Below are 57,671 nucleotides of genomic sequence, written 5' to 3'. Positions count from 1 at the left end.
CGCGCGGCATTCGGCGCGCATGGAGCGACTGGTCCAGGACCTCCTGCGCCTCGCGCGCCTGGACGCGGGCCAGGAACCGTTGGAACTCGCCGACGTCTCGGTCGAGGGGCTGTTCCAGGCCGTGACGGCGGACCTGCAGCCGATCACCGCCGCGCGCGGCCAGTCGGTCCACATCGACGTGACGCCGCCGGCACTGACGATCCGCGTGGACCCCGCCAAGCTGCACGACGTGCTCCGCAACCTCGTCGAGAACGCGAGCGCGTACACGCCCGAAGGCAGCCGAATCGATCTGCTCGCCTCCTCGGACGGGAACCGCGTGCGCCTGTCTGTCGCCGACACGGGGCATGGGATCCCCGACGCCGAGCTCTCGCGCGTGTTCGAACGGTTCTACCGCGTGGACAAGGCCCGCTCACGCGAGTCGGGCGGTACCGGCCTCGGCCTCTCGATCGTCAGGCACCTGGTCGAACTCCACGGTGGCCAGGTGAGCGCCGGCAACCGGACAGACGGTTCGGGAGCCGTCTTCACCGTCACGCTGCCGCGGTGACAAGGGCGGCCTTGCCAGCTGCTCTTCGGATGGAGCGAACGGGTTTTGACCCGTTCGTCGGCGCCAGGGGCTGAAGGCCCTGGCCTCCGTATGGTTCAGGGGCCGCGGGATTCTACAGACTGGTCCGTCGCGTCACGAGATCGGCGAGCAGACCCATCAGCGCGATCTGGATGGCGGTGAGGATCAGGATCGCGGCGCCGACGCCGAAGGCGCCCGTGCGACTGAAGTCGACGGCAGCCTTGACCACGCCCAGCACGAGCAGGAGCGCGGCCGCCGGGAGGAAGACGTTCAGCGGACGGAACGTCACCACGAGACGCACGATGAGGAGGAAGAAGTTGATCGTGTCGCGGATGGGACGGATCGACGAGGCGCCCGTGCGGCGGTAGTAGTCGATGGGCACGTACTCCACGCGATAGCCGTTGATGTGCGACGCCAGCGTGATCGTGGACGTGAACGAGAAGCCGTCCGGATACAGTTCGAAGAATCGCAGCGCCACGTCGCGCCGGAACACGCGCATCCCGGAGTTCAGATCCGGGATGCGATGCCCGCTGAGCACGTTGGCCACGCGCGTCAGCATCCACTTGACGGGCCGCCGCAGCGCGGGCACGTGCACGCTCCCGCCCGTACGCGCGCCGACCACCATGTCCGCGTCATCGGCCTGCGTGAGCAGGGCCGGCAGTCGTGCGACGGGATAGGTCCCGTCCGCATCGAGGATCGCGATGAGCGGATACGTGGTGGCGGCAATCCCGGTCTTCAGCGCCGCGCCGTATCCGCGGTTCGCGCGATGACGCACCACGCGCGCACCGACGGCGGTCAGTACGTCTGCCGTCCCGTCGACCGACCCATCGTCCACGACGAGGACCTCGAAGGCGCGCCCAGTGTGGTGCATCGTGTCCTCGATGGCGGCGAGCGTCTCCGCGATCGCGCCTTCCTCGTTGTAAACCGGGACGATGATCGAGACGGGTTCGGGCATGCGATCAATGGCGCCAGGCATGCGCCCAGCGAACGAGGGTGACGAGTCCCCAGAGTTTGAAGGCGTGATTGGCCCTGCCGGCGACATGCGCCTCCATCATCGCCTGTACGGGCGCCGGCTGCAGTTCCGGCAACACGGCCAGTGACGCCGGCGAGAGGGCATCACGCACCAGCGGCTCGAGCGGACCACGGAACCACGCCGCCAGCGGCGCATGGAAGCCGGCTTTCGTGCGTGCCACGATCGGATCGGGGACGAGGCCGCGCATGGCCTCCTTGAAGATGACCTTCGTGTCGCGTCCGCGCAGCTTCCAGCGCCACGGGATCCGCGCCCCGAGCTCCACCAGCCGATAGTCGAGCCAGGGTGTCCTCGCTTCGAGCCCGAACGCCATGGTCGTCCGATCGACCTTCGGCAGGATGGAGTCGGCCAGGAACGTCTTGACGTCCACGTGGAACAGGCGGTCCAGCAGATCGGGGGCGTCTGACGCGCGGTACGCCGCGAGAAACGGCGCGTCCGGTGCCTGCTCGCGCGCCGCCTCCGCGTGGACATCCGGCCTCAGCAGCGAGGCACGCTCCCCGTCGTTGCAGATGGTCCGCCACGTGTAGTGCGCGCGTTCGGGCGACTCCCCCGCACCCGCCACGAACTGGCGCAACGCGTAGTCGAGGCTCATCTTCCCGCTGGATGCCGGCAGCACCTCCACGAGGGGACGCACCAGCCTGTCGCGAAACCAGCGTGGCAGCGTACGCCAGACACGCGCGAGGCGATCAGCGTGATAGACGGCGTATCCGCCGAACACCTCGTCGCCACCATCGCCCGAGAGGACCACCGTCACATGGCGGCGCGTCTCCTGCGCGAGCCTGTACATGGGCACCATCGAGATGTCGGCGACCGGCGAGTCGGCGTGCCAGACGATGCGCTCGAGACACGCCGGGACATCAGTTGCGCGACACACGATCTCGTGATGCGTGAGGTCGTAGGTCCGCGCCACCAGAGCCGCGAACGGCCCCTCGTCGAACGACGGTTCGTCGAACCTGACGCTGAACGTGTGCAGCGGGCCTGCGTGCCGCGGCCGCATGAAGTGCACGATGGCCGACGAATCGAGGCCGCCGCTCAGGAACGCCCCGAGCGGGACGTCCGACACCAGTCGCATGCGCACGGCATCGTCGCACAGACGGCGGATGTCTCCGATCGCGGCACCGCGATCGGTCAGTGGATCCTTCCCGAACCGCACGTCCCAGTACGGATCCACGTCGAGCCGATCCCTCGTCGCGGTGAGCACGTGACCAGGCGGCAGCTGCGCCACCTCGCGCCAGATCGTGCGCGGTCCCGGGACGTAGTTGAGCGCCAGGAACGCGTCGAGCGCCACGGGATCGAGCGTTGGCGTCACACCCGGCACGGCGAGCAACGCCTTGATCTCCGATCCGAAGACCAGTCGAGTGCCCATCGACGCGTAGTAGAGCGGTTTGACGCCGAGCCTGTCGCGCACGAGCCACAATGTGCGCGCGTCGCGGTCCCACACCGCGAACGCGAACATCCCGTTGAAGCGCGCCACGGCCTCGACGCCCCACTCCTCCCACGCGTGCACGATCACTTCCGTGTCCGTGCGCGACGCGAACCGGTGGCCCTTCTCGACGAGAAGCCGGCGGACGTCCTCGAAGTTGTAGATCTCGCCGTTGTAGCTGACGATGATGCGGCCATCCTCGGAGGCCATGGGCTGACGCCCGGCGTCGGAGACGTCGATCACGCTGAGCCGGCGATGCGCGAGACCGATGCCGCCATCGGTCCAGCACCCGCTGCCGTCAGGGCCACGATGGCCGAGCGTCGCGGCCATCCTCGACAGCCACTCCGGGTCGACAGGCGCCCCATCACGATTGAACACTCCAGCGAAGCCGCACAAAACAGGACGTCAGGGCGAAGGAAAGAGGACGTCAGGAGCTCAGGCCGGCGTTTCCGGCGCTTTCGGCATTCTCGGCATTGGTAATGTCCACCACTCCCTCCGAGGGGGGCAGCTGATCCGAGAAGGCTTCACCGAACAGCTCCCACGCGGTCTGGAAGAGGGCGGCGATGATGGGGCCGATGATGAAGCCGATCGCGCCGAAGGCAATGATGCCACCGAGCGTCGAGAAGAGGATCATCAGGTCGTGCATCTCCGTGTCGCGTCCAACGAGACGAGGGCGCAGCACGTTGTCGACCGAACCCACGATGAGGCTGCAGAAAGCGGCCAGCAGCAACGCCGTCACCCACTGCCCCCTGAGTGCCAGGATGATACAGGCCGGCACCCACACCATGGCGCCGCCGAGCAGAGGAATCACCGACAGCACCACCATGACCGCGCCCCAGAACGCCGCGTGTTCGATGCCCGCCACCCAGAACGCCAGGCCGCCGAGCGTGCCCTGCACCGCGCCGATGACGAGCGTGCCCTTCAGGGTGGCACGCGCGACCGACACGAACTTGTCGAGCAGCACATCGCGCTCGTGCTCGCCGAGCGGAAGGAAACGGCGCAGCGCCGTCAGGATCCGCGGTCCGTCGAGCAGCAGGAAGAAGATCGTGTAGGCCATGATGGCCGCGTTGAAGACCAACTGCAGCCCGCCGAGCGTCGTGCTCGAGAGCGCGGCGACGGTGGCGCCACCGAGGCCGCTCAGGAGCTCGGCGGCCTTCTGCAGCAGTTGGTCGCGATACGGCACGAGGTGTTCGGCAAACGGCAAGCGCTCGACCACCGGTGCGAGCGACGTCGGCTGCGAGGCCATCTGCTCGATCCACGGTCGGACGTTCTCGCTGAGCCGAATCGCCTGCAGCGTGACCAGCCACACGACGACGCCGAGCGGCACGACCACAGCCAGGACGCCGATGAAGAGCGTGGCCAGCGCCGCCAGCGCACGCCTGCCCCGCAACCGTACGGTCAGCGCGGCGAACAGCGGGTACCCCAGCCCGGCGAAGATCGCCGCCAGCAGGATCGTCATCAGGAACGAGCGGATCATCCCGATGAAGATCGCCGTGATCCCGAAGACGAGGATCACCAGGAAGACGAGCCGGAACCGGTTCTCCCTGGCCCGCAGGTGGGGCGCGGCATCAGCGCGAGTAGGCACGGACCATCATAAACAGGAACGCCCGGCCCGCACATGGCCTTGCCCGGCCCGCGCATGGCGGAAACACGGAATTAACCGTCCCGACACGCGGGGGACATGACTGCGACGTACCGTGGGTGGGCGTGACTACTCGCATCCTGATCGTCGAGGACGAGCGCGACATCGCGGATCTCGTCAGACATGCGCTGGAACGGGAGCCGGGAACGCGCGTCGAGACGGTGTCCAGCGGCGCGGCAGCGCTCGATGCGGTGGCGGCGATGCCGCCGCACCTGATCATCCTGGACCTGAATCTGCCCGTGCTGTCCGGGTTCGACGTGTGCCGCGTGCTGAAATCACGCCCCGCATCACGTCACGTCCCCATCGTCATGCTCACGGCGCGCGCGACGGAAGTGGACCGCGTGGCGGGGCTCGATCTCGGCGCCGACGACTACATCACCAAGCCGTTCAGCCTGCGCGAGCTCGCCGCGCGCGTGCGCGCCGTGCTGCGTCGCCCGTCCGCCGTCGCCGACGAGCGACCCGCTGCACACGTCTATCGCGACGCGCACCTGACCGCCGACTTCGATGCCGTCGCCATCCACGTCGACGGCTCGCCGATTCGACTCACGCGCCGCGAGTTCGAGCTGCTCCAGTGCCTGGTCGAACACCGCAACCGCGTCCTCTCGCGCGACCGCCTGCTCGAGCGCGTGTGGGGCTACGACCACACGATCGAAACGCGCTCGGTGGACGTCCACGTCGGCCGCCTCCGCGCCAAGCTCGGCACGGCAGGCGAGCAGATCGAAACCGTCGTGGGCCTCGGCTATCGGTTCATCGGCGCGTGAGCGGGCAGGCGCGAAGGGCCGGGCTCGGAGAGCCGGTCCTCCTCTACGCGCGCTGCCGGACTCTCTCGGGCTGCCGGACTTTGTCCGGCAGTCAGTGGTGCCCGTCCGCCGGATGAAATCCGGCGGCGACGCCTTCGCGAGCAGTCAGCAGTTGACAGGCGCGCGTCAGGAACGGCTGGCGCGCTCGATGCGACGGAGATAGGCCAGCAATCCCACGTTCAGCGCGAGCCCGCCCGCGCTGACGGCCAGCCCGGGCCACACGAGCGATTCGTCTCCACCGAGCCACGCGTTCATCGTCGCCGTCAGCAGCCAGAGCTGCAGGATGACCACGATGAGCACGAACCCCAGCATCCCGTGGACGATCGTCGTGCGCTGGGCGCGGCTGAACGCGGGCCTGTGACGCGTCATGTCGTGCGCGCCTCGACGCCGACCGCGTAGATGTCCGAGCCGCGACGCTCCAGCACGATCCGCGTGAGCGGCCGCTTGGGCGGGCCCGCGATGGGCACGCCGGTCCGCAGATCGAAGCGACCGTTGTGACAGGGACAGAAGAGGCTGTTCTCGGCCGGCCGCGGAACCACCGCGCACGACAGATGCGTGCACTTCTGGTTGAACGCCACGAACTCGTCCACCGAGAGCCGTACCAGCAGACACGGTTCGTGTTCGTCCGGATACCGGAAGACGAGACTCCCGCCTACCGGTACCTCGGCCAGCGACGCCACGCGCCGGACCGGCGGCCGGCCGCGATGACGGCGGTACCAGTTCTGCACGGCAATCCACAACTGGCCCGTCGTGAAGGCCGCGCTCGTGAGCACCATGAACCTGAGGAAGTCACGGCGCTCCACATAGAGGTCCTGCGGCCAGTCGATCGGGAAATCCTGACGCCACGCCGGCTGCGCCCCGGACGGCGTGAAGTCAGGGGCGATGCTGATGTGGTCGTGCCCGAACGACGACGGATCGACGTGTCGCGGCATGCCCTGCAGAGGCGACGCCGGCGTCGCCGGATCGGGACAGGCCCTGCGCTCGACATCCGCCATGTCAGACCTCGACCTCTGCGAACGGATCGACATCGATCGGCGCGGCGTCCGATACCGCATCCGGACTCGCCATCTTCAGCGTGACCGCGCGACTCTGCGTGCGATCGTCCATCGCCGCCACGACGTCGACATGCGGCGCGCGGATCGCCACGGCACGCGGCACCATGACCCGCACGCGTGTCGTGATCGTCTGGTCGCCGAACTGGAACGTGTTGACGGGAGCCGAGAGCGGGCGGAGCTGCGCGATCTGCTCGCGCGTACCGAAAAACAGCGCCTGGCTCGGACACACCGTCGCGCACATGGGCTTCTTGCCGACGCTGGTGCGGTCGTAGCACATGTCGCACTTCATCATGATCTTCCGGTCTTCGTAGACCTCCGGCACGCCGAACGGACACGCGACGACGCAGTTGCCGCACGCGATGCAGCGCGGCTTGCGCGCCGACTGCACCACGCCGTCGCCGGTCCGCTTGATCGCGTCGGCCGGACAGACCTCCGCGCACGTCGGCTGCTCGCAATGCATGCAGACGACGGGCACCGTCTGCACGCTCTCGGCGCGACTGACGTACTCGAGGTGAATCATCGACTCGCCGCGGTGCGTGTCGCATTCCGAGCACGCCTGCACGCACGACTGGCAGCCGATGCAGCGGTTGGGATCGACGAAGAATTCGAGCTGATCGGGCTTGGCCATGGCGTCCGTGCAGCTACTGCTGCGGCTCCAGCGTCGAGGCGTAGTCCGGTGGTCCGTCGGCCCGCCTGACCCGACAGCCACACACCTTGTATTGAGGAATCTTGCTGATCGGATCCTGCGCGGCCACGGTGAGCTGATTGGCGCTCTTGCGGCCAGGCCAGTGGTAGGGGATGAAGATCGTGTCGGGACGAATCGTTGTCACGACCTGCGCACGCAGCGTGATCGCACCGCGGCGCGTCTCTGCCGTGGCCCAGTCGCCATCGGCGATGCCGAGTCTGGTCGCCAGTCGCGGGTGCATCTCGATGCGCGGCTCGGGGTACTGGCGCACCAGCGGTCCGATCCGCCGCGTTTGCGCGCCAGACAGGAACTGACTGATCACGCGTCCTGTCGTCAGATGAATGGGGAATTCACCGCCGGCATCGTCGACGGGTTCACGATAGTCGGCGACGTTGAAGCGCGCGCGGCCGTCGGGGAAATAGAACGGTCCGGCGCCCCTGGCCACGGGGTTGTAGCTGCCGCGCTCGAACAGGCGCGGCGTCCCCGGGTGATCGATCGGCTGTCCGGTCTGCGGGTCCTCGCTGTAGCACGGCCAGAACACGCCGAACTGCCTGTCGATCTTCTCGTACGTCACGCCTGAATAGTCGGCAACCCCGCCCCGGCTGGCAACGCGCAGTTCCTCGAAGATCTCGCGCGGGTCGGCGAACGTGAAGCCGTGCGGCCGGCCGAGCGCGGCGGCGATGTCCTGGATGATGCGCCAGTCCTCACGCGCGTCACCCGGGCAGTCGACAGCCTTGTTGATCCTGATGATCCGCCCCTCGACCTGCGTGACGGTGCCTTCATCCTCCTCGTGGAGACTGCCGGGCAGGACCACGTCGGCATGCCAGGCGGTGTCGTTCAGGAAGAAGTCGATCGCGCTGTAGAACTCGAGCTTCTCGAGGCATCGCGTGACGAACGCGTTGTCGGGCAGCGAGACTTTCGGGTTGAAACAGATCGACAACAGTCCCTTGATCTCGCCGCGATCGATCTTCCGGAACAACTCATAGGCGTCGACACCTGGTCCTGGCAGGGCCGCCTCGTCGATGCCCCAGACACCGGCGATGTAGCGACGATGATCCGGATTGCTGATGTCGCGCCAGCCGGGAAGCTGATCGCACTTCTGACCGTGCTCGCGCCCGCCCTGGCCGTTGGCCTGCCCGACGATGGTGCCGTAGCCGCTCTGTGACGTGCCGATGCGTCCGGATGCGAGCACCAGGTTGATCGCGCCGAGCGCGTTCTGCACGCCGTTGGAGTGATGCTCGATGCCGCGGGCGTGGAGCAGGAAGCTGCTCGTGGCGGTGCCCCACCACTCGGCGGCCTGCAGCAGCGCGCGCTGCGGGACGCCCGTCACATCGGCCGTGCGCGCCAGCGTCCAGTCGCGACAATAGGCCGCCACATCGTCGAAGCCTGTCGTGTGCGCGGCGATGAACTCGTGATCGAGCCAGTCGCGCTCGATCATGATCTGCAGCACGCCGGCAAAGAGCGCCGCATCACGCCCCGGCTTGACGGGCAGGTAGAGGTCGCACGTGCGTGCCACCGGCGTGATGCGCGGATCCTGGATGATGATGCGCGCACCCTGCTCGCGCGCCTGCCACAGGTAGTTCGTGGTGATCGGCGAGCACTCGGCCACGTTCGAGCCGGCCACCCAGATCACCTCGGTGCCGATCATGTCGGCCCACGGACTCGTGACGCGATCGATGCCGAAGGCCTTCTTGTTCGCGGCCCCGGCGCTCACCATGCACAGCCGGCCGTTGTAGTCGATGAACGGCGTCTTCAGGCACACGCGTGCGAACTTGCCGAGCAGATACGTCTTCTCGGTGGTGAGACTCGCGCCGCCGAGCACAGCCACGGCCCCGGGCCCGTACTCGGCCTGAATCCGGCCGACCTCCGCCGCCACGCGCTGGATGGCCTCCGTGTACGGCATCGGACTGAAACCCGTGCTCGACGAGGGGTCGCGGCGCAGCGCCGTGGTCAGGCGATCGGGATGCGAACCCTGCAGGTAGCGCTTGACGCCTTTCGGGCACAGCATTCCGCGATTGAACGGGAACTCCTCCCACGGCTCGAACCCGATCACCTGGTTGTCGCGCACCTTCAACTGGATGCCGCATTGCTGTCCGCAGAAGCAGCAATGCGTCTTGACGGTCCGGTCAGGCTCGAGACTGGTCGACAACCGGGCACCGGTCATCGACGACACGTGCGGGCCGAAGCCGCTGATGATCTGCAGAGGATCGACAGGAATCTCCGCCATGACGGCCTACGCTCCTTCCCGCGTCCCGCGGTCGTTGAGATACTCGCGCCACAGCGCACCCTGTGCCAGGCCGAAGAGCGCCCGGCGACACGTCGGACAGACGTCCTGATAATGCGACCCGTCGGGCATCTCGTAACGGAACCCGAGTTCGCGTTCGACGATGGCGAGATCGCGCACCATGGCCAGCGACGCGAAGGGCTGCCGGCATCGCCGGCACTGCGCCTGCTCGCCGCGACGGCCGGCGTCCTTGTAGAAGCCGACCCCGAGCTGCGCGGGGCGCTGGAAGACGTGGAACAGTTTGCCGAACGGCAGCCACAGCAGCGTGACGATCACCGTTACGGCGTGGAGGATGGCGAGGAACTCGTACGCGTACCCGCTCATCCACGTGTAACTGGCAGTGAGCATCAGCCCCGTGATGCTGATCGCGAACAGCAACAGAAGCGGCAGGATGTCCTGGCCGAACTGCTGCACGGCCACGGCACCGTGATCGATCATGCGCCGCCTGAACGCCAGCATCACGCCACCGATGACCAGGAACGACGACCACACGAGCCCGTGGAAGATCACGAACGCGAGCGTCGACTCCACGGGGAAGTCCTGGACCGGCACGCCGAAGACGAACGTGCGATACATGTCCACATTGCCGGGCACGGTCTCGAAGTGGACCCAGCCCCAGACGAGCGGGAACGTGATCGCCGCCGCGAGCACGCAGCCCCACATGATCAGCCAGTGCGCCAGCCCGCGCAGCCGGCCGCGCCGGAAGATGTAGGCGTTGGCCGCGAACTCGACCACCGTGCGCCCGACGAGTCCGACGGCATTGCCGGCGAGCGACCGACGCTCGAAGAACGCCTGCCACCCGCGCCGCCAGTACATGCGGGTCGGCGGCCGATTGAGCCACATTGCGTAGCGATAGGTGATCCCGAACGTGGCAAACAGCGTGGCGAACGTGTAACCGACGAGTGCCGCGTCGAAGTGTTGCAGGTTCCGCGAGCCGACCACGATCATCGCCCCGAGCCCCGCCGTCATGAGCGTGGCCCACGCACCCGCCCTGACACGCTCCAGCGCCTGGCGCGCCGCGACGGGCAGTCCGCGCGCCCATGCGACGTCAGCGGGGCGGAAGACCCGGGCGTTGGCGATGCGCAGCGTGAGCGCCGTGAGCGAGAGCAGCACGAACCCCGGCCACATCACGCCCACCTGATCGCGGAAGACGCCAAGGAGGATCGGTGGGAAGAAACCGCCGAGGCCGCCGAGCGCACCAACCAGGCCGGTGACCGTGCCCGTATCCCTGGGAAAGTGTTCGGGCACGAGCTTGAAGACGGCACCGTTGCCGGCGCCGAGCAGCGCCGCGCAGCCGAGCGCGCCGACCGTGAAGGGCACCATCGCCGACGAGATCAGCAGGAGCGCCATCACCGCCACGCCGCCGAACACCCATGACAACACCTGCGCCCCGCCGATGCGATCGGCCAGCCAGCCGCCCACGGGTCGCATCAGCGTCGCCAGCACGACAAAGCCCGCCGCACGCAAGCCGGCGTCGGCAGGCGTCATGCCGAACTGCACGCGCAGCAGCGTCGGCAGGTAGATCGAGAAGGCGACAAAGCCGCCGAACGTCAGAAAGTAGAAGGCGCCGAGCAGCCACGCGATCGGAGAGCGGCGCAACACCGTCACCATCGCTCCCACACTGGCGGGCCGCGCGGCGCCGACGGGATTGCGCGCGAGCGCAACGTAGACCATCGCCCACACCAGCAGGAGGACGCTCGTCGCGTAGAACCCCGCCTGCCAGCCCCAGCGCGTCGCCGCCACGGGACCGACGAAGACGGCCAGCGACTGCCCCAGCGCGCCCAGTCCGTAGATGCCGAGTGCGGTTCCCTGCCGGCCGGGTGGCGTCCATCGTGACACGAACGCCGCGCCGACGGAGAACGACGATCCCGCCATCCCGATGAGGAGCGCGGCGACCAGCAACGTCGCGTAGCTGTCGGTCAGCGGTACGACGAGCGCGGCCAGCGACGAGAAGACGAGCAGCGCCGCGAAGACGAATCGGCCACCCCAGCGATCGGTGACCATGCCCATGGGCAGACGGGCCAGCGATCCCAGCAGGACCGGCACGGCGACGAGCAGCGCCGTTTGCGATGCCGTCAGTGCATAGAGGTTCGAGAAGATGGAGGCCAGGCCGCCGACCAGGCCCCACGCGGCAAACGACACCGTGAACGACACGGTCGCCAGCGCGAGCGCCGTGTTCGAGCCCTGCCCCGCGGGCCGGTCGCTGGACACGGCCAGAGTCTTATCACGAATCGGGGGCCTCACGGCCGGCAACCGGCAACGGGCAACCGGCAACCGGGGCCTGGCGGGCCGGCAACGGGCAACCGGGCGGCGTCTAGTCGGCGCCGAGCAGGTGCAGGATCCAGAACGTCGACGCGCCGACGAGGGCGGCGGCGGGAATGGTCATCACCCAGGCCCAGACGATGCGGCTGGCGATGCCCCAGCGCACGGCGGAGAGACGGCGCGTCGCGCCGACGCCGACGATCGACCCCGTGATCGTGTGCGTGGTGCTGATGCCCACGCCGAGGACCGTCGCGATGAGGATGGCGACGGCGGCGCCCGTCTCGGCGGCGAAGCCGCCCACGGGCGCGAGCTTGGTGATCTTGCTGCCCATCGTCTTCACGATGCGCCAGCCGCCGGACAGCGTGCCGAGGCCGATCGCCAGATGCGCGGCAATGACCACCCAGAACGGCACCTCGAACGTGTGCAGGTAGCCCGCCGTCACGAGCACGCCCGTGATGATGCCCATCGTCTTCTGCGCGTCGTTGGCGCCGTGCATCAGGCTGAAGAGCGCGGCAGACAGCAACTGGAGGCGGCGGAACAGCATGTCCACGCGGGCGGGTGCCGACCGGCGGAACAGCCAGAACGTGGCCGTCATCGTGGCCAGGCCGACGCACAGGCCCACCACCGGCGCGACGACGATGAAGATGAGCGTCTTGGCCCAACCGGACCAGATGATCGCGGGCAGGCCGGCCTTGGCAACCGCGGCCCCGGCGTAGCCGCCAAACAGCGCGTGCGACGAACTGGTGGGCAGGCCGTAGAACCAGGTGATCAGGTTCCACACGATCGCACCCGTGAGCCCGGCGCCGATCACCGCGAACGTGACGTAGCGCAGTTCCACCATGCCCGAACCGACGGTCTTGGCAACCGCGGTGCCGAAGGCGAATGCGGCAACGAAATTGAAGAACGCCGCCCAGACCACCGCCTGTCCTGGCGTGAGCACGCGCGTGGACACCACGGTGGCGATCGAATTGGCCGCGTCGTGGAAGCCGTTGATGTAGTCGAACGCCAGCGCCAGGAGGATCAGCGCGATGACGACCAGCAGGGCTGCATCCATGGAGTCGGGCCGGTCTCAGGTGTACTTGACCACGAGACCCTCGATCTCGTTGGCGACGTCTTCGCACTCGTCGGTGGCCCGCTCGAGCAGGTCCAGGATCTCCTTCCACTTCAGGACCTCGATCGCATTCTGCTCTTCGGAGAAGAGCCGCCCGATGGCCTGACGGTGGATCTGATCCGCCTCGTTCTCCAGGCGGTTGATCTCGACGACGTGTTCCTCGAGGCCTTGTCGTCCTTCGAGCTTCTGCGTGGCGAGCAGTATCTGCTCGGCGGAGCGAAGGATGACGTTCGTGAGCTCGCGGGCACCGTACCTGACGTGCTGCACGCGATAGAGCCTGATGCAGCCGCCGGCGGCGTCCATCATGTCCATCACGTTGTCGAGATACAGCACCAGGGTGTGGATGTCTTCGCGGTCGAGCGGGGTGACGAACGTCTTGTTCAACCGGTGCAACGCGTCGTGCGCGACGATGTCGCATTGATGCTCGAGCGCCTTCAGTTCGTCTGCCGCGTCCCATCGCGGCACGTCCTCGGCCACCATGCCGTCGAGGATCTCCGCGGCCTTGCGGATCTCCTGGGCCAGCTGGATGAAATCGTCGAAGAAGCGACCGTCTTTGGGGATGAGGCTGAATCGGGCCACGCAACTCTCCTAGGGCTGTGGACGGTCTGGTGTCCCGGCGCACGTGGCGTGGGCATCGGGATGTGGCTGGGGAGACAGACGCATGGACGCGGACCGTCGCACAGGCAGGGCCATCATAGCCCTGCCGCAAGGCCCCTCCCTGTAAATTCCACGTAAACAATTCGGGCCATCCGCTGACCCGTCGTGAGGTCGGGCCCGACCTTCGACTCCGCTCAGGTCGCCCTGAGCTTGTCGAAGGGCGGAGGGCCAGCCCTGCCTGCTGCCGATTGCCGGTTGCCGGTTGCCGGTTGCCGGAGTTAAGGTGTGCGCACCATGCCCTCAGTGCTGACGCTCATCCTCGGCGGTGGCCGCGGTAACCGGCTGTTTCCGCTCACGTGGACCCGTTCCAAGCCGGCCGTACCGATCGGCGGCAAGTAACGTCGCATCGACGTGCCCGTCAGCAACTGCCTGCACGCGAACCTGCGGCGCATTTTCGTGCTGACGCAATTCAACTCGGCCTCCCTGAACCGGCACCTCGCCCAGAGCTACCGGCTCGATCACTTCTCGCAGGGCTTCGTGGACATCCTGGCCGCCGAGCAGACGCCCGACAGCACGGCATGGTTCCAGGGCACGGCCGACGCGGTCCGACAAGCGTGGCGGCACTTCCACTCGATGCAGGCCGACCACATCCTCATCCTCGCCGGCGATCACCTCTATCGCATGAACCTCGGCGAGCTCATCGCCGATCACATCGAGCAGGACGCCGACGTCACCATCGCCGCACAGCCGTGCGATCCGGAGACGTCCACACAGATGGGCATCTTCCGCTTCGACGCCAACGGGCAGATCTCGGGCTTCGAGGAGAAGCCCGACGCCGACAGACTCTCCGCGATCGGCCAGAGCGTCCCCATCGACAGCCGCATCGCGTCCTGGATCACGCCAGAGCGGCCGTTCATCGCGTCGATGGGTATCTACGTGTTCTCCAAGCAGGTGCTGCTCGACTCGCTCGAGCGCTACGCCGATGCCGTCGACTTCGGCAAGGAGATCATCCCCGCGGTGATCGACACGCATCGCGTGCGTGCGTACCTGTATCGCGGGTACTGGGAGGACGTCGGCACCATCGGCTCGTTCTTCGAAGCCAACCTGAAGCTCACCGATCCGATCCCGGCATTCACGTTCCACGACGAGACGGCACCGATCTTCACGCACCCGCGCTTCCTGGCCGGATCCCGCGTGCACGACTGTCGCGTGAATCGCGCGGTGATCGCCGAGGGCTGCTCGCTCGCCTCGTGCGACATCGATCGCGCCGTGGTGGGGATTCGCACGCAGGTGCGCGCCGGCGCCCGGATCACGAATTCCGTGCTCCTCGGCGCCGACTACTACAGCCGCGACAGCGACGACACGGGGGTGCCGCTCGGCATCGGCAGGGACGTGGTGCTCGATCGGGTGATCGTGGACAAGAACGCGCGCGTCGGCGACGGCGCGCGTCTGGTCAACTCGGCTGGCGTGCAGGACGCGGAAGGGAATGGTTACGTCATCCGCGAGGGCATCATCATCGTGCCGAAGGGCTCGACGGTGCCGTCCGGCACCGTCGTCTGACCCAGGACAGCGTCACGCGGACGCGCGTGACGCTGCTTCCAGTGCCGGAGACTGGATGCCCGCGTCCACGAACTGGCCGAGATCCTGGTCCCACACCGTGACCTTCGCACGCTTCAGGTCGAAGTACCAGCCGTAGAGACGCAGCGACCGGTTCGCCAGCGCCCGCTGGACCGACGGATACGTCAGCAGCCGATCCATCTGCTCGACGACGTTGGTCCGCGCGAGGGCGTTGTGGGGCGTGGTGCCGTTGGGATGCACGGGCGCCACGCCATGGCGCGACATCGACGACATGCCGTTGGACAACCATCGGCTGAGCGAGCCACCGAGCGATTCGTGCCCGCCGATCAGGGCCTTCATGGCACCGCACTCCGAATGGCCGCACACGACGATGCTGTGGATGTTGAGCACGTCCACCGCGTATTCGACGGCGGCGCCGACCGAGTAGTCGTCCGGACGCTCGGTCCACTCCGGCACGAGGTTGCCGATGTTGCGCAGCACGAAGATGTCGCCCGGGTCGGCGTTCACGAGATCCGCCGGGACGATCCGCGAGTCGGCGCACGTGATGAAGAGCGCCTGCGGCGTCTGTCCCACGTCGGCCAGATGACTCAGCAGCGGCCGCACGTCGCGTGACGTGGTGGCGTTGAAGGCCGCGGCGCCCTGGATGAGCGGCTCGCTGCCGTCGCCGGGGGCGACCAGCGACGTCTCCTTCCGCGAGCGACGCCGGAGCGCGCCGAGCAGGCTGTCGAGACGCGACTTCGCGTAGTGCGGCGCGCCCTTGGCCGCGTCGGCGTACCAGGCTTCGTGCAGTTCGTCGATGTCGACCCTGCCGCCCATCCGTTCGTGGCCCACGCGCCAGTCGTGCAGCGCTTCGAAGGCCGCGTGGTCCATGAAGTCCACCATCAGGTCCACGTCCACGTGTGCCCGCGGCGGAATGGTCTCGAGCGCGGCGGTGAGGCTCGGGATGCCCACAAACGTCATCGAGCCGCCGATGCGCACGTGGTACCGCCCCTCGGCGCCTTCGACCTGCACCTTGGTCTGCGACAGACGGCGCAGCAGCAGCACGACGGCCAGCGCCAGGCCGAGTCCGATGCCCGGCAACAGGCCGAGCACGACCACGCCCGCGACGGTGACCGCATAGACGAAGGCTTCACCGAAGGTGACCAGTCGACGGATGTGATGCGCGTCGACGAGGCGGATGCCGACGTGCACCAGGAGACCGGCCAGCACGCAGAGCGGGATCATCTCGATCCCCCAACCGAGGAACAGCACGAACAGCAGGATCCAGACGCTGTGCAGGATGGCCGAGAGCTGCGTCCTGGCGCCGGCGTTGATGTTGGCCGACGAACGCACGATGACGCCCGTCACGGGCAGGCCTCCGAGCAGCCCCGACACCGTGTTGGCGAGCCCCTGTCCCACGAGCTCACGATCGAGATTCGCGCGTGGACCGGTGTGCAGTTTGTCGGTGGCAACGGCACAGAGCAGCGATTCGACGCTCGCCACGGCGGCGATCGTGATGCCGCCGATCAGCACGGCGGTGAGATGCTGCGCGCCGGGCCAGAGGGCGAACTGGAAGCCGTTGGCGAAGCCGCCCTGCAGGTTGATGCGCTCCACGTCGAGGCCGAGCAGCACCGACGCTCCGGTCGCCGTCATCACGGCGACCAGCGACGCGGGCACCAGCGAGAGGGGACGTGGCACCCATCGCCACGCCAGCAGCAATGCGATGGTGGCCAGGCCGAGGAACGCAGCGGGGGCATGGAGTACCACCAACTGGCCGGGCAGCGCCAGGAAGTTCTTCAGGGCCTGGCTCTCGGGCGCGCCGCCGAGGACGACATGCAGCTGCGCCAGCGCGATCGTGACGCCGATGCCGGCCAGCATGCCGTGCACGACGGCCGGCGACACCGCCAGGCACAGGCGGGCGATCCGCGCGCCGCCGAGCGCGATCTGGATGACGCCGCCAAGCACGACGGCAGAGGCCACCAGGCGCCAGTCGCCGAATTGCTCCACCATCCCGAACACGATCGCGGTCAGGCCGGCCGCCGGGCCAGTCACCTGGAGGGGGGCGCCCGCGATGAACCCCGTGATGATGCCGCCGACAATGCCGGCGATGAGGCCGGCCATGATCGGGGCGCCGGAAGCCAGCGCGATGCCGAGCGACAGCGGAATCGCGATCAGGAAGACAACGAGAGATGCGAGGATGTCCTGACGGGGGGCACCGAAGAGACCCGGACCGGACACCGGCTGGGGAGCGGCGGAGTGGGGTGTGGGCATGGTCATAGTGACCCGGGTACTATGCAGGGCGATGCCGTCTCACGTGATGACGGAAGTGATCGGATTGCCGTGATGTTTCGATGATGCAGCCGGAAGTCCTTTACTATCAGTTCGATGACATCAAGATAGACCTGCGCGCCGGACGCGTCCTGCGCGAAGGACTCCCCGTATCGCTGGAGCCGAAAGCCTTTGACCTGCTGGTGCTCCTCACCTCGCGCAGTGGCGAGCTGGTGACCCGTCAGGAGGTGCTGGAGCGCGTCTGGTCCGGGATCTACGTCACCGACAACGCCGTGGCGCGCGTGGTGGCCCAGCTCAGGCGTGCACTCGGCGACTCGGCGCGCGGCGCGCGATACATCGAGACGGTCCCGACGCGCGGCTATCGGTTCATCGAGCCCGTCATCAAGATCGCGGCTCCGGTGGTCCCGGCCGCGACACCGCGCGTGACGGTGCCGCCCCCGGCAGCCACTCCCCCGCCGGCGGCCCCGCCCCCGTCGTTGCCCTTCCCCGGTGCGCCCTCCCCGCATCCGCTCTGGGCCGCGGCACTGACCGTCCTCGCCCTGGCCGCCATCGCGCTGGCGTGGCGCGCACAGAGCACCGCGTCGGTCACCTTCGTCTCGACGCCGGCACGGGATCGCACGCAGCTGACCTCGTCGCCCGCACTCGACGCATTCCCCACGTGGTCGCCCGACGGACGGACACTGGCGTACGCGAGCGACAGAAGCGGACGCTTCGAGATTTTCCTGCGCGACCTCGTGGCTGGCGGCGATCGGACCGCGCTCACCAACGACGGCCAGCACAACGTGCAACCCGCCTGGTCGCCGGACGGCACCGCGATCGCCTACCACTCGTCGGGACGAGGCGGGATCTGGGTCATCTCGCGCACGGGCGGGACGCCGCGACAAATCAGCGCGTTCGGATCCCGCCCGGCGTGGTCGCCCGACGGCACGCGCATCGCCTTCCAGAGCGCGCCGTACACCGAACCGAGCAGCGCGGCGTTCGAGACGTTCGGACCGTCGAGCCTGTGGCTGGCCGATGCCGACGGGTCGGGTGCGCCCCGGCGCCTCACCGAAGGCTGGCGCCCGGAAGGCAGTCACGCACGGCCGGCGTGGTTTCCGGACGGCCAGCGGCTCGTCTTCGTGAGCCAGCGCCTCGACCGGACGACGCTCTGGGCGCTCGATGTCGAGAGCGGCGGGTTGACGCTCATCCACGACGCCGGCACGCGCGCGCTGGACATCACGCTCACGCCCGATGGCCGGGCCGTGCTCTACGTGCGCCTGGACGACCACTTCGACCTGTGGAAACTGCCGCTCACGGCCGAAGGCCGTGCTGAAGGAGCGCCAGAGCTCGTCCTGCCGCCGAGCGAACTCGACCTGCGCCATGTGGCCGTCCATCCCTCGGGCACGCAGATCGCCTATGTCGCGATGTCCACGGTGAGCGGGCTGCGCAGCCTGTCGCTTCGAAAAACTGGCGTGCCGGCCGCGCCGTCCACGCGAGTGGCCGAGGATGCCGTGCGGCGCGCCAGGCGTCCGTCGTTCAGCCCCGACGGCCAGTTGGTTGCCTTCGAACGCCAGGCCGCGGGCGGGCGCCCACACGTGTGGCTCCTGGATCTGGCGCGCGGGTCGGTCAGGGCGCTGACACAGGGACCGATCGCGGCGCACGACCCCGACTGGGATCGCGACGGCCGGCGCGTGTACGTCGTGGTGGAGGCTGCGGGCCAGCGCACGCTCCAGGCGGTCGACCCGACGGACGGACAGATGACGCTGGTCGCCAATCTGGCCAATGGCGAGACGCCCCTGCTCCGGCCGCGCCTGTCCCCCGACGGGACGCGCCTCGCCTACACACGATCGTCGGAGGGACAACTGGAAGTGTGGGTGCGCACGCTCGCAGACGGGCGTGACGCGCGCGTGGCACGGGCAGGCGACGGCGTCGCGTTCCCCGTGTGGGCGCCCGACGGGCGCGCGCTGGCGGTGGGCGTGTGGCGCGACGGCCACGCGCAGGTCCACGTGGTGGACCTCGCCACCGGCGACATCACCCAGGTGTCGAGCGGCGTGGATCAGGCGTGGGTGCGCAGCTGGTCGCCGGATGGCACGCGGATCGCCTTCGCCGGATCGCAGGACGGCCGGTGGGACGTGTGGTCGGTCGGCCGGGATGGGTCGTCGCTGCAGCGCCTCACGACGTACGGCGACGAGCACCACTACGTGCGCAACCCCGAGTGGTCGCCGCAGGGCGATCGGCTGGTCTACGAATTCGCCAGCTTTGCCGGCAACGTCTGGGCCCTGAACCTGCGCTGACTGGCGTGGCCGCGCGCTGTAGGATGGAGCCGTGTCGGGTCCGACCCTCTGTGTATACTGTCGCCTCCAGCCCGTGGATCCGCGCTGGCGGCCGTTCTGCAGCGAACGGTGTTCGCTGCTGGATCTGTCGCGCTGGCTCGACGGCGACTATCGCGTCGAGGGACCGGCGGAAGGCTCGCCGGCCGATGCGGATCCCGACGATCCCGAAGCCACGAACGAGTAGCCACCGTGGTCGTCCTCCTCTTCTCTGTCTTGTGATGCGCGATGGCTGACACGCTGACGATTACCGACAACCGCACTGGCCAGCAGTACGAGGTGCCGATCACCGACGGCACGATCAAGGCCATCGACCTGCGCACGATCAAGGTCTCCGAAGACGACTTCGGGTTGATGACGTACGACCCGGCCTTCACCAACACGGCGTCGTGCCGCAGCGCCATCACGTACATCGACGGTGACAAGGGTGTGCTCGAATACCGGGGCTATCCCATCGAGCAGCTCGCCGAGAAGAGCACGTACCTGGAGGTGGCCTACCTCCTCATGTTCGGCGAACTCCCCACGAGCGCCCAACTCGCCGAGTGGAAGGCCGGCATCGTCAAGCACACGCTGCTGCACGAGAACATCAAGCACCTGATGCGCGGCTTCCGCTACGACGCGCATCCGATGGGCGTGTTCCTCTCCACCGTGGGCGCGCTGTCGACGTTCTACCCCGACGCCAAGAGCGTGAGCGACCCGGAGGTGCGGCTGGCGAACATCCGCCGTCTCATCGCCAAGACGCCGACGATCGCCGCGTACGCGTATCGCCACAGCAAGGGGCTGTTCTACGTCTACCCGAACAATTCCCTCAGCTTCGCCGGCAACTTCCTGAACATGCTGTTCCGGATGACCGAGTCGAAGTTCGAGGTGAATCCCGTCCTCGAGCGCGCGCTCGACATCCTGTTCATCCTGCACGCCGATCACGAACAGAACTGCGGCACCAACGCGATGCGGGCGATCGGCAGCTCGGAAGTCGACCCGTATTCGGCGATGGCCGGCGCGGCGGCGGCGCTCTACGGGCCGCTGCACGGCGGTGCCAATGAAGCCGTGCTCACGATGTTGCGCCAGATCGGCAGCAAGGCGAACGTGCCCGACTTCATCGCGAAGGTGAAGAAGGGTGAGGGGCGCCTCATGGGGTTCGGCCACCGCGTGTACAAGTCGTACGACCCGCGGGCCCGCATCATCAAGAAGGCCGCGTACGACGTGTTCGAAGTCACGGGCACCAACCCGCTGCTCGACCTCGCGCTGGAGCTCGAGAAGATCGCCCTCGAAGACGAGTACTTCGTGAAGCGAAAGCTGTACCCGAACGTCGATTTCTACTCGGGTCTCATCTACCAGGCACTCGGCTTCTCACCTGAGATGTTCACGGTGCTGTTCGCGATCCCGCGCACGGCGGGCTGGGTGGCGCAGTGGGATGAACTGCACCGCGACGCCGACCAGAAGATCGCTCGCCCCCGCCAGATCTACACGGGCTACCGCACGCGCGACTACATCCCGATGGACCAGCGGTAAAGGATCCGGCAACCGGCAACCGGATGGAGGCCAGGGGTTTCAACCCCTGGCACACGCCCGGCACAGTGCGCTGGTAGGGCCGGCTCTCCGAGCCCGGCCGTCAGCGCAGGTAGGGGCGGCGCACGCGTCGGCCCTACATCTCATCTTCTTCCTGCTCGTCGCGTCGCGTGGCGAGCCACACCGACGCAGCGCCGAGAACGAACACGACGACGGCCCACCGCGTGGCCTCGTTGGCACCGCTGCTGATCGTGTCGCGCATGCGCGTCGGGAGCCGGGCCTCGGGGCCGAGCCCCAGTTCGTGCCGTGCCTGATCGAGCAGGTACTGCTTCTCGCCCCGGCTCACCATCAGGCCGAAGATGCCGTTCCACACCAGGAACGCACTGAACAGGCAGAGGCCGTACGCGACGGCACGCCGGCGGCGGGCCGTCATCCGCGCAGCCCGCCGCCGCGCCGGCGGCGCACCAGCATCCGGTACGCGAGCACGACGATCGCGAGCGTCATGACGGTGTAACGCACCCACTCGGGCACCGTATTGGTCTGCACCTGGCCGAGGAAGAAGGCCGACAGGATCAGGATGACCATCGTCACGACGAGGATCATCTGGCGGCCGCGGGCGGGCGGCTGCGCCGGCGCGCGTCTGGCCACGAACGTGGCCTGCCCGCAGCGATAGCAGATCAACGCTTTCTCGGCGATTTCGGTTCCACAGTTGGCGCAGACCATGCGGCCTCCGAGTCTACAATGACTTGGTGATCCCCATCCGCGACGTGATCCCGTCGAGGACCACGCCCTATGTCACCATCGGCCTCCTCCTGGCCAATGCGTGCGTGTTCCTGCTCGCCCCCGCATCAGGCGCCGCGTTGGACGCGTTCGCCGATGCGTGGGGCATCGTGCCGGTGCGGTTCACGCTGACGTCGGCCTTGACCGCGCTGTTCGTCCACGCAGGGGCGACGCACCTGCTCGTGGACCTGCTGTTCCTGTGGATCTTCGGTGAGAACGTCGAGGACCGCCTCGGCCATTGGCGCTTCCTTGCGTTCTACGTGCTGTGCGGACTCGCCGCTGCGCTGCTGCACGCGGCCGTCCAGCCCGGCTCGCCGGTTCCGGCCATTGGCGCCACGGGAGCGATTGCCGGCGTGCTCGGCGCGTATCTCGTCCTCTTCCCCGAGTCGCGCGTGCTGACGTACGTGATCCTCACGCTCGTCGAGGTGCCCGCGGTGTTCCTGCTCGTCGTGTGGTTCACCCTGCACCTGCTCGGAGGACTCGGCGCATTGCCACTGCTGCGTTCATGGGACCTCGGCGGCCTGGCGCTCCCGGCTCACGTCGGCGCGTTCGCCACCGGGGCCGCATTGGTCCTCCTCCTGCGACGCCCGGAACGCATGCGCGTCGAGTGGTGGGACAGGCTCGCTCATTGAACGTTTCAGCTTTTCACTCTCCGCCTGATGTCGCGCGAGACGCGGGCGATGTCGATGACGATGCGCTCCAGTTCGCGGTCGTAGTCGCCCTCCGGCATGAACCCCTTCTTGCGGCGTAATTCGTCGAGTTCCGTTTCGAGCGTGTTGCGACGGCCGATGAGGAGCGTGACGCTCGGATCACCGGACGCCGTTGCCGGATCAGGGTCGAGGAACACCCGGCTCGCGAGCAGTCCATCGTCGCCCTGCTTCACGAGGTCGCGGCCCATGCCGTCTCCCGAGTCGTCGAGCAGCGCGCGCTCCACCGACAACTGGCCGCGCTGCTGGTAGTAGCGCCTGGTCGCGTCCGATGCGTAGGCGAACGCTTCCCAGATCGAGATGCGGCCGTCCGTGTCCAGGTCGGCATCCGATGCCTCGGGCGTGAACGCCGCGACGAAGTGTTCCGCAAAGACGGTGTCGTACTTCTGACGCGCGGAATCGGTGGCCGTGATGACGATCCTGTTGGGGCCGGCGATCGTGGAGAGGAAGGGGAAACTCGCGCTGGCCGTCTGGACGAACACCAGGCGACCAGGAAGGCCTGCGAGGAGATCGCGCCACTCGTGCGCCGTGAGATCGGGGCCCACGAGGTTGAACTTCGCATCGACACCGTCGAACGTACCGTGCCCGAAGAGCACGACGAGCAGCAGGTCCCCGGCCGTCTGCGACGCGCGAATGGCCGCCATCGCCTGGCGCAGGTTCACCGCCGTCGCTGCCTGATAGCCGTCGCCTGCTCGTTCCGCGAGCACCATCAGACGCGACGCAGGCACGCCGAGCCGCGTGGTCAGCTGCGTTGCGAGCGTCTCGCGCCACGCCTTCTGGCGATCGCGATACTCGTCACTGCCTGCCGCGCCGGACACGATGAGCACGCGTGTCTGCGGCACTGCCACGGTCTCGACCGGCGTGGGCGCCTGCTCCGCATACGTACCGGTCGTCGTCGGGGCGGACCTTGCCCGGCCCGTGCCGCCGATCACGCACAACCCCAGCAACACCCCTGTCGTGATGGCCGATGCCGTCATCGCAGCCCCCATCGCCGGCGCAGCGTCCACTCGATGCCGAGCAGCGCGCAGATGAACACGAAGCTCCAGCCATTGTGCCAGACGTCGCGTTCCGCGAGCCTGGCCGTGGGCGACGCGGCCGCCGCTCTGATACGTGCCGACAGACCGTCGAGATCGTCGGTGCCGAGCAGAGCCCCTCCTGACGACTCGGCCAGCCGTCGCAGCACGGCATCGTTGCGACGCGGGTCGATGAACTCCGGATCCACTCCGCCGGCCAGCGTTTGCACGGACGAGCGCCCGACGGAGACACCCGCGCGCATGGCCTCGACATCGAGACGATGGACGCCTGATGACAGCGTGAGCAGACTCGTCTTGTACAACCCGGGCTCCGAGGCGTCGAGCGTCGCCGTCAATGTGCGGCCCGCCCCTCCCGGTTCCTCGACGCGCACCTGCACACTGGCATCACTCACCGGCTCGAAGGCCGGCGTGACGACGCGGACGGTGACGGGCACCGTGGTGCCGAGCGGCGGCGGCGCGACGTCGACGGCCACGCGCGCCGGTGCCTGCACGGCCACCCAGCGGATGGCCTGCCGCCAGAACGTTTCGTACGCGAGGTTGTTCGCCGCAAGGCCCATGCGCCAGCGCCACGCGCCTTCACCGGTGAACACCATCGTCCTGCCGCGTCCGGCACGCTGCACGGCCACGAGCGGCTGCGGCTCTCCGGCCGGACCCGCAACCATCGCGAGGATCTCCGCACCCGCGCGAGGGGGCCCGACTGCAGCGGCGGCGGCCAGCGACGGCAACGCGGACCACGGAGACGCGTCGGCACCCGGATCGACAGGTTCGTCGCGGCGCGGCGTCTCGCTCGACCGCGAACCGGCAAGCTGCATCATGGGATGCTGCCGGCCTGCCGCCGTCAACGTGATGCGCGTGCCCTGACGGGAGCTGGCGGCCGCCGCGGCGTTGATCGCGCCAGCACCGCGCGCGTCGACGGCCAGTACGCGTCCGAGATCGCTGCCGATCACGCCCCGCTCGCCGAACGATCGCGCGCCGATGACGGCAAGCCCTCCGCCACGCTGTTGGACGAAGGCGACGAGCATCGCGAGCTGATCGCGCGTGAGGGCGTCGGCCTCGACGTTGCCCAGCACGACGGCGTCGTACGCAAAGAGCGCCTCACGCGTCCGCGGGAAGCCGTCCACGAGCGCACCTGTGCGCGACGAGGCGCCCTGGACGTAGTACGTCGGCGCTCCGGCGTCATTGCGCCCCTTGCGGACGATGACGTCGACGTCGAGTCCGGTGTCGTGCTTCAGCGTTCGCGTGAGGAAGCTGTGCTCGAAGCCCGGCGCACCCTCCAGGATGAGGACGGGATGCGGCGCGCCAGGCGCGGGCACGAACACCGTGCCGCGATTGTTGACGGCCGAGAGCTCGCCCGGTGCGTCGGCGATCTCCACCGTGTAGACGGTGGCGGTCGTGCGCGACGGCGACACGCGAAAGCGTTCACGTACGGGTTGACTGGCGCCGGGCAACGCCACGGGCCGCACTTCGAGCGGCCTGCCGTTCTCGAGCAGTCGTACGTCCACCGTCTCGCGTGGACCGTGCGAGACGAGATCCGCCGTCACGTCAGCGAGTGAATCCACGACGGAGACGTCGCTCACCGTGACGTCGCGGACCTCGCGGTCCACGGCGCTGCCCGACGTCCCGACGCCAATCGCAAACACGGGCAGCGTACCCGGCGATGCAGGCAGCGGCGTCGACACCGCACCATCGCTCACGAGTACCATGCCCACGAACTCACCCGCCGCCGCGCGCTCGGCCATCGCCGATACGGCTCCGCCCATGTCAGAGCCGCGCCCGTCGCCCGTGAGCGCGTCTTCCGAGGGCACCTCCCGCAGTGTGTCCGTCGCGGCGAATACGCGCAGATCGAAGTCGTCGGCGAGCAGCGGACGCAATCGCCCCGCCACGAGTTGCCGCGCACGCTGCAGGCGCGTCTCGATGCCCTGCGAATCGGGCAACTGCATGCTGCGCGAGTCGTCGACGACGATGGCCACCGAGCGGCCCGTGGCGGCCGGTGCAGGCTCGATGCGGATCGGGCGCAGGAGGATGAGCGCCACGATCGCGAGCGTCAGCGCGCGAAGGGCGACGAGCAGCGCCCACCGCCGCGCGGGAAGCCGGCCACGCGCGTGCCAGTAGAGCGCCAGCGCGAGCAGCACGATCGCCACGCCACCGAGTACCCATGCCCAGACGGGGGGTGCGTACGCGAACCGGATGCCCAATGTCAGCGAGACTCCGGCCGGCGGCTCAACGACTCGTAGTACCGCACGACGGACTCGGTGTAGCGGTCGGGCACCTTGTCACGCAGGGGTGCCTGCACGCGCTCGGCGGCCTCGTGCTCGGCAAGTCGCTGTGCGAGCGACGCTTCGTAGCGGTCCAGCGCGCTGCCGATCCCTTTGCGCAGCGTGTCCCATCGCGCGAAGTCCTGCTTGAAGGCCTCGGTGCCCGGCGCCGACCGACTGAGCGCCTGCCCTTCGGGCGTCGCCATGCGCCCAGCGCGGTCCTGACCGCCACTCTGCCCGGTCCCTGCAGCGCCCTGCGCCATCCGCGACGCCTCCTGCAGTTCGCGCGCGTACTCCTGCTGCGCCTGCCTCAACTGCTCCAGCGTGTCGCCACCGCCCTGACCGCCGGGCTGCGAGCCTTCACCGGCAGGGCCGGCTCTCCGAGCCCGGCCATCGCCGTCGGTCGGCGAACCGTCGTCGCCGCCCGGCGTCGGGCTTCGACCACCGGCCTTCGATATGTCGGCCTTCGATGCGTCACCGGCAGGGCCCGCGCTCCGAGCCCGGCCATCACCGCCGCCGGCTTCACGCTCAGCCTGCTCCGCGAGAGACGCGATGCGTTCCTCCAGCGCGCGCAGGCGATCGCGCAGATCGCGTGTGTCGGCCAGACGCTCCGACAGCGCGCGTGTCTGGTCTGACGCGCGTCCGCTCGCCTGCCCGGCCAGCGACGACACACGGTCGAGCACGCGCGCCGCATCGCGCTGCTGCCGCGCGATGTCGGTCCCGCGCGGTGTGCCGCCTTCGCGCAACTGACGCGCGGCATCCTGCGTCTGTTCGGCGGTCCTGCCGCGCTGCAACTCGCGTGCGGCCTGGCCGAGCGGATCGCGAACCGGATCCGCGCCACGTGCCAGTTCACGCACCTGGCGTTCGAGCGACGCCACGCGATCGGCAAGCCGTCCCTGTTCGCCCGCCAGCTGCCGGCGACGCTCGTTGGTCGCCGCGCCGCTCTGTCCCTCTCCGAGAGAGCCTGCCTGCGTCGCCAGCTGCCGCTGCGCCTCGGCAAGCTCGCGCGCTTCGAGCTGCACATCGCCCGCGGCGCGCTGACGCTCGCCCGGCGTGCCGGCCTGCAGCGCACGCTCCGCGTCCCGCAACGCCTGCGCGGATCGCGATCCACGCGCGGCGGCTTCCTCGGGAGACTCCTGCTGCAACTGCGACGCGGCCTCGCGCATCTGCTCGGCCGCCTCACGCATGCGATCCCGCGATGCCGCGGACGCTCCGCCCGGCTGCCCACCGCGCGACGCCTGCTGGCCCTGCGACGAACCCGCCTGCTGCGCGGACTGCTGACCTGATTGCTGCCCCGACTGCTGCTGCCCGTCTTCGGACGAAGGCGATGACGATTGCTGCGACGCCTGCTGGCCGTTCTGCAACTGCTGTGCGAGCTGCTGCGCCTCCTGCTGCAGCCGCTGCTGCTCACGCGTCAGTCGCTCGAGGCGGCGTCTGGCTTCCTCCGCCGTCAGCTGCGAGCGCTCGCGCGCAAGCCGCTGCTGTTCACGCGCCAGGTCGTCCTGCCGCCGCGCCAGGTCGCGAATCTTGTCGAGCGCCGACTCGCCCCTGGTCGCCTCCTGCCGCGACTCCACGCTGCTCTGCTGCGCGTAGTTGGACTGCTGCCGCATCAGTTCCTGATCGAACAACGCCGAGAGGTCGTCGTTCCCGGAGCGGCCTCCGCCGCCACCCTGGCCTCCCTGCTGGCGCGCAAGCTGCCGCCGCCGGATCTCCGCTTCCGCCTTCAGCAATTCGTTGAGCGCGTCCATCTCGTGCGCGATCGCACTGCGCGTATCGAGCTTCTCGAGCTGCGTCACCGCGCGCGTCATCGCCGCGCTCGCGGCCTGCAGGGGCACCGGCGCCGCGTCTGCCGCCTCCGGCTCGATGCCGCGACGACGACGAGGCGATTGCGGTGTGGGGATACCCGTTGCCGCCGCCTGCTGCACGACCCTGTCGCGTACCTCGGCCTGTGCGCGCGCCACCGCCCTGATGTCCGCCGCGGAGCGCCCGCCCGACGAACGACGTTCGAGCTTCCACGTCGCCGCGACGACGTCCTTCTGCGCGGCGACGAGATCGTCCATCCCGCCGGCGCCACCACCGCCGGCCATCGCACTGCTCTGCGCCGCGGTGAACTCCTGCGCCGTCGGCTTGATCTCGAGGAAGAAGATGTCGCTGCGCGCCTCCGTCGATCGCTTGCCTCGCCCGACGTCTCTCGCGCGCGCGTAGTAGCTGACGAAGTCGCCGGGCTCCACGTCGAGATCCTCGAGATAGATCGTGTGTCGCCCGCTCACGGCCGTCGATTCACCGTTGCCACCGAGACGCACCACCTTCTCGACGCCGCCGCGCACGGCGTAGACGAGATCGAGCGACTGCACGCCGTAGTCGTCTTCCGCCCGCGCTTCGAGCGTCACTTCCTCGAGGCGCGTCGCGCCGCGATCGCCCGCGGGTCTGATGATGCGCACGTCCGGCGGGCGGTCGTCCATGACGCGCACGAAGTACTCCGTGTCTTCGCCGTTGCGCACATCGTCGGTGTCTGTCAGCGCGACACGATACGCGCCGTCGCGCGCGACGGTGAACGACACCTGGCCCTGACGTGCGTCGACGGTCAGCGGCAGCACGCGCGCGCCCTCCTCATCGGTCGCGCGCAGCTCGGCGGACGCGAGCGGTTTCGACGCGCGCACCGTCACCGTGACGGTGCTGCCCGCCGGTGCGTAGACGTCGCCGGTGTCGGTCTCGACGCGCGGCTTCAGACCCGAGAACGACGGATAGACGTACGCGAGATCGATGCCTTCGATCGCCGGCCTGTCCAGCGCATCGACACGATACGTCGACGACCGCAAGCCCCCCGACGTCACGCGATACGAGAAGCTGCGGTCGACGGACGGCAGTTGCACGGCATACGTACCATCGGCCTGCCGCACGAACGCGCCCGCACCGTTGGCTTCGGCGTCTTCCACGACGAGTCGCGGCACGGCAACGTCGATCCCTGCGGGCGCACCTTCGATGGCGGCGGTGATCGCCAGCGGCGTTCCCTTCACCACGCGCTTGTCGCCAGGCGTCACGCGCAACGTGAGTGCCGGCGGCGCGACAACGAAGCGCGCCGTGCGTGCGGCGCGGACGGCGGTGGGCGTCGCGAGTCCTCCGGCCACGAGCACGGCCGCCAGCGCGACACCGGCCCAGAGCCATGCCTGACGCCTGTCGTCGGGATCGACGATGCGCGAGTCGTCGAGACGCGCGAGGGCCTCTGCCGCATCAGCCTGCACGATGGTGCCGAGCGGACTGCGCTCGACGGCCGGGTCCAGCGCGCTTCGCAGCGTGGCGTCGAGTTCGGGACACTGCTCTTCGACAAGGCGCGCCATGCGCTCGATCGACGGATGCGCCGCGGCTCGCCTGCCCAGCCACCACGTCGCCGCGCCGACGGTGAGCGCGACAGCCGCCCCCGATACCAGGAGCGGCCACCGGCCGAGCGGCCGCCAGCGATCCACGAGCGCCCACGCGAGCAGCAGACCGGCAACCAGCCCCACCGTACGTGCCATGACGCGCGTCCAGCGCACGCGCCACCAGGCGCGCGACAGGCCGTCGAGCGAATGGCGGACCGGATCGAGGACGGGAGTCACGAGGGCACCTCCACTGCGGATCGCGGGCGACGCGCGAGTACGCTCTCGGCCACGAGCGCCAGCACGAGCAGCAGCAGGCCATACCGCCACCACCGCTGCTCCTGTTCCAGCCGCACGGCCTCGATGCGCGCCACGCGCACCTCGTCGGCAGCTGTTCGCGCCAATGTCTGCTCGAACTCTTCCGCCGTGATGACCGCCTGATCGGATTCGGATACGTCCACGTTGACGGCGGCGTCCTGCCCACGCGGCCCGGCCGGCCACACGCCCGGTCGCTGGTGGCGCGGATCGGCGACAGCCGCCACTGTCATCTGCGTGCCGGCACCCTCGCCGAGCATGTATCGCGACAGTTCGCCGATGAGCGGCACGAACGCTGCCTGCACGGGCAGGTTGTTCCACTGCCGTCCGAGGTCGCTCGCAAACACGATCAGGTGGCCGGCGCCGACTCTCACGTCCGCCATCGCGATGCTGCCGTCGCTGAAGCGGCTGAGTGGCACGGCCGCGCCCTGCGTCCGCATGTCGCAGGCTGCCGACACGGTGGTGCGCGCGAGCTCGGCACGCGCCTCGCCCAACGCCGCGAACAACGGATGTCTCGGGTCCTGCACCGACACACCGGGTGGCATCGTCCTCGTCGTCACGTCGCCGGCAAGCGTGATCCCGAACGGACGCGTGACCACATCGGCCACGCGCGGATCGAGACCGGGCCCGCACGCCACGACGAGCCTGCCGCCATCACGGACCAACGCTTCGAGCGATCCGACGACGCGCCTGTCGATGCCCGTCGCAGACAGCCAGAACACGAGGTCGGCGTCACGCAGGGCCTCCGGCGCCAGTGCAGGCGCGCCCGCCATCACGCGCACGGCGTATGTCGTATCCGGCGTCGCATGGAGTGCCGTGAACGCACGTTCGACGAACAGCGCGCGGGCACGCTCCACGTCGTCGCCGATCAGGATGCGGATCGACGTCGCGCCGCTGTCCTGCAGGACGGCGTATCGTTGGTTGTCGGCCGCGAAGCCCTCGTCATGTGCCACGCGCGCGACGTACGGCCCCGGCGCGAACGGCCCCTCGAAGGCGAGCTCACGACTCACACCGCCATCCAGCGTCACCGACTGCGTCGCCGCACGCGTTGTCGAGCCGTCGTCAGGGCGTCCGAACGAGACGGGCACCGTGGCGGGCGACTGCCCCGCGTTGCTCACCACCACGCGCGCCCGGTCGCGCGCGACAGTCACCTCGCGCACGAGCACGTTGTCCACGCGTGCGCCGACGCCGATCACCTCGAGACCAACGGTGTCAGGAAGACTGGTCGTGCCGCGCAGCCAGCCGCGGGCCTGCATGTCGGTGACCACGACCACGCGTCCCGGCCTGCCGTCCATCAGGCCGCGCGCGGCTTCGAGCGCGCCGGCATAGCGTGTGGCGCCAGCCGTGGCGTCGGTGGCGGCAATCTGCACGCGCACGGCGCCATGATCGGTCGTCGGCTCGGTCACCACCGTTGCGCGATCGGCAAACGTGACGAGCGCCACAGGCGTGTCGGCGTCGATGCGATCGAGGGCCTGCATGGCCGCCGCACGTGCCGCGGCCATCCGGCCCGGCGCGTCCATGCTGTACGACACGTCGACCGCGATGACGACAGGAGGCGGGGCAGGCGTCTGCGCGCGCAGGAACGGACGCGCGAACGCGAGTGCCAGCAGCGCGAGCGCCGCGGCGCGCAACAGCAGCAGCCACGGATCCTGGATGCGCCGGCGTTCCTGCTGCTCGATGGTGCGCTTCTGCAGGAAGCGCACGGCCGTGAACGGCACCTGCGGCGCGACTTCGCGCCTGAAGAGGTGCAGCACGACGGGCACGGCGATGGCCGCGAGCCCCACGAGGAAGATCGGCGCGAGCAGGCCCACGGTTACAGCGTCCTCCCGCGCGCGCCAAGCCAGCCGAGGAGCGTCACGTCGAGCGGCGCGCTGGTACGCGCGAGCTGGTAGTCCACGCCCGCCGCGCGCAACTCCACGATGTACGTCTCACGCCAGGCCGACACGGCGTCGAGGTAGGCCTGCCGCGTCGACGCGCCATGCGTCAGTACCTGCTCACCTGTCTCCACGTCGCGGAACATCCCCGCGCCCTCGAACGGAAAGTCGAGCTCCGCATCGTCCAGCACGTGAAAGACGACGACTTCCATCCCGCGGGCGCGCAGCAGTCGCAGGCTCTCGAGTACGCGCGCCTGGTCGTCGAGCAGATCCGAACACACCACGACGAGGCCGCGGCGACGCAGCCGCTGGCCGATCTGTTGGACGGCGGCTGCCGTGTCGGACGCCGCGCCAGGAGACGCGTGATCGAGCGCAATGAGCAGACGCGTGAGCTGCCCGGCTTTCACGGCCGACGGGACGTAATCCCGCAGTCGATCGTCGTACAACCCCAGGCCGACCGCGTCGCGCTGTCCTGTGAGCAGGTACGCGAGCGCGGCACTGAGGCATTGCGCGTACGCCAGCTTGGTCATGCCGGTGCCGCTGCGGTACGCCATCGACGCGCTGACGTCCAGCAGCAACTGGACCTCGACGTTCGTGTCGTGTTCGAACTTCTTGACGTAATGCCTGTCGCTGCGCGCGAACACCTTCCAGTCGACGGTCGCTGGGTCGTCGCCGGGGATGTACTGCCGGTACTCGGCGAACTCCACGCTCGATCCGCGGAACGGGCTGCGGTGCAGGCCGAGCAGCAGGCCCTCGACGATGGTCCGTGCCTTCAACTCGAGCGTGCCCAGTCCTGCCACGACCTCCGGCGACAGGAAGCGCGACGGGCCTGGCACGGTCGCGGCCACGTCAGGCGAGCCCGCTCGTCGGTGGCGAGACGCGTTCGAGCAGCCGCGCGACGATGGCGTCGGTGGTCAGCCCTTCGGACTCGGCCTGGAAGTTGATGAGGACGCGATGGCGGAAGACGGGTGCCGCCAGCGTGCGGATGTCGTCGGGCGTGATGAACGCGCGGCCGAGCGTGAGCGCGCGCGCCTTGGCGCCGAGCACGAGCGCCTGCGAGGCGCGAAGGCCGGCGCCCCATTTCACGTACTTCTTCACGAAGTCTGGCACGCCGGGCTCGGTGGGACGCGTGGCGGCCGACCACCGCACCGCGTAACGCGCCACGTCCTCCGCCACGACCACGTGTCGCACGAGCTGCTGGATCTGCAGGATGTCGTCGCGCGAGAGCACGCGCTGCGGCGTCTGGTGCGCCACACCCGTGGTCTGCGTCACCACCTTCACCTCATCGTCTTCGGGCAGATACGTCATGACGATATTGAAGAGGAAGCGATCGAGTTGCGCTTCGGGCAGGGGGTAGGTGCCTTCGAGTTCGATCGGGTTCTGCGTGGCGAGCACGAAGAACGGCGGATCGAGCGCGTAGCTCCGGCCGGCGGCCGTGACGCGCCCCTCCTGCATGGCTTCGAGCAGCGCCGCCTGGGTCTTGGGTGGCGTGCGATTGATTTCGTCGGCGAGCAGGAGTTGCGTGAAGACGGGACCCGGCACGAAGCGCAGCGCGCGGATGCCGTCGGTTTCGTCGAGGACCTCGGTGCCCGTGATGTCCGACGGCATGAGGTCGGGCGTGAACTGGATGCGCCTGAAGCCGAGATCGAGGATCTGCGCGAGCGTGCGCACGAGCAGCGTCTTGGCAAGCCCGGGCACGCCCGTGAGCAGACAGTGCCCGCCGGCAAACAACGCCGCGAGCACGAGGTCGACCGACGCCTCCTGCCCGACCACGACCTTGCGCAGTTCGTGGAGCACGCGGGTACGACTCTCGGCCACGCGGGCCACGAGCGCCCGTGCCTCGTCGGCCCCGAGCGGCTGTGGCGTCTGCTGCGCAATCTCGTTCACGAAACACCCTTCTCTTTGACCTGCTCCTGGGCCTTCGCCCTTTGCTCTTCCCCTGAGCCCCGACCACTCCCGTCAATGCGTCAACGTGTAGATGATCTCGTTGATCATCATCCGGTACGCCTGGGCCGTGTGTTGTATGTACCCGGGGTACTGCTCCGCGTTGGACCATTCCCAGCCGTCGCCCATGTCGGTGTTCCAGTTGAGGAGCACCATCGCGCGGCCATTGTCGTCCTCGACGGCCCGGAGTTCGGGCGTGATGCCGCCCTTCTCCCACGTGCGTCCCTGCATGAACGACCCGAGGCCTGGGATCTGCGGGTATCCGTCGATCTGGTAGAAACACGAGAACACGGGGTGCGACGCGGGCAACGTGATCAGATCGCGTTCAGGGAACACGCGTTTCAGCTCGGCGACGACGTTGGCCATCTCGGCGTCGCCGTGGAAGTCGTCCATCACCGCCGTCCCGCCGCGCAGCAGGAACTCGCGCAGGATGGGGACTTCGGTCTCCTTGAGCCGCAGCGTGCCGGGCTCGACAAAGTAGATCCACGGGTGGTTCATCAACTCCGGATCTTCGATGCGCAGCACCGTCGGCTCGCCCACGTCGATCGCCGTCACCGACTTCACGCGGCGCGAGAGGTTCTGCTCGGCGGCGGGGCCGTCGATGGCCCACGAGTCGCTCCAGTAGCGCGCGCGGAACGACTGGGCGTTGTGCGCGTCGTACCTGATGCGCGTGAACTGCCAGCGCAGCCCGGCGAATCGCGGGTCCGCATCGTTGCCAATCTGCGCCCACACACGCGGCAACATGCCAGACGCCAGCACGATGAGCGCAACAACGCCGCTCCACGGCACGACACGCCCGAACGTGCGTTTCATGGCGCTCGTCATGGGCGCTCCGCCCCCGACGGCGTCTCGATGATGCGCAGCAGCAGTTCCTGGGCACGTTCGTGACGCGGCGTACTCTCCAGCGCCTTGATCAGGTGCGCCTTGGCGCGATCCGGCGCTCCGCTGCGGAGGGTGGCTTCGGCCAGTGACGTGAGCGCCTCGGCGGGATTCGGCGGACCGGCATCCACGGCCGCCTGGAGCTCGCGCAGCGCGGCAGGGAGGTCGCCGCGTGCGAGCGCGAGGTCGCCGAGTGCCGTATGCGCAGACGCGTCGAACGGATCGATCTCGATGAGGCGCTCCGCGGCACGCCGCCGCAGCGCCGCGTCTTCCGGCGCGCGCGCCTGCGCCACGAGCTGTCGCATCGTCTGCGCGGCCGTGTGATCGCTATCGAGCACCTGCTCCATGAAGCGGCGGGCCTGGTCGGGACGATTCTGTCTTGCAGCCACCGTCGCGAGCAGACGCCAGGGACTGGCATCACCCGTGGCGAACGGCACGAGCGTGGCCGCGCGCTCGAGTACCCGCCGCGCACCGTCCATGTCACCGAGACGCAGCAACGGCGTGGCGGCCGCCATCTGCACCCCGAAATTGCCGGCGTGCTCGTCTGCGAACGCGCGCCAGTCCTCCGCACGCGCGGTACGACCTGGCGGTGTCGCCTCGATTGCGGCAAGTGCCGGCGCCACGCCGCCGTACTTCTCCTGCACGTATGTGTCGAACGCCGGCTGGAGCGCAGTCCACGTCAGTCCGTACGCCCGCTTCAGCGCCTCCGCGTCGTCTATCCCTTCGGCGTAGCTCCTGACGAGCGCCTGCAGCGCCGCGTCGCCGTACGTCTCCACGAGATAGGCCACCAGTGTGGCGGCCTGCTGGTAGGCGAGGCTGATGGTCTCGACCTTGGCAAAGCCGCTGTTCAGGTCGGCCAGCGGCAGCAACCCCTTGGTGGCGTGTGCGCGTGCGATGAGAAGTTCCGACTCGCGACCCCATCCGGCGTTCGCACGCGTCTCCTCGAAGACGGAGATCCCTTCGCTGAGCCAGCGCGGCAGCCTGTTGCCAGACATCTGCAGCGTGATCACGTGCGCCAACTCGTGCCACAGCGTCGCCGCCCAGTTGAACGTGCCGGACGGACGCGCGCGTGGTGAATCCATCGTCACGACGCGACCGAAGCACGCGCCGAGCGCGCCGACCATCCCCGGCAGCCCCATCGTGCGCACCGCGAAGTCGTCGTGTTTGGGAAAGACCTCGATGAGGATGGGCCCCTTCGGCGTGAACGCGTACCGCGCCGAGAGATCGGCGAGCGCCTGCTCGGCCAGTGGCACGAGATACGGCCGCAGGACGGCAGAGTCCTGCTCGTCCAGGCGGACGATCATGTTCCGCCCCTCGATTGTCGCGAACGTGTCGAGCGCATCGAGAAGGCTGAGCAGGTTGTACGTGACGGCATCGAACGGGTCGCGCGCGAACGCCGCGTCGAGTGCCCTGCGCGCGTCGGCCTCCTCGCCGGTGCGCAGCAGGTGCAGTCCGAGCGACGCCTGCGCGCGGCTGTTCAGCGGATCGAGCGTGACGGCCTCGCGCAGGAAGCGCACGGCCTCGTCGAAGCGATACCTCCGCGCCACGCGCTCACCGATGACGCGGGCGACGTCGCCGTTACGGGAGTTGACGGCCAGCGCGCGCGCCGAGAACGTGGCGACGTCCGCGCTCCTGTCTTCGATCTGCGCCAGCGCGGCCGACAACGCGAGCGCCTCGACGTGCCGCGGGTTGACCGCGAGTACTTTCGCGAGCGCGACCTGCGCCTCGTCGCGCTTCGAGGCGTCCATCGCCTCAGACGCCAGCAGCGTCCAGGCCTCGGGATGGTCCTGATCGATCTCCAGGATCTTGCGTGCCGCGGCTTCGGCCGCCGACGGGTTGCTGTCGGCCAGCGAGCGCGCCAGGCCGAGCAGCGCCGGCACGTATCGCGGATCGGCGGCGAGCGCCGCCTCGTACGACGATCGCGCTTCCGCCTCGTTGAACTTCTCGAGGAACAGATCCGCCCAGCGCGTGTGGATGACCGGATCGTCGGGCGAGAGATTCGCCGCCGTCTGGAAGTAGGAATTCGCGAGCCGCACCTGATCCAGCGCGCGCGCGGCACGCGCGGCCCGACTGACGGCCGCGCCGGTCCGCTGCTGCTGCGCGGCACGCAACAACCCCTGCCACAACGGCATGGCCTCGTCGCGGCGCCCGAGATACGTGAGCAAGTCGGCCAACGCCAGCGCGGCTTCGCCCTGCGGCTGTGCCCCAACGGCTTCGCGATAGGCGCGCTCGGCCTCGTCATACGCACCGCGACGTTCGGCCGCACGCCCGGTCACGTACGCTCGTGCCCATGGCTCGTCGGCGGCAAGCGACAACGCCTCGTCGAACCGGCCCGCCACGAGCGGCGCCTGCCACGCCGGCACGACCTCGACGGGCGGCTCCGGCGGAGCCGTGGGCTGCACGACGCTCGTCTGCGGAATGATGCGTGGGACGGTGAAGACGGGCGACTGTGCCGATGTGCCGCCATCGAGCAGGCAGACGCCGACGAGCGTGAGTCCGATGCGGCCGAGGGGCCACATCCCACGGAGGGAGCGTGCGCCCGTGGCGCCTGGCCGCGTCATCTGCGCCTGTCCCGGCATTATATGCACACGCGCGCGTCCGGTTCGGCGTGCGCGACCGACGGGCAGGCGGATGCCGGACATGTCAGTTTGACGCGGCGGCCCGCGGTTCGGATGGCGTCATGACGCTCAGAATACCTGCCGCCATGTGAAGTGCATGATCGCGAGGGCGACCTGGAGTCCGAAGCTGGTGAGCAACACGTGCTGCAGCAGCGCGCCACGCAACCGCCAACCCAGATAGATGAACACCGGGAACATCGTCGACGTCACGCGACCCATCGAGAGGAAGCCGCCCATGAAGAGCGGCGGCAGCACCGTGACGAGCAGGAACGCGCTCCAGGCCCAGCCCAAGCGCCTGCCGATCGGCCAGCTGACGCCGAGCACCAGGAACGTGGCGGCCATGTTCAGCAATTCGATCGCGTGCGCCACCGAGTAGCCGTACAGTCCCAATCCCTGCAGATCGCGCCAGCGCTGCAGCGCGAGCACGTGCACGCCGCTGAACTCGCGTCCCCACGCGCCGTGCGCCCGCATCCAGAGGAACCACTCCCCCGTGTGCGTGTGCAGATAGGCAGTGAACGCCAGCATCCCGACCCCCGCGCACGCCGCGGTTGGCAGCGCGGCCGCCAGCGTCTGCCAGCGATAGTCGTCGCGGCGCCACGCGTCGAGCGCCATCAATCCGAGCGGCACGCTCAGCAGACAACCGTTCGGGCGCGACAGGCCGGCGATGAGACCGGCCAGGGCGGCCACGACCCAGCGTCGCTGGCGGAAATGCCAGCAGGCGGCCGTCGCGCAGAGCAGGAACAGCCCCTCCGTGTAGACGGCGCCATAGAAGAACGCGAACGGATAGGCGGCCGTCAGTGCCACGGCAGCGGTCGCCGCGTCATCGGAATCCGTCATGTCGCGCGCGAGGCGGAACAGGTAAACGAGCGCCCAGCCGAACGCCACCACCGAGACGAGCCACCCGGCGTGGAGCAGACGCACGAGTCGTCGCTCGGTGAAGACGTCGAAGGCCTCCGCTGGGTCCTCGGGTGATCCCCACCGCGCGCCCAGCAGCGCCGCCACGGTACGCACCGTGTAGGGATACGCGGGAAAGAACGCGACGTTGGTCTGCGTCTGGGCGTTGCCCCAGTAGTTGTAGCCGTTCTCGGCGATGGTGACGTACCAGCCCGCGTCCCACCGGGCCAGCAGGTTCCGGAACTCGTTGGGCGACTGCCGGAATGGCGGCCCGCCCTCCGGAAAGCCGATCACGACGACGGCCAGGTACGTGGCGTAGACCACCACGAGCCGGGTGGTGAAGACCCACGGCAGCGATCGCCGTAGCGCCGGATCGCGCCAGATGGCCCGGAGTCGCGCCAACGCGCGGTCCCCCCACGTCTCGCGCGGCCAGGCGTACGTCCGGCCGGCGAGCAGTCCGACTGCCAGAAGCGCCAGCCGCCACGGGGACTCGGCCGTCAGCCGCACGTCGCCGAACTTGACGCGCACGCCTCCGGTCAGGAGCGCCGAGACCAGCAGCACCAGCGTGACGAGTATGAGCACGTCGAGCGCGCGAACCCACAACGGCCGCCCCGGGCGCGACGATGTCGACGCGAATTCCACGCCCGACAGCCTACTGGAAATTCCGAATTGCGCCCCACTGTCGAGCGATCTCCGGTAACATCCGCGGCACACCGGTTCAGAGGAGGTCACCAGCATGCGTATCCAGGCATGCGCCGCCGCCGTTGCCATGGCAGGCGCGCTCGGAGTGTGGTTGCCAACCGTGTCGGCGGCGCAGGAGAAGCAGAAATTCCGCGCGCGCGACATTCCCCGGCTCATGGAAGAGGCCGACAAGTTCATCGCCGCCAACGAGCTTCCGAAAGCGGAGGCCTATCTCAAGGCCATCATCGAGGTCGACCCGAAACAGGCGCAGGCCGCATTCAAGCTGGCGAATGTGTGCGAGCGGCAGAACGACCAGGACTGCGCGCTGCTCAACTACCAGCTCGCGCTCGCGAGTCTCACCGGCACGCAGAAGGCACAGGCGCACGCGGGCCTGGCCGCCGGACATGTGCGGGCCGGGCGCGATACCGACGCCGCCGAGCATGCCAAGGCGGCAGTCGGCCTGGACCCGTCCCTTGCCGGGGCGCACATCATCCTCGCCGAGTCGCTCGTGCGGCTGAAGAGTCCCGATGCCGTGGGTGCCGCGCAGGCCGCCGCGGCGGCCGCCCCTGACAATCCGGCCGCCCACCGCGCGCTCGGTGACGCGCTCGTCGCCGCCGATCGCGCGGCGGACGCCGAAGCGCCCCTGCGACGCGCCATCGAGCTGGATCCGAAACTCGTGGCCGCGCACGTCCAGTTGACGATGATTCTGCAGGCCAGGGGCGACGTCGATGGCGTCATCGCGTCGGCCACGCGGGTGATCGATCTGGAGCCCTCGCGCACCGAGATGTTCGCGCTGCGCGGGCGGGCGAACCTGACGAAGGGACAGACGGATGCTGCGCTGCGGGACCTGCACGCAGCCGCCGCGGCCGGCTCGAAGGACGCCACGCTCCACCTGGCCATCGCGAAGATGCATCACGACGGGCGGCAACTCGATCTCGCCGCGCAGTACTACCAGAGCGCAACGCAACTGGACGGCCAACTGGCCGACGCGTGGCTGGGCCTGAGTGAGGTACACGTGGCCCGCAACGACTTTGCGTCGGCCCGCGAGCCCATCACGCGCGCCGTCGGAGTGGCGCCTGGCAAGGCCAACGCACAGTACCTGCTCGGGTTGCTGCGCGAGCAGGAGCAGCAGTACGACGCGGCGCTCGAGGCCCTGGCCAAGGCCATCGGGATCGATGCCACTCTGTCGGGCGCGTACCATGCGCAGGGCAGGCTCCTGCGCACGCATCGGAAGGACACGGCCGGCGGCCTCGCGAGCCTGCGAAAGGCCGCCGAGCTCGATGCCGGGAACCCAGCTGTCCTCACCGACCTCGCCGCGGCGCTCTACGAGGGCAAGCAGAACGATCAGGTCGTCGCGATCCTCGAGAAGGTCACCACGGCGCCGGGCTACGCCAATCCGGTCGGCTACCTGGTGTTCGGGGCGGCACTGATGGACAAGGGCGCGTACGGCGATGCGGTACCGCTCCTGACCAGGGCCGCAGAGCTCGAGCCGAAGTGGGCCGAGGCGCATCGCCGCGCCGCCTGGGCGTTGTTCGGCTCGATCAAGAAGGGCTGTCCCTGTGGCCCGGAGGACGAGCAGCGCGTCAAGCAGATGAAGACGCACTTCGACCAGATGGTCGCACTCGGTGCCGCCGATCCGAACCTCAAGACGCGCGTCGACGCGCTCGTGGACGGACAGAAGGTACGCTGAAGCTACCGGTTGCCCGTTGCCGGTTGCCCGTTGCCGGAATTTGCCAGCAGCCGCAGATGATGCTCGGCGTGGCCGGGGATGAGCCAGGCGAGCGCGCGCACCGACAGGGGCGTGTCGCTCGCCACGCCCCGGCGGTCGGCGACCTCGTCCGGCAGGCCCCGCAACAGCGTGAGTGTCGAGTGGCGCACGGCCTCGAAATCGTCGAGGAGGCCGGCGAGCGTACGCGGATGGCCCGCGGTCTGCGACGCCCAGGCATCCTGATCGAATCCCGGGAGCGGCGCCCCGTCGCCGCGCGCGAACCAGAGCAGGCGGAACGCGAACACGCGCTCGGTGTCCGCCACATGGCCCATCACGTCGAGCAGCGACCACTTCCCCGGCGCCAGCGGCAGCGCCGCCGTGTCATCGTCCACGCCCGCCAGCAGCGCGCGGTAGTCGGCCGGCTGCGCGTCGAGGCGCGCCTGCCACTCGCCGTCGCCGATGCAGGCGACGTAGCGCACGAAGTACGCCCCGCATTCCCCAGGCGCCGGACGCATGGTGAACATGCCGGCATGATAACGCGCGCCGGCCGGCTGATAGACTGGCCTTTCGGCAGGGTCGCGACGCGAGACGCCTGACGGGGTTCGCGCGTCAAACCTTTCAGGGGCCGGCATCGGGCCGGAGCCCCGCTCTTGGAGACGACCACACGTGGCAGACGCCAACGTCCAGGAACCACAGGAACCTCAGCTGCCCTCGCGCCTGCCGGTGCTCCCGCTGCGCAGCACCGTCGTGTTCCCGCTGACGGTCCAGCCGCTCGCGGTGAACCGCGCGGTGTCGGTGGATGCCGTGAATCGCGCCCTCGCCGGCGACCGCATGCTCGTGCTGGTGATGCAGGTGGGCGACGCCGACGACCCTCAGCCGAACCAGCTCCGCAAGGTCGGCACCGTGGCCGTCATCCGCCAGATGGCCAAGGGCGCGATGGGCCTGCAGATTCTGGTCGAGGGCGTGTCGCGCGTGCGTCTCGACGAGGTGACGCGCGACGGCAACGTCATGGACGCCGCCATCTCTCCGGCGCCGGAGCCAGACGCCTCGGGCCTCGAGATCGACGCCTACCTGCGCTCGCTCCGCGACCTCGTCGAGAAGGCGTTCTCGCTGGCCACGGGCCTGTCGCCCGACCTGCGATCGATCGTGTCTGGCATCGACGAGCCGCTGCGGCTGGTCTACCTGCTGGCCACGCTCATCGACATGAAGCCCGAGGACAAGCAACTCCTCCTCGAGCAGGACGACCTTCGCGTGAAACTGAGCGCGATCACGTCGGCGCTCAAGCGCGAGGTGGAACTCCTCGAACTCAAGGGCAAGATCGAGTCGCAGGCGCAGCAGGAGATGAGCGACGCGCAGCGGCAGTACTACCTGCGCCAGCAGCTCAAGGCGATCCAGTCCGAGCTCGGCGAAGAGGAAGGCCAGGAGATCGCCGAACTGCGCAAGCGGATCGACGATGCGAAGCTGCCCGATGCGGTCCTCAAGCAGGCCATGCGCGAGGTGGACCGCCTCGAGCGCATGTCGCAGGCGTCGCCCGAGTATCAGATGCTCCGCACGTACCTCGACTGGCTGCTCGAGGTCCCGTGGAGCGTGACGACCGAGGACCGTCTCGATCCGCGCGCCGCGCGCGTCGTGCTCGACGAGGATCACTACGATCTCGACAAGATCAAGGACCGCATCGTCGAGTACCTCGCGGTGCGGAAGCTGAAGAACGACATGAAGGGCCCGATTCTGTGCTTCGCCGGCCCTCCGGGCGTGGGCAAGACGTCGCTCGGCCAGTCGATCGCCCGTGCGATGAACCGGAAGTTCGTGCGCATCTCGCTCGGCGGCGTGCGCGACGAGGCGGAGATTCGTGGGCATCGACGCACCTACATCGGATCGATGCCCGGTCGGCTCGTGCAGGCCCTGAAGCAGGCCGGCTCCATGAACCCCGTGTTCATGCTCGACGAAATCGACAAGATGCAGCCCGGCGGCTTCTCCGGTGATCCGGCGTCGGCGATGCTGGAGGTGCTCGATCCGGCGCAGAACCATACGTTCCGCGACCACTACATCGAAGTACCGGTGGACCTGTCGAAGGTGCTGTTCATCGCCACGGCGAACAATCTGTCCTCAGTGCACCCGGCGCTGCTCGATCGCATGGAGATCATCAGCCTGAGCGGCTACACCGAGGAGGACAAGGCGCACATCGCGCGGCGGTATCTGGTGCCGCGGCAGATGAAGGAGCACGGCCTGCCCGAGGACGGCCTCGACCTCACCGACGGCGCGCTGAGCCGCGTGCTCCGCGAGTACACGCGGGAAGCCGGCGTACGCGGGCTCGAACGGCAGATCGGGACGATTGCACGCAAGCTCGCCGCGCGCGTGGCGGGAGTGGAGACCGCGCGCCAGGCCGAGTCGGGCACCGGGCAGGCAACACCGGCAACCGGCAACGGGCAACCGGCAACCGATCAGGAAGCGCCGGCAACGGGCGCCCGGCCACCGGCAACCGGGCAGGAAGCGCCAGCAACGGACGCCCGGCCACCGGCAACCGGGCAGGAAGCGCCGGCAACAGGCACCCGGCCACCGGCAACCGGGCAGGCAGCACCGGGTGTGGCAGAGGTCACCAATGCAACTCCGATTACAGCTGACGCGGCGGCACCACCAGCGGCGGACGTGGTCGTGACGCCGGTCGTCGCGCTCGACGCGCCGTTTGTCGTGAACGCCGCAGACGTGCCCGAGTATCTCGGTCCGCCGAAGATCAAGAACGATGCGCCGTTCAGGCTGTCGCGTCCCGGCGTGGTCACCGGGCTGGCGTGGACCGAAACCGGTGGCGACGTGCTGTATGTCGAAGCGACGCTGCTTCCCGGCGGCAAGGGTCAGCTCGTACTCACGGGACAACTCGGCAGCGTGATGCAGGAGTCGGCACGCGCGGCGCTGAGTCACGTGCGCTCGCGCGCCGACGCCCTCGGCATCCCCACCGATCTCTTCGGCACGCACGATCTCCACCTGCACGTGCCCGCGGGGGCCATCCCCAAGGACGGTCCGTCGGCGGGCGTGACGATGGCGACGGCGATCCTATCGGCGGCACGTCAGACGCCGGTGACACCAGACGTCGCGATGACCGGCGAGATCACGCTGAGCGGACTCGTGCTGCCCGTGGGCGGCATCAAGGAGAAGGCGCTCGCCGCCAGGCGGCAGGGTATCAAGACGATGATCCTGCCGGCGCAGAACGAGGACGACCTCGACGAGCTCTCGCCTGAGGCACGTCGCGAGATGACGTTCAGGCCGGTGGCCACGTTCGAGGAGGTCGTCGCGATCGCGCTGGGTCCGATCGAGCCGCAGGCATCGTCAGACACGCCAGCCGCGCCTGCCGAACCCGTCGTCGCCGGCTGACGCGTGGCTGTCGCGTTCTGCATCTCGGGACACGGCTTCGGCCATGCCAGTCGACAGGTCGAAGTCATCAACGCGTTCGGCGCCCTGTGTTGCGAGCAGCCGATTCACGTCTTCACACGCGCGTCGCGCTGGCTGCTCGATCGCACTCTCCGCGTGCCCGCGACGATCGTCGAGCAGGCTGTCGACTCTGGCGCGATCCAGCGCGACAGCCTGATCGTCGACATCCCCGCGACACTCGACGCCGCGACACGATTCGAAGCCGGTGCGGATGTCGCGGCCGTGGAACTCGCGACAACGTTCCGCGATCGAGGCGTGCGCGTGGTGGTGTGCGACGCACCCGCCATGCCGTGTACCGCCGCGCACCTGGCCGGCATCCCCGCCGTCCTGCTCGCGAACTTCACGTGGGACTGGATCTACGAGGATTTCGCGTCCGATCACCAGGATTACGACGCCCTCCCCACCCGGCTTGCCGCGCGGTACGCGCACGCGGCTGCCGCGTGGCGTCTGCCGATGGCGGGCGGCTTCGCGTCGGTGACGACGGTCCTCGACTTCCCGTGGATCGCGCGTCGCTCGCAGCTGGATCCCGCAGACATCCGCCGGCGTCTCGGTGCCGGCGACAGCCGTCCCCTTGCGCTCATCTCGTTCGGCGGGTATGGCGTTGCTGATATGACGCTCGCCCACCACTACGACGCGCCGTATCGTCTGGTGTTGTCGGCGGGGGCAACGCACTCGCCACTCGACGCCCCTGCCGATGCCATCCATGCGGATCGCGAGCGCCTGACGATGCTTGGCCTGCGCTACGAGGATCTCGTCGCCGCGTGTGACGTCGTCGTTTCCAAGCCCGGATACGGCATCGTGTCCGAGTGCGTGGCCAACGACACGGCCCTGCTCTACACCGACCGCGGCAGATTCCGCGAGTACCCGGTGATGGTGGCGCAGATGCCCGCCGTCATGCGATGCGCGCACATCTCCAATACCACGCTCGCCACCGAGCGGTGGGACGAACCGATCGCCACCCTCCTCGCCCAGTCGCGCCCGGCCGAACGCCCCCTCGTCAACGGCGCCGACGTCGCCGCCGGCATGCTCAGCGCCATGCTGTAGGCATGGATTGACCATCCTGACCATCTGATGCCACACTCTGATTGACCATCCTGACCATCATGAGTGTCCTCGAATCCGTCAACATCGCTGAGGCGAAGGCGCGACTGCCAGAGCTGGTCGATCGCGCGGCTCGCGGTGAGGAAATCGTCATCGCGCGCAACGGCGAGCCGCGAGCGCGACTCGTTCCGCTGGCTCCTCCCGTGCGCCGTGTGGCGGGGCGTGGCAAGGGCCAGTGGCGCGTGCGCGGCGACTTCAACGAGCCCTTGCCGGAGGGCCTGCTCGACGCCTTCGAAGGCCGGCGGACGTGAAGTCCCTGCTGCTCGACACCGAAACGCTGATCTGGTGGGACGCCAACGACAAGCGACTCGGAAAGACGGCCCGCGGCGCCATCCATGACGCCGCCGTGGTCTTCGTCAGTGCGGCATCAGCGTGGGAGATCACGATCAAGGTGGCACTGGGCAAGCTGGAGACCACGCGGACACCAACAGTCGCCGTCGAGCAGGCTGGCTTTCGCATGCTGGCCGTGTCGTTTGCACACGCCGAGGCCGTCCACGAGTTGCCCCCGCACCATCGCGATCCGTTCGATCGACTGATCGTGGCAACAGCGCGCGTCGATGGCCTCACCGTCGTCAGCAGCGATCCGCTGTTCCGGCTCTACGACGTGGCGCTGGTCGATGCCACTCGCTGAACTCGGTGCCGTGCTGTGATATGCATCGCGCTGCGCGCGTCGATGCGCGCAAGAGGATCACTGTCAATGCGCCATCCGCTCTCCGCTCTCGTCCTGCCGACATCCCCCGGCATCGCCGCGCAGGCGCAACAGGTCACCGGTGTCTGACGCATCGCTCTCATCGTCCTCGCACACCCGGTACGCCTGGATCGTTGTCGGCCTGCTCGTCCCCGTCGCGCTCCTGAACTATCTCGACCGCCAGATGCTGGCGTCGATGAAGTTCTCCGTAATGCACGACATCCCGGAGATCGGCCTCGAGGCGCGATGGGGCGCCATCCTCGCGCTGTTCAAGTGGGTCTATGCCTGCGTGAGCCCGATCGGCGGATACGTGGCCGACAGGTACAGCCGTCGCCACGTGATCGCGGGCAGCCTGCTCGTGTGGTCGATCGTCACGTGGATGACGGGCCATGTGACCACGTACGAAGGTCTGCTCTTCACGCGTGCCTTCATGGGCATCAGCGAGGCGCTGTACATCCCCGCCGCGCTGGCGCTCATCGCCGACGTCCATCGCGGGCACACGCGTTCGCGCGCCGTGGGTTTCCACCAGATGGGCATCTACATGGGCGTGATCATCGGCGGCTTCGGGGGGTACGCCGCCGACCATCCGTCACTCGGCTGGCGGTGGGCCTTCGAGTTGTGCGGCCTCATCGGCGTGCTCTACGCACTGCCGCTGTTCCTGCTGCTGCGCAATCCATCCCGACCCGACGGCGAGCCGCACACTGCCGGCCTGACGCCCGGCACTGCGCTGCGCGAACTGCTCGGCAACAGGTCGTTCGTCCTGCTGGTGCTGTACTTCACGCTCCCGGCACTGGCGGGCTGGGTCGTCCGCGACTGGATGCCCGCCATCCTGAAGGCGGAGTTCGCCATCGGGCAGGGCCTGGCCGGCGTCTCCGCCACGCTGTACTGGCAACTGGCCGCGATGGTCGGCGCCGTCGTCGGAGGCTGGCTCGCCGACAGATGGATGCAGCGGACTGAACGCGGCCGCATCCACGTGAGTGCGATCGGCATGGCCATGATCGTCCCGGCGATGTTCGGCGTCGGCTACGCCCCGCAAACGGGAGTACTCTGGGTGGCGATCGCGTTCCTGCTGCTGTTCGGACTCGGGTGGGGCTTCTTCGACGCCAACAACATGCCCATCCTGTGTCAGGTGGCACGCCCGGAACTGCGCGCCACAGGCTACGGCATCATGAACTTCGTGAGCATCAGTTGCGGCGGGTTCGCCGACTGGGGCTTCGGCCTGATGCGCGACCGAGGCGTCCCGCTCTTCGGCATCTTCGGCGTCTTCGCGAGCGCCGCGGTGCTCTCGGTCGTCCTCGTCCTCTTCATCCAGCCGCGCTATCGCGAAGGCGTCGTACCGGTGGTGCACTGATGGCCATGTTCCTGAGCGGTCCACTTCACGATCTCGTCGCCGCCACGCACACGCCGTTTGCCGACGATGGAGCACTCGCGGTGGATGTGGTGCCGGTGCAGGCGGCGTTCCTCGCCGCGCGCAGCATCCGCACCGTGTTCATCTCGGGATCGACCGGCGAGTGTCATTCCCTCACGCACGCCGAACGTCTCGCATTGTACGACGCGTGGGCAGACGCAGGACCTGCTCACGGCGTCACGGTAATCGCGCACGTCGGCGGCAACGCGATCGGCGATGCTCGGGTCCTCGCGCGACACGCGGCATCCCTGGGCCTCGCCGCGACGAGCGCCATGGCGCCGTCGTACTTCAAACCTGCCAGCGTGACGGCCCTCGTCGACTGGTGCGCGGCGATCGCCGCCGAGGCGACGGATCTGCCCTTCTACTTCTACGACATTCCCGCGCTCACGGGCGTGGCGCTGCCGATGGATCGCTTCCTGCCGGAGGCGATGACGCGCATCCCGAACTTCGCGGGCATCAAGTTCACCAACCCCGATCTCATCGCCTATCGGCGATGCCTTGACGTGACGGGTGATCGGGCGGACCTGCCGTGGGGTGTGGACGAGAGCCTGCTCGGTGCGCTGGCCACCGGTGCGCGCGGCGGCGTCGGCTCGACGTACAACTTCGCGCCGGGGCTCTATCGCGCGTTGATCGCCGCGTTCGAGCGGGGCGACATGACCGAGGCGCAGCGCTTGCAGTCGCAATCGATCGCCCTCGTCGACGCCATCGCGGCAACAGGCTACCTGGGCACGGCCAAGGCGCTCATGGCACGCCTCGGTGTCCCCGTCGGCCGGGCGCGCGCACCTCTCGCGAACCCGACCGACGCGCAGGTGGACGCGCTCATGGAACGCGTGCGCGGGGTGGTCATGCCCGATGCCGGACATGCCGCGATGTCGCGATGACGGGTGACTGAGAAGGAGCCGGTTGCCCGTTGCCGGCTTCGCGTCAATTCTTGATGCAGGTGACCAGCGACCAGATGCGCGGGATGTTGACCTTCTCGATCGACACCGGCTGCAGGCTGGCCTGAGCGAGGAAGGCCGGCAGGTCGAGGTCCGACTTGAAGCCGATGTGGACCATCATCGGCGAAATCATCCGCTCGGCCTTCGACAGCAGCTTGTTGGGGCTGAGGAAGTGGTTGAGGAAGATGATGCGCCCGCCGGGCTTGCACACCCGCCGCATCTCCTGCGCGACCTTCACCGGATCGGGGACGACGCTGATCAGGTACGGCGCGTAGACGATGTCGAAGCTGTTGTCCTCGAACTTGAGATCCTGGGCATCCATCTGGAGGAGGCGGACGTTGGTCACACCTTTCCGCGCTACGCGTTCGCGCGCCTTCTCCAGCATCCCAGCCGAGAAGTCGATGCCGGTGATCTCCGTGTCGCTCGGGTACATCGAGCAGTTGATGCCTGTGCCGACGCCGACTTCGAGAATCCGGTCTCCGGGGTGGATCTGCATCCGCTGCAGCGCCTGGACGCGACCGGGGTGCAGCGTGGGGCCGAAGGTGAGGTCGTACACGCTCGCAAGGCGCTCGTAGACCTTCTCGACGAAATCGTTCTCGACGGCGGTGACCGACAGCGCGCGCGTGGCGGCGTCGCCCTGCAGAAGCTCGTCGTCTTCGCCGGTCGCCCGATCGTCTCGGAACAGTGCCATCAATGGACTCCCACGGGGAAACAGTCGGGCAAGTCTACCACGTCAACCACGGCCGATTTGCGCGGCGTGAGACTCGGTCGCCACAGGCGTCAGCGCCGGTTCCTTCTCGGGCATCCCCGGTGCGAGGATGGCGAGAGTGCGCGCGATGTCGCCGCTCACGCCGGACACGATGAGGCCGGCAACCAGCGGACGAATCGCCGCGGCGACCTCGCGGGCGATCGCCAGCGCCTCGTCTTCGGCGCGCCCCTCACGGTCCGCATCAGCCATCCGTGCCACCAATGCCTCTGGTACCGAGACGCCGGGTTCTTCGTTGGCAAGCTGCTCGGCCTGGCGAGCGCTGTCGAACGCGCGGACGATCGCCAGCACGGGCACGCGACGATCGGCCGTCTCGTCGAGGAATCGGCGCAGTGCATCGACGTCGTAAACCGGTCCCATCACCACGAAGTCGGCACCGGCGTCGATCTTGTACCGGTACCGCGACAACTCGCGCTCCGGCATCACGGCCGTCGGGTTGGCCGCCACACCGATGTGGAAGGCCGTCGGTTCGCCGATCGCCTGTCCGCCGACGTCCTCTCCCCTGTTGAAGCGCGCGGCCACGTTGGTGAGACCGATGGAATCGACGTCGAACACCCCCGTCGCGTCGGGATATTCGCTGTGGCGCAACGGACGTCCCGTCACGAGCAGCAGGTTGCGCAGGCCGAGGGCGTGCGCGCCGAGCAGGTCGCCCTGCATCGCGTGCAGACTGTGATCGCGACAGCAGTACTGCAGGATCGTCTCGACGCCGGCGTGCTGCTCCACCGTGACGGCGCTCGCCAGTGCACTCATGCGCGCGCGGCTCGTCGCGCTGTCGCTCACGAGCACCACGTCGAGGCCGTTGATGCGCGCGTCACGCGCCTGATCGGCGATGCGCGCGTGCCCGAAACCCGCCGGCGCCACGAGTTCGATCCCCGTGACGAAGCGACCATGTTGCAGCGCGTTTGCCAGGCGCGATCGCATCTGGACCGGCACTGGCGTCACCACCACGCGTGGATCGGCCGGGACGTCGCGCGACGGCGACGCCTGACGCATCGGTGCCGCCAGTGCGTGGACGGCGTGCGCGATCTGCTTGACGTGGGCCGGTGTGGTCCCGCAGCAGCCGCCGATGAGCCGTACACCGGCGTGCGCGAAGCGCCGCGCGTACGACGCCATGTAGTCGGGCGAGCAGAGATACAGGTTGCGGCCGTCGACGTCGCGCGGCTTGCCCGCGTTGGGCATCGCCGCGAGGAGGGCGCCGGGCACCGCCTTGGCCAACCGCTCGACGGTGTCAAGCATCGCCGCCGGACCTACGCTGCAGTTGACACCGATGACGTCGGCGCCGAACACCACCAGTTGCGGCCCCACCTGCTCCACGGGCGTGCCGTCGAGCGTGTTGCCATCCTCCCCCGTCGTGAGCATGGCGACGATCGGCTGCGGGCTGATGCCGCGAATCGCACGAATCGCGGCGCCGAGTTCGTTCACGTCGCGGAACGTTTCGAGGATGAACAGGTCCACGCCGCCCTCGGCCAGGCCGGCCGCCTGTTCGGCGAACAGCAACTCGGCCTCGTCGAGTCCCGTCTTGCCCCACGGTTCCACGCGCACGCCGAGCGGGCCGATCGAACCAGCCACCCACGCTGACTCGCGCGCCGCGTGGCGCGCGATGCGGGCGCCGGCGACATTGATCGCGTGAACCTTCTCGGCCAGGCCGAAGCTGGCGAGCTTCAGGCGATTGGCGCCGAAGGTATTGGTCTCGACGACCTCGGCTCCGGCGCGAACGTACGCCCTGTGGACGTCGCCCACCAGGTCGCTGTCGGTCAGGTTGAGGTCTTCGAACGCGCGATTGAGGAAGACACCACGGGTATAGAGCTGAGTGCCCATGGCACCATCGCCAATGAGCACCCGATCGCGCAGGGCGTCGAGAAAGGCTTGGGTCACCGGCTGGAGAGGGGCACCAGGAGGTCTTCCTTGTCCCACACGAAGTCGTCCTTGCTGTACACGGCGAGCTCGTAGTCCTTGCCCATGAAGATGGCAGACACGGGGCAGGCTTCCTCGCAGTAGCCGCAGAAGATGCACCGCGTCTTGTGGATCTGGTAGGTCCGCGCGTACCGCGGGCCTGCCTGCACGCTGCCGTCGTTCTCGGCGGCCTCGAGGTAGATCGCGTCGGCCGGACACGCCACCGCGCACAGGCCGCAGGCCACGCACTTCTCCAGCCCGTTCTCGTCGCGCATCAACACCTGCTTGCCGCGCCACTTCGGGAACATCGGGACCTTCTCGTCCGGGTAGTTCACGGTGACGGGCTTCTTGAACATGTGCCCGAACGTGGTCTTGAACCCGACGATCCAGGGACGAATCATTGGGACATTGTAACAACAAGGCGGGCGCCGGCAACGGGCAACCGGCAAACCGGCAACCGGGACGACGGCAGGACCGCCGGACATCCGGCCCGCGCGCTGCCCCGGTTGCCGGTTGCCGATTGCCGGTTGCCGTCAGCTACACTGCGGTGTGCTCCACGAGCCGCGGTTTCTCTCTGCGGAGCAGTATCTGCTCGTCACGCTGATCGTCCAGCTCGCGGGTATCGCGGCGCTGTCGACGATGCTGGTACGGTTCCGGCGGTTCCGGACCCTGCTGCTGACTGAGCGGCGCGACTGGCCGGAACGCCTGAAGTTCATGGGCGCGCTCGGCGTGCCGCTCGCAGCGGGCGTGGCCAGCCGGCTGCTGCTCGGGTACCACGCCGCTGACGTCTCGCTCGGCGGCGCCTATCTCGCGGGGCTGGTCGCCGGGCCCTACGCCGGCGCCATCGTCGGGCTGATGGTCGGCCTGACGGCGCTCGCCGGCGGCGAGTGGATTGCCATCCCCCTCTACGTCGGTTGTGGCTTCGCGGGCGGCGGCCTGCGCGAGATCTGCCCCAAGGACGCCATCTGGCACTTCTCGCCGTTCGTCCTCACCGGTCTGTTCCGCTACCTGTGGAAGCTGGTGCGGCGGTTCGAGGTCGATTGGCAGATGCTGCTCATCGCGGCGCCGATCGCGCTCGAGATCCTGCGGCAGATCCTCGGGCACCGTTACGGCATCGAACGCCTGTTCTATTTCCCTGCCCAGCCGGTCACCATGCTCATCGTCGTCCTGATGGCCACGACGCTGACAGTCGCCATTCCCATCAAGATCTGGAACTCGGCGCGCATCGAGCACAAGCTTCAGGAACAGGAGGCCCTCCTGCTCGAAGCACGCATCGAAGCGCTCACCAGCCAGATGAACCCGCACTTCCTGTTCAACACGCTGACGTCGATCTCGTCGCTCATCAGGACGCGGCCGGACACGGCGCGCATGCTGATCAACAGGCTGGCGGGCCTGCTGCGCCGGCGCCTGCGGGCCCACGACCACTTCATTCCCCTGCGCGACGAGCTCACGGCCGTCGACGAATACCTCGACATCGAGTGCGTCCGTTTCGGACCGTCGCTCTGCGTCGACAAGGATCTCGATCCGGCGACACTGGACGTCGTGGTCCCGAGCATGATTCTGCAGCCGCTCGTCGAGAACTCGATCAAGCACGGGTTCGCCGACAAGATGGGCCAACGGCGCATCACCCTTCGCTCGCACCGCGAGGGCGCGACCACGGTCCTCGAAGTGATCGACAACGGCCTCGGCATCCAGACCGATCGCATCGGTTCCCACACGCACATGGGCATCGGCCTGGCGAACATCTCGGAACGCCTGCGCGTCATCTACGGCATGCACGGCCGACTGGCCATTTCGAGCGAGCCGGGGCACGGGACCCAGGTTCGACTGGAGATCCCTGATGTCCTCCTTCCCGCAGCGGCAGGCGTGAGATGACGCTCAGCGCCCTTGTCGTCGACGATGAGCAGCCGGCCCGCGAGGAGTTGTGCTTCCTTCTGTCGCAGGCCGGCGACGTGGAGGTCGTCGGCCAGGCCGACAACGGCGTGGCCGCGCTCGACATGCTCGAGGACCTGGAACCCGACGTCGTCTTCCTCGACATCCAGATGCCGGGACTGACGGGATTCGAAGTGGCGCGCCACGCGGCCCTGCGGCAATCGTCGCCCCACGTCGTCTTCGTGACGGCGTTCGACCAGTACGCCGTCGACGCGTTCCAGATGAACGCCATCGACTACCTGCTGAAGCCCATCGAAGCCCCGCGCCTGGCCCAGACCCTGACACGGGCGCGCCAGCGCCTGGCATCGGTACGGTCCGACGAGGTGTCGCCCGCGGCGCTCGCCCGGATCGTCCAGGCGCTCGCTGCGCGACAGGCACGCCGGACGCAGCTGGTCGTGAAGGTGAGCGACCGTATGATGCTGGTGCCGGCTGACGACCTCGTCTATGCGTCGGTGAACGAGGACGAGGTTTCCGTCGTAGCCAGTCAGGTGACCGGGGCGTCCAACTACCGGACCCTGGACGAACTGCAGGCCCAGCTGGATGAGCACGTCTTCTGGCGGGTGCACCGGTCGTACCTGGTCAACATCAACAAAATCAAGGAGATAGTCCCCTGGTTCAGCCGGAATTTCATCCTGAGGATGCGGGACGCGCGATCGACGGAGATCCCGGTCAGCCGCGCGCAGACCAAGCGGCTGCGAGAGTACCTGCAGATCTGACGGACCTCCCGCTGCAGGGCGCGGCCACCTCGGGGTTCCCGCCTGCCGTCGGACCGAATCCGCCGTCCGGGTACACGCCCGTCGTCCCGCCCGTCACCGCGCAGGCGGCCGACGCCGCCCTGCGCGCCGCGACCGCCGAGGTTCGTCGTCCGTCGATCTGGGCGCGGACCGCCGAGGAAGCGTTCACGTGGTTCAAGACGCTGGCATCGGCCGCGGTCTACGCCACGCTGATCGTCACGTTCGGCTTCCAGGTGGCGCGCGTCGAAGGCCAGAGCATGTCCCCCACGCTCGAGGATCGCGATCGCCTCATCGTCAACAAGGCGATCTACAAGCTCGGTGAACCGCATCGCGGCGACATCGTGATGCTCTGGTATCCGGTGGATCCCGACAAGTCGTGCGTCAAGCGCGTGATCGCCGAGGAGGGGGATCGCGTGCGCATCGTCGACGGCCGGGTCTTCGTCAACGACGAGCAGATCGACGATGCGTACGTGCCGAGCGAGTATCGCGGACACGACGACTGGGGTCCACAGGAGATTCAGGAAGGGTACTACTTCGTGATGGGCGACCATCGGAACAACAGTTCCGACAGCCGCCACTGGGGGTCGGTCCCCAAGAAGTACATCATCGGCAAGGTGCAGCTGCGCTGGTGGCCACTGCCGACCGCGCAGATCTTCCCGTAGCTACCCCTCGCCCAGCTACGCGCCGGTGCCCGGCTTGCCTCCCCCGGCACCGGCAGCCGCACGCGCACCGAGTTCGCGATCGATCTCGAGCAGTGCGGGTGCATCGCTGCCCGCCATCGCCAATTTGGCGATGACGTCTCGCGCCGACTTCTCTTCTTCGACCTGCTCGGTCACGAACCACTGCATCTCGACGACGGCGGCGAAATCCTTCTCCCGCATCGCGAGGTCGTAGAGCGCGTCGATTTGCGCGCTCACCTGCTCTTCCTGCGCCAGCGACGCCTTGAACACGTCGAGCAGCGTCGTGGCGTGCGCCGTCTCGACGGAGATCTTGCGCAGCGACACGCGGTAGTTCCGCGCCTGGATGAAGTCGAACAGGCGCAGGGCGTGCCCGCGCTCCTCGTCGCTCTGGACGCGGAACCAGTGCGCCGCTCCGGGAAAATTGAGGTCCTCGCACACGCCCGACATCGCGAGATAGCTGTGCGATGCGGACAGTTCGTTGTTGACCTGATCGTTGATGGCCTCGTAGACCTTCGCGCTCATCTGATTCCTCTCTCGAGTCGAGGGCCGGCGCCACGGCCGCGCCCCGCTGATGGTCGAGCGAACGGTCCGGGCATGCGGACCGCGACGCATCCGTCATCGCTCACACGATCTCGTATAACCGATCGACGACCGCCTGCCAACGATCGAGTACGACACGGCGCCGCAACTTGAGAGTGGGTGTCAATTCCCCCGTCGCGATGCCGAACTCGGTGGGCAGCAGCGCCACCTTCTTGAGCCGCTCGAACTGCGCCAGATCCCTGTTCAGCGGCTCGATCACTTCCTGGAAGAGCGACAGCACGTCCTCGCGCTCGACAAGCGCCTCGCGCGTGCCCGACGGACGGCCGAGCACCTTCAGGCGATGCTCGAGCGCCGGGAAGTCGGGCACGATCAGCACGGCCGGGAAGTTGCGCCCTTCGCCCACGATCATGGCCTCCGCGACGAGCGGATGCCGCTTCAGCAGCGCCTCGATCGGCGCCGGCGCGATCTTCTTGCCGCCGGAGGTGACGAGCAGTTCCTTCTTGCGATCGGTGATCGTGAGATAGCCGTCGTCGCCGAGCGTGCCGATATCGCCCGTGTGGAACCAGCCGTCGGGCTGCAGCACCGCAGCGGTCTCGGCGGGCCGTTTCCAGTACCCCTTCATCACGTGCGGTCCGCGCGTGAGGATCTCGCCATCGTCGGCGATGGCCACTTCCACGCGATCCACCGCGCAGCCCACGCTACCGAAGCGCGGCGCGTCGAGCGGATTGACGGTGATCACCGGCGACGTCTCCGTCAGCCCGTACCCTTCGATGAGCGGCAGACCGATGGCATGGAAGAACTCGGCGATATGCACCGGCAGCGGCGCGCTGCCAGACACGGCCACGCGTAAGCGTCCGCCGACGCGTGCGCGAATCTTCGAGGCCACGAGACTGTCGGCCACCGACTCCCGCATCCGGCCCAGCATCGACGATGCCGCGCCGGCACGCTTCGCGGCGGCTCCATCGCTGCCAACGCGGACCGCCCAGTCGAACAGGTGCCGGCGGAACGCGGGGCCGGAAGCCGCCGCTTCGGTGATCCGCGCGTACAGCTTCTCGTACACGCGCGGCACACCCGTCATCACCGTCGGCCGCACGGCCTGCATGTCGCGCGCGAGCGTCTCGAGCGACTCGGCGTGACAGACCATCACGCCTTCATAGAGGTAGAGATACGTGACCATCCGCTCGAACACGTGGCTCAGTGGCAGATAGCTGAGCGCCACGTCCTCACGCGTCAGGCCGAGCACGGGGATCACCGCGAGGACGTTCGACATGACGTTGTCGTGCGTCAGCATCACGCCCTTCGGCTCGCCGGTGGTGCCAGACGTGTAGATGATCGTGAACAGGTCTTCCGGCCGCACGGCGTCGATGCCGGTCTCGTATCGCGCCACGGCCTCCGCATCGGCAGCGCGGGCCCGTCCGCGTTCGACGACGGCCTCGAAGCGCAGGACGGAATGACTGTCGCGCGCCGCCGACGGCGGGACTTCGTCGGTGAACACCGCGATGAACTCGAGTTCCGGCAACAGATGCCGCACGCTCAGGATCTTCTCGGCCTGCTTCACATCGGACACGAACACCCCGCGGGCACCGGCGTCCTGCAGGATGAAGCTCGCCTGCTGTGCCGGGACCGTGGGATAGATCGGCACCGTCACCAGTCGCGCCGTGATGATGCCCAGATCGGCGACGAGCCATTCCTGCCGTGTCTCGGACATGATCGCGATGCGATCGCCCGGCGCCATCCCCATGTCGTCGAGCGCGAGCCCGACGGCGCGCGCCCGCTCGACGAAGGCAGCCGTCGAGCGCGGCCTCACACCGTCAGGCCCGCATTGCTGGAGGAACTCGGGCCTGGGGTACTCGCGCAGCAAGTCAGCCGGCAGTTGCGCGAGCGTGCGAATGCGGCCGGGAACCGACGACAGGACGCGGCGCTGGTGCGATCGAGGGGCTGCGGCATCAACGGGCATGGCGAATTCCTCCGTTCCGGCGACGACGCGCGGGCGTACGATCGGCGCCTGATGTGGACGTGACGTCTCCCGACGTCCCGCCGCGCTTCTCCACGAGTCTGATCCGCTCGATGACCATCGCGCTGTCAGCGGCCTTGAGCATGTCGTACACCGTGAGTCCCGCGACGGCGACCGCCGTGAGTGCTTCCATCTCGACGCCCGTCTGACCGGTGGTGCGCACGGTAGCCTCGATGGCGATGCCGCCGCGCGCCGGTTCCACGTCGACGCGTACCCCGCTCAGGGCGAGCGGATGACAGAGCGGCACGATGGTGGCGGTCTGCTTGGCCGCCATGATCCCGGCCAGACGCGCGGCCTGGAGGGGGTCGCCCTTCTTCAGCGCGCCGGCGCGCATCAGCCGTCGCGCGGCGGCGGAGACCCGCACGAAACCGCGCGCGACAGCGACACGCGACGTGATGGGCTTGTCTGACACGTCCACCATGCGCACGCGCCCGGCAGCGTCGGCGTGCGTCAATGCGACAGGCGTGCGCTCAGACATCGAGATGTCCGTTCGCCAGGAAGAACGACAGGCTTTCGAACGTCACGGTGAGGTCCATGTCCTTCAGTTTCACCTGAGGCGGCACACGCAGGTTACCGGCAGAAAAGTTGAGAATCGCGCGCACGCCGGCCGCGACCACGGCGTCGACCGAGCCCTGCGCTGCCTCACCCGGCACGCAGATCACCGCGATGTCGATACGCTCACGCTCGACAAGTCGTTCGAGGTCGCGCGCGTGCCGGATCGGCACGCCGCTGCGCGAGTACTGCCCCACCTTGTCGCGCGCCGTGTCGAGCAGCGCGACCACGTCGAAGCCGTCCTTGCGGAAGCCCGCATAGTCGGCCAGGGCGAGTCCGAGGTTGCCAGCCCCGACGATCACCACCTTGATGCTGCGATCGAGGCCGAGAATCTGGCGCAGGTGTCGCTTCAGATCCTTCACGTAGTACCCCACGCCGCGAATGCCGAACTCGCCGAAGTGCGCGAGGTCCTTCCTGATCTGCGGTGCGTTCAACTGGAACTGGGACGCCAGACCGAGCGACGACACGGTGTTGACGCCCGCGGCATCCAGGGCGTCGAGGCAGCGCAGGTACACGGACAGACGCGCTGTCGTGAGCTCCGAGACATGGTCACCCGCTGTCCGGGCCCGCTCGATGTCGGACATCCCGGCCATGATAGCGGAAGCTCCGGCTTGGGATTGCCGGTCGACTTGGGTTATACGTCGCCGCATGGCCGATCCGACCTTCACCCCCTACGTGCCAGCGGACCAGACGCCGCCGGAGTTCACGGCGAAAGCCGTCCTGCTCGGTGCGCTGTTCGGCCTCCTGTTCGGCGCGTCGACGGTCTACCTGGGTCTGCGTGCCGGCCTCACGGTGAGCGCGTCGATCCCGATCGCGGTGCTGGCCATCTCGGTGCTGAAGCG

Annotated in this window: 49 protein-coding genes (1 of these 49 running past the window's edge); 19 read left to right on the top strand and 30 right to left on the bottom strand. The window is 68.5% G+C overall.

The annotated features are described in order from the left end of the window. On the top strand, positions 1-544 hold the 3' portion of the coding sequence (locus IT182_12330) for a PAS domain-containing protein (GenBank protein ID MCC6164127.1). The gene continues 833 nt to the left of window position 1, outside the view; only the last 544 of its 1,377 coding nucleotides appear in the window; the start codon falls outside the window, past its left edge; the stop codon is at positions 542-544. A 112-nt stretch (positions 545-656) separates the two neighbouring features. Here IT182_12330 and IT182_12325 read toward each other — a convergent pair whose 3' ends face one another. The 3 genes from IT182_12325 to IT182_12315 are packed head-to-tail and all read right to left on the bottom strand — an operon-like array spanning position 657 to position 4,492. Then, positions 657-1,538, bottom strand: a complete 882-nt coding sequence (locus IT182_12325; protein ID MCC6164126.1) for a glycosyltransferase family 2 protein — start codon at positions 1,536-1,538, stop codon at positions 657-659. Further along, a complete protein-coding gene (gene asnB, locus IT182_12320) occupies positions 1,522-3,393 on the bottom strand; it encodes an asparagine synthase (glutamine-hydrolyzing) (protein MCC6164125.1) in 1,872 nt (623 codons plus the stop codon). Before asnB ends, IT182_12325 begins: the two co-directional genes overlap by 17 nt. Positions 3,394-3,442: 49 nt before the next feature. Beyond that, entirely contained in the window at positions 3,443-4,492 is a 1,050-nt protein-coding gene (locus IT182_12315) for an AI-2E family transporter (GenBank protein ID MCC6164124.1), read from the bottom strand. 230 nt (positions 4,493-4,722) lie between these two features. On the opposite strand from IT182_12315, the gene IT182_12310 reads away from it, so the two are divergent. Beyond that, positions 4,723-5,418 carry a response regulator transcription factor gene (locus tag IT182_12310; GenBank protein MCC6164123.1) on the top strand — a complete coding sequence of 232 codons (696 nt, stop codon included), beginning with the start codon at positions 4,723-4,725 and terminating at the stop codon, positions 5,416-5,418. A 165-nt stretch (positions 5,419-5,583) separates the two neighbouring features. Here the strand turns inward: IT182_12310 and IT182_12305 are convergent, their stop codons facing one another. The 7 genes from IT182_12305 to IT182_12275 form a co-directional block, all read right to left on the bottom strand. Then, on the bottom strand, positions 5,584-5,826 hold the full coding sequence (locus IT182_12305) for a hypothetical protein (protein MCC6164122.1): 243 nt from the start codon (positions 5,824-5,826) through the stop codon (positions 5,584-5,586). Further along, positions 5,823-6,230 carry a Rieske 2Fe-2S domain-containing protein gene (locus tag IT182_12300; protein ID MCC6164121.1) on the bottom strand — a complete coding sequence of 136 codons (408 nt, stop codon included), beginning with the start codon at positions 6,228-6,230 and terminating at the stop codon, positions 5,823-5,825. The genes IT182_12305 and IT182_12300 overlap by 4 nt, the downstream gene beginning before the upstream one ends. A 223-nt stretch (positions 6,231-6,453) precedes the next feature. Next, complete coding sequence (locus IT182_12295; protein ID MCC6164120.1) at positions 6,454-7,140, bottom strand: 4Fe-4S binding protein; 687 nt, start codon at positions 7,138-7,140, stop codon at positions 6,454-6,456. 13 nt (positions 7,141-7,153) lie between these two features. After that, positions 7,154-9,424, bottom strand: a complete 2,271-nt coding sequence (locus IT182_12290) for a molybdopterin oxidoreductase family protein (GenBank protein ID MCC6164119.1) — start codon at positions 9,422-9,424, stop codon at positions 7,154-7,156. A gap of 6 nt (positions 9,425-9,430) precedes the next feature. Continuing rightward, positions 9,431-11,692, bottom strand: a complete 2,262-nt coding sequence (locus tag IT182_12285) for a NarK/NasA family nitrate transporter (protein MCC6164118.1) — start codon at positions 11,690-11,692, stop codon at positions 9,431-9,433. Between the two features lie 103 nt (positions 11,693-11,795). After that, entirely contained in the window at positions 11,796-12,797 is a 1,002-nt protein-coding gene (locus tag IT182_12280; GenBank protein ID MCC6164117.1) for an inorganic phosphate transporter, read from the bottom strand. Positions 12,798-12,812: 15 nt separating this feature from the next. Beyond that, positions 12,813-13,433, bottom strand: a complete 621-nt coding sequence (locus tag IT182_12275) for a DUF47 domain-containing protein (GenBank protein ID MCC6164116.1) — start codon at positions 13,431-13,433, stop codon at positions 12,813-12,815. Positions 13,434-13,745: 312 nt separating this feature from the next. Between IT182_12275 and IT182_12270 the strand changes: the two genes are divergently transcribed. Both IT182_12270 and glgC read left to right on the top strand, forming a co-directional pair. Next, the gene (locus tag IT182_12270; protein MCC6164115.1) at positions 13,746-13,850 is read left to right on the top strand and encodes a hypothetical protein; all 105 of its coding nucleotides are present in this window, start codon (positions 13,746-13,748) and stop codon (positions 13,848-13,850) included. A 12-nt stretch (positions 13,851-13,862) separates the two neighbouring features. Next, entirely contained in the window at positions 13,863-15,011 is a 1,149-nt protein-coding gene (gene glgC, locus IT182_12265; GenBank protein MCC6164114.1) for a glucose-1-phosphate adenylyltransferase, read from the top strand. 12 nt (positions 15,012-15,023) lie between these two features. Here glgC and IT182_12260 read toward each other — a convergent pair whose 3' ends face one another. After that, positions 15,024-17,279: a bifunctional SulP family inorganic anion transporter/carbonic anhydrase gene (locus tag IT182_12260; protein ID MCC6164113.1), complete on the bottom strand. Its 2,256-nt coding sequence runs from the start codon at positions 17,277-17,279 to the stop codon at positions 15,024-15,026. An 80-nt stretch (positions 17,280-17,359) separates the two neighbouring features. Here IT182_12260 and IT182_12255 point away from each other — a divergent pair, with 80 nt between their 5' ends. Genes IT182_12255 through IT182_12245 form a run of 3 tightly spaced genes read left to right on the top strand, consistent with a single transcriptional unit; the run spans position 17,360 to position 21,118 of the window. Further along, a complete protein-coding gene (locus tag IT182_12255; protein MCC6164112.1) occupies positions 17,360-19,570 on the top strand; it encodes a PD40 domain-containing protein in 2,211 nt (736 codons plus the stop codon). A gap of 31 nt (positions 19,571-19,601) precedes the next feature. Further along, positions 19,602-19,793: a DNA gyrase inhibitor YacG gene (yacG, locus tag IT182_12250; protein ID MCC6164111.1), complete on the top strand. Its 192-nt coding sequence runs from the start codon at positions 19,602-19,604 to the stop codon at positions 19,791-19,793. A 41-nt stretch (positions 19,794-19,834) separates the two neighbouring features. After that, positions 19,835-21,118, top strand: a complete 1,284-nt coding sequence (locus IT182_12245) for a citrate synthase (GenBank protein ID MCC6164110.1) — start codon at positions 19,835-19,837, stop codon at positions 21,116-21,118. A gap of 133 nt (positions 21,119-21,251) precedes the next feature. On the opposite strand, the gene IT182_12240 is transcribed toward IT182_12245, so the two are convergent. Continuing rightward, entirely contained in the window at positions 21,252-21,548 is a 297-nt protein-coding gene (locus IT182_12240) for a hypothetical protein (GenBank protein ID MCC6164109.1), read from the bottom strand. Beyond that, a complete protein-coding gene (locus tag IT182_12235; GenBank protein MCC6164108.1) occupies positions 21,545-21,838 on the bottom strand; it encodes a hypothetical protein in 294 nt (97 codons plus the stop codon). The genes IT182_12240 and IT182_12235 overlap by 4 nt, the downstream gene beginning before the upstream one ends. Before the next feature lie 26 nt (positions 21,839-21,864). Between IT182_12235 and IT182_12230 the strand changes: the two genes are divergently transcribed. After that, positions 21,865-22,527 carry a rhomboid family intramembrane serine protease gene (locus tag IT182_12230; protein MCC6164107.1) on the top strand — a complete coding sequence of 221 codons (663 nt, stop codon included), beginning with the start codon at positions 21,865-21,867 and terminating at the stop codon, positions 22,525-22,527. A 5-nt stretch (positions 22,528-22,532) separates the two neighbouring features. On the opposite strand, the gene IT182_12225 is transcribed toward IT182_12230, so the two are convergent. The 9 genes from IT182_12225 to IT182_12185 all read right to left on the bottom strand — a co-directional run bounded on the left by IT182_12225 (position 22,533) and on the right by IT182_12185 (position 38,413). Beyond that, on the bottom strand, positions 22,533-23,591 hold the full coding sequence (locus tag IT182_12225; GenBank protein MCC6164106.1) for a hypothetical protein: 1,059 nt from the start codon (positions 23,589-23,591) through the stop codon (positions 22,533-22,535). After that, positions 23,576-25,831 carry a hypothetical protein gene (locus tag IT182_12220; GenBank protein ID MCC6164105.1) on the bottom strand — a complete coding sequence of 752 codons (2,256 nt, stop codon included), beginning with the start codon at positions 25,829-25,831 and terminating at the stop codon, positions 23,576-23,578. The genes IT182_12225 and IT182_12220 overlap by 16 nt, the downstream gene beginning before the upstream one ends. Positions 25,832-25,833: 2 nt before the next feature. Further along, positions 25,834-29,487 carry a DUF4175 family protein gene (locus IT182_12215; GenBank protein ID MCC6164104.1) on the bottom strand — a complete coding sequence of 1,218 codons (3,654 nt, stop codon included), beginning with the start codon at positions 29,485-29,487 and terminating at the stop codon, positions 25,834-25,836. Beyond that, the gene (locus IT182_12210) at positions 29,484-31,373 is read right to left on the bottom strand and encodes a BatA and WFA domain-containing protein (protein MCC6164103.1); all 1,890 of its coding nucleotides are present in this window, start codon (positions 31,371-31,373) and stop codon (positions 29,484-29,486) included. The genes IT182_12215 and IT182_12210 overlap by 4 nt, the downstream gene beginning before the upstream one ends. Before the next feature lie 2 nt (positions 31,374-31,375). Further along, positions 31,376-32,284 (bottom strand): DUF58 domain-containing protein, encoded by a 909-nt coding sequence (locus IT182_12205; GenBank protein MCC6164102.1) that lies wholly within the window; start codon positions 32,282-32,284, stop codon positions 31,376-31,378. Between the two features lies 1 nt (position 32,285). After that, positions 32,286-33,314: a MoxR family ATPase gene (locus IT182_12200; protein MCC6164101.1), complete on the bottom strand. Its 1,029-nt coding sequence runs from the start codon at positions 33,312-33,314 to the stop codon at positions 32,286-32,288. A gap of 81 nt (positions 33,315-33,395) precedes the next feature. After that, positions 33,396-34,193: a DUF4159 domain-containing protein gene (locus IT182_12195; protein ID MCC6164100.1), complete on the bottom strand. Its 798-nt coding sequence runs from the start codon at positions 34,191-34,193 to the stop codon at positions 33,396-33,398. 8 nt (positions 34,194-34,201) lie between these two features. Next, a complete protein-coding gene (locus IT182_12190) occupies positions 34,202-36,901 on the bottom strand; it encodes a tetratricopeptide repeat protein (GenBank protein MCC6164099.1) in 2,700 nt (899 codons plus the stop codon). Positions 36,902-36,946: 45 nt separating this feature from the next. Then, complete coding sequence (locus tag IT182_12185; protein ID MCC6164098.1) at positions 36,947-38,413, bottom strand: hypothetical protein; 1,467 nt, start codon at positions 38,411-38,413, stop codon at positions 36,947-36,949. 94 nt (positions 38,414-38,507) lie between these two features. Between IT182_12185 and IT182_12180 the strand changes: the two genes are divergently transcribed. Then, positions 38,508-40,142, top strand: coding sequence for a tetratricopeptide repeat protein (locus IT182_12180; GenBank protein MCC6164097.1), 1,635 nt, complete (start codon positions 38,508-38,510; stop codon positions 40,140-40,142). Positions 40,143-40,144: 2 nt separating this feature from the next. Here the strand turns inward: IT182_12180 and IT182_12175 are convergent, their stop codons facing one another. Beyond that, positions 40,145-40,684 carry a DinB family protein gene (locus tag IT182_12175; protein MCC6164096.1) on the bottom strand — a complete coding sequence of 180 codons (540 nt, stop codon included), beginning with the start codon at positions 40,682-40,684 and terminating at the stop codon, positions 40,145-40,147. A 142-nt stretch (positions 40,685-40,826) separates the two neighbouring features. Here IT182_12175 and lon point away from each other — a divergent pair, with 142 nt between their 5' ends. The 6 genes from lon (at position 40,827) to IT182_12145 (ending at position 47,661) form a co-directional block, all read left to right on the top strand. After that, positions 40,827-43,526 carry an endopeptidase La gene (gene lon / locus IT182_12170; protein ID MCC6164095.1) on the top strand — a complete coding sequence of 900 codons (2,700 nt, stop codon included), beginning with the start codon at positions 40,827-40,829 and terminating at the stop codon, positions 43,524-43,526. A gap of 3 nt (positions 43,527-43,529) precedes the next feature. Next, positions 43,530-44,627, top strand: a complete 1,098-nt coding sequence (locus IT182_12165; protein MCC6164094.1) for a hypothetical protein — start codon at positions 43,530-43,532, stop codon at positions 44,625-44,627. Between the two features lie 59 nt (positions 44,628-44,686). After that, positions 44,687-44,935, top strand: a complete 249-nt coding sequence (locus tag IT182_12160; protein MCC6164093.1) for a type II toxin-antitoxin system prevent-host-death family antitoxin — start codon at positions 44,687-44,689, stop codon at positions 44,933-44,935. Beyond that, positions 44,932-45,315 carry a type II toxin-antitoxin system VapC family toxin gene (locus IT182_12155; protein MCC6164092.1) on the top strand — a complete coding sequence of 128 codons (384 nt, stop codon included), beginning with the start codon at positions 44,932-44,934 and terminating at the stop codon, positions 45,313-45,315. Before IT182_12160 ends, IT182_12155 begins: the two co-directional genes overlap by 4 nt. A 241-nt stretch (positions 45,316-45,556) precedes the next feature. Further along, positions 45,557-46,723: an MFS transporter gene (locus IT182_12150; protein ID MCC6164091.1), complete on the top strand. Its 1,167-nt coding sequence runs from the start codon at positions 45,557-45,559 to the stop codon at positions 46,721-46,723. Continuing rightward, positions 46,723-47,661, top strand: coding sequence for a dihydrodipicolinate synthase family protein (locus tag IT182_12145; GenBank protein ID MCC6164090.1), 939 nt, complete (start codon positions 46,723-46,725; stop codon positions 47,659-47,661). Before IT182_12150 ends, IT182_12145 begins: the two co-directional genes overlap by 1 nt. 43 nt (positions 47,662-47,704) lie before the next feature. Here the strand turns inward: IT182_12145 and IT182_12140 are convergent, their stop codons facing one another. The 3 genes from IT182_12140 to nuoI are packed head-to-tail and all read right to left on the bottom strand — an operon-like array spanning position 47,705 to position 50,778. Further along, positions 47,705-48,409, bottom strand: a complete 705-nt coding sequence (locus IT182_12140; protein ID MCC6164089.1) for a methyltransferase domain-containing protein — start codon at positions 48,407-48,409, stop codon at positions 47,705-47,707. Between the two features lie 42 nt (positions 48,410-48,451). Further along, positions 48,452-50,359: a bifunctional homocysteine S-methyltransferase/methylenetetrahydrofolate reductase gene (locus IT182_12135; GenBank protein MCC6164088.1), complete on the bottom strand. Its 1,908-nt coding sequence runs from the start codon at positions 50,357-50,359 to the stop codon at positions 48,452-48,454. Next, the gene (gene nuoI, locus IT182_12130) at positions 50,356-50,778 is read right to left on the bottom strand and encodes an NADH-quinone oxidoreductase subunit NuoI (protein MCC6164087.1); all 423 of its coding nucleotides are present in this window, start codon (positions 50,776-50,778) and stop codon (positions 50,356-50,358) included. Before nuoI ends, IT182_12135 begins: the two co-directional genes overlap by 4 nt. 148 nt (positions 50,779-50,926) lie before the next feature. Between nuoI and IT182_12125 the strand changes: the two genes are divergently transcribed. From IT182_12125 to lepB, 3 genes are all read left to right on the top strand, one after another. Continuing rightward, a complete protein-coding gene (locus tag IT182_12125) occupies positions 50,927-52,252 on the top strand; it encodes a histidine kinase (protein ID MCC6164086.1) in 1,326 nt (441 codons plus the stop codon). After that, entirely contained in the window at positions 52,249-53,025 is a 777-nt protein-coding gene (locus tag IT182_12120) for a response regulator transcription factor (GenBank protein MCC6164085.1), read from the top strand. Before IT182_12125 ends, IT182_12120 begins: the two co-directional genes overlap by 4 nt. Before the next feature lie 119 nt (positions 53,026-53,144). Further along, complete coding sequence (gene lepB, locus IT182_12115) at positions 53,145-53,705, top strand: signal peptidase I (GenBank protein MCC6164084.1); 561 nt, start codon at positions 53,145-53,147, stop codon at positions 53,703-53,705. A gap of 15 nt (positions 53,706-53,720) precedes the next feature. On the opposite strand, the gene IT182_12110 is transcribed toward lepB, so the two are convergent. The 4 genes from IT182_12110 to IT182_12095 form a co-directional block, all read right to left on the bottom strand. Next, positions 53,721-54,245 carry a ferritin gene (locus IT182_12110; GenBank protein MCC6164083.1) on the bottom strand — a complete coding sequence of 175 codons (525 nt, stop codon included), beginning with the start codon at positions 54,243-54,245 and terminating at the stop codon, positions 53,721-53,723. Between the two features lie 100 nt (positions 54,246-54,345). After that, positions 54,346-56,220, bottom strand: a complete 1,875-nt coding sequence (locus IT182_12105) for a long-chain fatty acid--CoA ligase (protein MCC6164082.1) — start codon at positions 56,218-56,220, stop codon at positions 54,346-54,348. Next, positions 56,210-56,755 carry a cyclic pyranopterin monophosphate synthase MoaC gene (gene moaC, locus IT182_12100; GenBank protein ID MCC6164081.1) on the bottom strand — a complete coding sequence of 182 codons (546 nt, stop codon included), beginning with the start codon at positions 56,753-56,755 and terminating at the stop codon, positions 56,210-56,212. The genes IT182_12105 and moaC overlap by 11 nt, the downstream gene beginning before the upstream one ends. Then, positions 56,748-57,413 (bottom strand): redox-sensing transcriptional repressor Rex, encoded by a 666-nt coding sequence (locus IT182_12095; GenBank protein MCC6164080.1) that lies wholly within the window; start codon positions 57,411-57,413, stop codon positions 56,748-56,750. Before IT182_12095 ends, moaC begins: the two co-directional genes overlap by 8 nt. Positions 57,414-57,477: 64 nt before the next feature. On the opposite strand from IT182_12095, the gene IT182_12090 reads away from it, so the two are divergent. Then, the coding region (locus tag IT182_12090) for an OPT/YSL family transporter (GenBank protein MCC6164079.1) at positions 57,478-57,671 on the top strand (194 nt) is incomplete at its 3' end.

This window comes from Acidobacteriota bacterium (genome assembly GCA_020845575.1).
Classification (GTDB): domain Bacteria; phylum Acidobacteriota; class Vicinamibacteria; order Vicinamibacterales; family Vicinamibacteraceae; genus Luteitalea.
Note: the sequence above shows the minus strand (reverse complement) of the source record. Positions and strands in the feature narration are given on the sequence as shown.

What these genes read in the sequence shown, in the direction of transcription:
- IT182_12325 (MCC6164126.1), bottom strand. Translation starts at nt 1,538, where the DNA reads ATGCCTGGCGCCATTGATCGCATGCCCGAACCCGTCTCGATCATCGTC.
- IT182_12315 (MCC6164124.1), bottom strand. Translation starts at nt 4,492, where the DNA reads ATGATCCGCTCGTTCCTGATGACGATCCTGCTGGCGGCGATCTTCGCC.
- IT182_12305 (MCC6164122.1), bottom strand. Translation starts at nt 5,826, where the DNA reads ATGACGCGTCACAGGCCCGCGTTCAGCCGCGCCCAGCGCACGACGATC.
- IT182_12295 (MCC6164120.1), bottom strand. Translation starts at nt 7,140, where the DNA reads ATGGCCAAGCCCGATCAGCTCGAATTCTTCGTCGATCCCAACCGCTGC.
- IT182_12290 (MCC6164119.1), bottom strand. Translation starts at nt 9,424, where the DNA reads ATGGCGGAGATTCCTGTCGATCCTCTGCAGATCATCAGCGGCTTCGGC.
- IT182_12280 (MCC6164117.1), bottom strand. Translation starts at nt 12,797, where the DNA reads ATGGATGCAGCCCTGCTGGTCGTCATCGCGCTGATCCTCCTGGCGCTG.
- IT182_12270 (MCC6164115.1), top strand. Translation starts at nt 13,746, where the DNA reads ATGCCCTCAGTGCTGACGCTCATCCTCGGCGGTGGCCGCGGTAACCGG.
- IT182_12260 (MCC6164113.1), bottom strand. Translation starts at nt 17,279, where the DNA reads ATGCCCACACCCCACTCCGCCGCTCCCCAGCCGGTGTCCGGTCCGGGT.
- IT182_12255 (MCC6164112.1), top strand. Translation starts at nt 17,360, where the DNA reads ATGATGCAGCCGGAAGTCCTTTACTATCAGTTCGATGACATCAAGATA.
- IT182_12245 (MCC6164110.1), top strand. Translation starts at nt 19,835, where the DNA reads ATGGCTGACACGCTGACGATTACCGACAACCGCACTGGCCAGCAGTAC.
- IT182_12240 (MCC6164109.1), bottom strand. Translation starts at nt 21,548, where the DNA reads ATGACGGCCCGCCGCCGGCGTGCCGTCGCGTACGGCCTCTGCCTGTTC.
- IT182_12235 (MCC6164108.1), bottom strand. Translation starts at nt 21,838, where the DNA reads ATGGTCTGCGCCAACTGTGGAACCGAAATCGCCGAGAAAGCGTTGATC.
- IT182_12225 (MCC6164106.1), bottom strand. Translation starts at nt 23,591, where the DNA reads ATGGGGGCTGCGATGACGGCATCGGCCATCACGACAGGGGTGTTGCTG.
- IT182_12195 (MCC6164100.1), bottom strand. Translation starts at nt 34,193, where the DNA reads ATGAAACGCACGTTCGGGCGTGTCGTGCCGTGGAGCGGCGTTGTTGCG.
- IT182_12190 (MCC6164099.1), bottom strand. Translation starts at nt 36,901, where the DNA reads ATGTCCGGCATCCGCCTGCCCGTCGGTCGCGCACGCCGAACCGGACGC.
- IT182_12180 (MCC6164097.1), top strand. Translation starts at nt 38,508, where the DNA reads ATGCGTATCCAGGCATGCGCCGCCGCCGTTGCCATGGCAGGCGCGCTC.
- IT182_12175 (MCC6164096.1), bottom strand. Translation starts at nt 40,684, where the DNA reads ATGTTCACCATGCGTCCGGCGCCTGGGGAATGCGGGGCGTACTTCGTG.
- IT182_12160 (MCC6164093.1), top strand. Translation starts at nt 44,687, where the DNA reads ATGAGTGTCCTCGAATCCGTCAACATCGCTGAGGCGAAGGCGCGACTG.
- IT182_12150 (MCC6164091.1), top strand. Translation starts at nt 45,557, where the DNA reads ATGCTGGCGTCGATGAAGTTCTCCGTAATGCACGACATCCCGGAGATC.
- IT182_12145 (MCC6164090.1), top strand. Translation starts at nt 46,723, where the DNA reads ATGGCCATGTTCCTGAGCGGTCCACTTCACGATCTCGTCGCCGCCACG.
- IT182_12140 (MCC6164089.1), bottom strand. Translation starts at nt 48,409, where the DNA reads ATGGCACTGTTCCGAGACGATCGGGCGACCGGCGAAGACGACGAGCTT.
- nuoI (MCC6164087.1), bottom strand. Translation starts at nt 50,778, where the DNA reads ATGATTCGTCCCTGGATCGTCGGGTTCAAGACCACGTTCGGGCACATG.
- IT182_12120 (MCC6164085.1), top strand. Translation starts at nt 52,249, where the DNA reads ATGACGCTCAGCGCCCTTGTCGTCGACGATGAGCAGCCGGCCCGCGAG.
- IT182_12110 (MCC6164083.1), bottom strand. Translation starts at nt 54,245, where the DNA reads ATGAGCGCGAAGGTCTACGAGGCCATCAACGATCAGGTCAACAACGAA.
- IT182_12105 (MCC6164082.1), bottom strand. Translation starts at nt 56,220, where the DNA reads ATGCCCGTTGATGCCGCAGCCCCTCGATCGCACCAGCGCCGCGTCCTG.
- moaC (MCC6164081.1), bottom strand. Translation starts at nt 56,755, where the DNA reads ATGTCTGAGCGCACGCCTGTCGCATTGACGCACGCCGACGCTGCCGGG.
- IT182_12095 (MCC6164080.1), bottom strand. Translation starts at nt 57,413, where the DNA reads ATGTCCGACATCGAGCGGGCCCGGACAGCGGGTGACCATGTCTCGGAG.